The sequence below is a fragment of the Streptomyces sp. NPDC004111 genome, assembly GCF_042874215.1.
GTDB lineage: Bacteria > Actinomycetota > Actinomycetes > Streptomycetales > Streptomycetaceae > Streptomyces.
The window spans coordinates 837,116-890,744 of the sequence record NZ_JBIAMU010000001.1; the positions used below are offsets into that span (position 1 = coordinate 837,116).

Consider the following 53,629-nt stretch of genomic DNA (forward strand, 5'->3'; position numbering starts at 1 on the left):
ACCGGTTCGTGGGCGTCTGCCGCGACTTCGCACTGCTGCACTGCTCCCTGCTCCGGCACGCGGGCGTCCCCGCCCGGCTGCGCTTCGGCTTCGCCGACTACTTCGACACCGACGGCTTCCACACCGACCACACGCTCGTCGAGTACTGGGACGCGGCCCGCGAACGCTGGCTCCTCGCGGACGCCGAACTGGCCGACGCGCGGTTCGCCGCCGAGCACCAGCACGTCGACTTCGACCCGATGGACCTGCCGCGCGACCGGTTCCTCGTCTCCGGCGAGGCCTGGCGACGGGTCCGGGCGGGCGAGGCGGACCCGAGGACGTTCGGCGTACGGCTGCCGGGCGGTGAACTGGCGGGGGAGTGGTTCATGGCGAACGTCCTGCGGCTGGACCTCGCGGCCCTCAACAAGGTGGAGCCGCTGCCCTGGGACGTCTGGGGCGAGGGGGTGGGCGTGTCGGGCGACGACGCCATGACGGACTCCCTGCGCACGAGGTGCGACCGGGTGGCGTTGGTGACGGGGGACGCGGTCCCGTTCGACGCGGCCCGCGCGCTCTTCACCGGGGACGCCGCCCTGCGCACCCCGCCGACGGTCCTCTCCCTGACCACGTACAACGGCCCGGTGGAAGTCACCCTGCGCTGACACCCGCGCCCCGCACCGCCCCGCCGGGTGTCCCGCCGCCCCCGCGCCCCGCACGCCGAAGGCCCGCGTGGCGAGCCCCCGGCGCCGGGCGGCGGTCTCAGCGGGCGCCCAGTTCCCGCACCGCCCGGGTCAGCGCCGGGTCGCGCAGCGCGGCCAGGTCGGCCGGGGCGTACACCGGCACCCGGTGGGTGGGCGGGATGCCCGTGCCGTCGTACGTCCGGCCCCTGGCGTCGGCGTACTTCTCGTTCGGCACGGTCAGCGTCCAGCCGTTGGGCAGGACGCGGTCCATCGTGTCGGAGAAGACGCCCTGGGTGCTCTCCCCGATGCGCACCGGGGCGGGCGAGCGGCCCATCAGCGACTGCGTGAAGGACTCGCCCGCGCTGATCGTCAGCGGACCGGTGAGCACGGCGAGCGGACCGGTGTAGCGGGGGCCGGGCGCCGGGTGCACCCGGATCGGCTGCCCCGGGGTCCAACTGTCCGGGCGCTGCGGGTCGTTGCGGGCCGACTTGGTGTACGCCGTGTACGTACGGTCGGTGAGGCGGGCGGCGATCCGGGTTCCCAGGGCGTCCGCGCCGCCGCCGTTGAAGCGGAGGTCGACGACCAGGCCCCGGAGCGAACGGGTCCGCTGCTCGGTGAGGACGGCGTCCAGGGCACGGTCCAGCGCGGCGGCGTCCGCGTCGGCGTCGAGCCTGTCGCCGTCGGCGAAGGCGATGAAGCCGGTGATGCGCAGGTAGCCGAGGTGCTGCCCGGGGCCGGTGCCCTGCTTCAGGTCGGCGTACTGGATCTTCCCGTTGGCGAAGCTGTGCACCTTCTCCGGCAGCTGCGCCCGGGTGGCCGCCTCCACGTCCGCCAGGTACTTCTCGGTGGGGAACGGCGTCCCGGGGCGGAGGTTGAGCGTGCGGCGCTTGCCGGTGCCGTCGGCGAGCTGGGTGTGCATGTCGTGCAGCGGCTCGATCATCGCGGACAGGATCCGGAACAGCTCGTCGTCGGTGGTCCCCGGGTGCACCTGCGGCCGGTACCGCTCCCGTGCCGCGTCCCAGTCGATGCCCTTGGCCCGGAGGAACGGGTAGTTCTCGCGGAGCGTCGACCAGAAGGTGTCGAAGGTGTGCACCGGGTCGCCGGAGGGCTTGCGTGTACAGTCCGCGGGCAGCTCGGCGACCCGCCGCAGCCGCTGTTCGCCCACCGACCCGGCCGGTGTGAGCCGCGCGCCGCGGCCGTCGGGGGTGGCGCGCATCGACAGCTGCCGGACGCTGTCGGCGTCCCGGAACGGCACGCCGGTCACCGCCCCGCCCCCGGCCCGGCCCGCACTCAGCTGCCAGCGGCCGGGCAGGCATCCGGCGGCCGAGTACTCGTAACTGCGCAGCACGCCCCGGTGCACCGCCACGTACCGCTGGTAGCCGACGCCCTGCCACACCCCCTCCAGCGCCGCCGCACCGGCCGCCGGGGCCTGCGGGGCGGGCGCGGCGGGGGAGGCGGCGGACGCGGACGGCACGAGTGCCAGCGCCGTCGAGGCCGCCAGCGCCACCGCGGCCGCGACGGACCAGTTCTTCTTCCTGTTCCCGGACATGAACCTGCTTCCTCGTGGTGCCTGGACGTGCCGATCCCGTGTTCGGTGTTCGGCGTCGCTGTGCACGCTGCGTCGCGACCACCTCAGCGTCCCGCGCGCCGCCCCACCGGGCCATCCGGGCTCCCCCACACCCGAACCTGGTGCCAGCACCAGCAACTCCCTTGAACCCCAGGTCTTTTCAGGACGTGTTCGAGCTTTCGTTCGAGGTCCGTCGGTGTGGCGCCGTACCCTCGGAAGGCCGGAGGCGGAGTCGACGGGGGAAGGCCGGTGGGCTTGATGGGGAGGCAGGGTGGGCGGGGCGCGGAGGCTCTGTGGGCGGTGCTTCTGGTGGCCGGGATCGTGCTGCCCTACGCGCAGGCGGTGCCCTGGCTGGCCGACCACGGGCCGGACTTCGGACTGCTCCTCGACGAGCTCTTCGTGAACCGGATCAGCAGCTTCTTCGGCTGGGACGTGATCGTCTCCGTGGTGGTGCTGGTGGTGCTGGTGACCGTGGTGGACACGGAGTTGCGCCGGGGGCAGCGCGTCCTGGTGGTGTGCGGGTCGCTGCTCGGCGCCTCGGTCGGACTGCCGCTCTACCTGCTGCTGCGGCAGCGGAACCTGCGGACCGGGCGGCAGGGGGCCGGCCGCGGTGCGGTGGCCGAGACCGGAGCCCGGCCCCGGGAGATGCCCTAGGGTCCCTGCTTGCCGAACTGGGCTGCGGCCCCGGCCGGACGACCGCGCACCTGCGGGACCTGGGCCTGGACGTGTTCGGTGTCGACCTGTCCCCGGTGATGGTCGGCATCGCCCGCGAGACCTACCCGGACCTGCGCTTCGACATCGGCTCCATGGACGCCCTGGACCTGGCCGACCACACGCTGAGCGGCATCGCGTCCTGGTACTCGCTCATCCACGTCCCGCCGCGCGACGTGCCGCCGTACTTCGCCGAGTTCCGCCGGGTGCTCGCGCCCGGCGGCCACCTCGTGCTCGGCTTCTTCGAGTCGGAGGGCGCCCCCGTCACGCCCTTCGACCACAAGGTGACCACCGCCTACCGGTGGCCGGTCGACGACCTCGCGAAGCTCGCGGGCGAGGCGGGCTTCGTCGAGATCGGCCGGATGCTGCGCGAACCGGGAGAGGGCGAGCGGTTCCGCCGCGGGCATCTGCTGATGCGCAAGGGCGAGTAGCCGACGCCCACGGTTCGCACCCGCCCCCGCTCCTGCTACTCCTCCTGCCCGCGCCCTTGTCCGCTCTGCCCGCTCTCTCCGTTCCGCCGTGCGTACCGGGCGCGGGCGGCCTCGTGGGCCTCCCGCAGCAGCCGTACGACCAGGCCGCCCGTGCGCGGCCCCGGGTTGACGACCGCGATCCACCCGGCCGTCCCGTACACCGGGTGCGGCATCAGCAGGTCCGTCGCCGCGTGGTCGCGGGGCCGGGCGAGGGAGCGCGGCTCCTCCCCGGTCAGCTCGCGGAACGTCGTACGGCCCACCTGGATGTTCACCCGCAGCCGCCCCGGAGCGTCGAGGCCGGAGGCGAGGTCGCCGGGGTAGTTCTTGGTGACGACGGTGGCGTACGGCTGGACGTTCCGCGGCATCCGCCCGTCGGGGGCGTAGTAGAGGAACACGTCGCCCCAGGTCAGTTCCGGAAGCTCGCTGCCAGGCCCCGGCCGGACGACGAGCACGCCCGCGAGGTCCCGCACGGCCGCGACGACCTCCTCCACACCCATGTCCCTCTCCCCGTCCGCGCCCGGATTCCTGCCCTTGCCTTCGTTCATACTCGTACTCATGGTTCAAGCATCGGCTTGAAGTGCTTGTGTGGGGTTGTGGGAGAGGAGGGCGGACGGCGGTGAGCGATTCGCGACGTACTCCGCTCAGGACCGTGGACGTGGCCGGGCAGACCGGGTACTCGGTGCAGCAGGTGCGCGACCTGGAACGGCTGGGAGTCCTCCCGCCCGCCCCCCGGGCGGGCAACGGCTACCGCTCCTACACCCCGCTGCACGTCCGGGCGTTGCACGCCTACCGGGGTCTCGCGGAAGCCGCCGGCCCCGGTACCGCCCGCCGCCTGCTCGCGGAACTGCGGACCCGGCCGCTCGACGAGGCCGTGGCCGCGGTCAACGCGGTGCACGCAGGGCTCGCGCGCGAGCGGGAGGAGACGCTGCGCGCGCAGCGGGCACTGCACACCATCCGGGCCGAAGCCCACACCGAGAACCCCGGGCAGGAGAGCCCGCGGCAGCCCCGGCGCCCCGACGACACGATGACGATCACGGAACTCGCCGAAGCCCTGGGCGTACGGACCTCCACGCTGCGGTTCTGGGAACAGGAAGGGCTGATCGCCCCGGACCGGGTGACCTCGCTCAGGGCCCGCCGCTACGATCCCGCGGCGATCGACGCGGCCCGCGTCGTCACCGCGCTGCGCGCCGCGGGCTACGCGATTCCCGCCGTACGCGAGGTCATGGACTCGCTGCGCGACGCGGCGGGCCAGGACCGGGCCGAACACCTGCTGCGCACCCGCCTGGACCTGATCGCGACCCGTTCCCTGGCACTGCTGAGGGCGGGGGCGGACCTGGCCGCCCTGGTACCGGCCGCCGCACCCTCACCCCAGGATCCGCCGCACGGTCCCTGAACCCGCCGCACGACCGCGCTGCCGGAAGGCGAAGACCTGACCGGGCTCCAGCACGAGGGGACGTTCGAGGACGACGGTCACCACGGCGGTGTGCAACGGGTGGAGCACGTCCGTCCCACGGGGCAACACGACGGTGCCGCGCGCGACGGCGGTCCGCAGATGGAAGCCGAGACCGTCCCCGGTGCGCAGTTCGGTGGCGCCGTGCTCCTCCGAGAGCAGTGCCAGGTCAGCGGCGAAGGAGAGGTGCGCACCGACCGCCCCGGGTGCCGCGACCACCTGCCCCGGCTCCACGAGCCCGGCCACGGCCCCCGGGAACAGCAGCCCGACGGACATGCCGGTGCTCGCCTCGGCCACGCGTTCCCGCAGGAGGACGATGTCGCCGACCCGCGCCGACGTCCGCCGCCCGTACCCGACGAACTCCACGTCGTCACCGGGACGCACGCGCCCGCGCTCGACGCACCCGGCGACCAGGACGTCCCTTCCCCGCCACCGGGGGAGGACGTCCGAGACCGGCAGCAGGAACGACGCGTCGGCGAAATCCACGAATCCGTCCCGTCCCGTCTCCGGGCCCCGTGTTCCCGGCAAGAGCGGTCATCCTACGTCCGTGGTGCGTCCAGGGCCCGTTCGAAGCAGAGGGAGGTCGCCAGGCCCTCGTAGATCCCGAAGTTGGGGATCGGCCGGTAGCCGGAGCGGGTGTAGAAGCGGACGGCGTCGGGCTGGGCGAGGCCGGTCTCCAGGCGCAGGCGCTGCCAGCCCCGGTCCGCGGCCCACTCCTCCAGGGCCCGCAGGAGCCGGGGGGCGGCTCCCGTGCCCCGGTGGTCCGGGGTGACGTACATCCGTTTGACCTCGCCGGTCCTGTCGCCCAGGTCGCGCAGGCCCGCGCAGCCCACCGGGGTGCCGCCCGTCGTCCCGTCGTCCTCGCGGGCGACCACGAACACCGCGATGTCCGCCGCCGACGGTGCCGTGCCGGGCTCGCTGTCCGGTGTGCCGTACCGTGCGGCGATCTCGGCCCGCTGCCGGTCCCGCAGCGCACGGGCGTCGGGGTCGTCCCAGGGCACTTCCTCGATCCTGAGGTGAGTGGGCTTCATGGGGGCGGATTGTGCCCGGTGGTTGTTTCACCGGAGTGAACGGACCCGGGGCGGGCCGCCCCGGAACCGGGGTGCCGTCGTTGCCTTGACGTCGGGGGCAAGGTTTAGCGTCGTTTCCATGCGCATCGGCGAACTGGCGGAACAGGCTGGAGTCAGCACCCGGACCCTGCGTTACTACGAGTCCCGGGGGCTGCTGCCCGCCCGGCGCGCGGTCAACGGCTACCGCGTGTACGGCGACGACGACCTGCGGCTCGTGGCACAGATCCGCACGCTCCAGGACGTCGGCTTCGGCCTGGAGGAGACCAGGCCCTTCGTGGAGTGCCTCCAGGCGGGGCACCCCGCCGGGGACTCCTGTCCCGCCTCGCTCGACGTCTACCGGCGCAAGCTCGCCGAACTCGACCTACTGATAGGCGAGTTGACGGCGGTACGGGACCAGGTGGGCGCTCAGCTGCTGCGCGCGGAGGCCGAACTGCCGGACGGGCCCGTGCCGCTCTGCGAGCTCGGCCGGAACTCCGGAGCGCAGGGCGCCGAGGGCGCCGAGGAGCAGGAAATCCAGCCACAGGACGGGTGAAGGGGACGACATGTTCAAGGCAGCAGGGGTCGACGAGGTCACGGACGCGAACTTCGCGGACGAGGTGCTCGGGGCCGACCGCACGGTGCTCGTGGAGTTCGGCGCCGACTGGTGCGGCCCGTGCCGGCAGCTCGCGCCGGTGCTCAGCGCGGTCGCCGAGGAGGAGGGCCACCGGCTCAAGGTCGTCCAGGTCGACGTGGACGCCAGCCCCGGCACGGCCGCCGCGTACGGCGTGCTCGCCGCGCCGACGCTCATCCTCTTCCGCGACGGCGAGCCGGTGAAGTCGATGGTGGGCACCCGGCCCAAGCGGCGGCTGCTCCAGGAGATCGACGACATCCGGTAGCCGTGCGGCGGACGATTCTTCACACCGGTGTCCGTCGGAGGGAACCCGGTGACCCCAGGGCCCGTCATGATCAGTGATCAGAGCAACCTCGCACGGCCGCGGTGGCGGTGACCAGCGGAAACCCGGGCCCGGACCCGGAGTCCGCCCCGCCACCCGTCCGTGCGCGAACACTTCCCTGGGGGGAATCCTCGTGCCGACGTACCGTCGCCGTTCCACGGCCGCCGTCCTCACCGCAGCCGCCGCCTCGCTCGCCGCCGTCGGCGGACTCGTGGCCACCGCGACTCCCGCCGCCGCGGTGCACGGCGGCAAGAACACCACCGTCACGGACCACCCGTCCACCATGTCCCTGCGGGCCGTCGGCGGCGAGCACATCTGCGGCGGCACCCTCATCGCCCCCACCAAGGTGCTGACCGCCGCCCACTGCGTCGACAAGGAGGAGGGGCCGGCCCGTTCCTACGAGGTCGTCGGGGGCCGTACCGATCTGCGCACCACCAAGGGCACCGTCCGCAAGGTCGTCTCGGTCAAGATCCACCCGAAGTTCGACGCGGCCAGGTTCACCTACGACGCGGCTGTCCTTACCCTGGCCAAGCCGATGCCGTACAAGCCCCTGCCGGTCGCCGGGGCCAAGGACTCCGCGCTCTTCAAGTCCGGCAAGTCCGCGACCGCCCTGGGCTGGGGGCTCACCGCGACCGACACCCCCGGCGTCCGGCTGAAGGCGGCGCGCGTCGTGCTGTCGCCGCTGAAGGGCTGCGAGCCGTACACGCAGCCCGACGACTCCCCGGCGCAGAAGCTCTGCACGACCCCCGCCGCCGGCACCCAGGACAGCATCTGCCGGGGCGACTCGGGCGGCCCGCTCATCGTCGGCGGCAAGCTGGTCGGGATCACCTCCACCGGCAACAAGTACTGCAACAGCGACTTCCCGACGGCCCTGTTCACCCGTACCAGCGCCATCGTGGCCGGGCTCGGCGTGCCCACCGCGTGACCTGAACCGGGACGGGGGCGGCGGGCCCTTAGGCTGTGGGGCACGAGCGGTACCGCGCGCGGTGGGCGCAGCGGTACCGCGGACAGCGGAGAGGAGGCGGTGATGCCGGAGAAGAACATCGAGTTCGGGAAGTTCGGTGCCCGCGGCATCAAGGGCGCGGATGCCGTCGCCCGCCAGCTCGACGCGCTCGCGGGCGGCATCGCCACCCCCGTCACCGCCAAGCGCGGTCTGATGGCGCGGCTGCACTACCTCACCCGTACCCCGCACGCCCGGCAGGCGGCCCGCGACGCGGGGCTCACGGTCACCGACCGCACCCTCAAGGCCTGGCTGGACGGCAAGCGCCGCCCCACCGCGGCCAACCTGGACCGCATCGACGCCGCCTACCGCCTCGTCCGCCGCCAGAACGTCGCCAAGCACCTCCTCAAGCGGCTGCACCGGGAAGGCCGCGGCACCCGGGTGGAGATCCACCCCCTCAACCAGTCCGGCGTCGACCAGCGGCTGACCCGCGTCATCGAGCACCGCTCGCTGAACGTCCGCCGCTGGGAGCGCATCGTCGACGCCTGGGCGGCCGACGACCGGCAGGAACTGGACGCGGCCTGGGACGACACGATCGTCGACCTCGGCTCGCAGTGGGGTCAGTACGAGTACGTCACCAACGTCGGCTTCGCGGCGTAGCGCACACAAGCCGCGGGGGCCGCACGGGCCGCGGGAGCCGCACCGATCGCTGGGGGGGGGGAGCACGGCCGCGCCGGCCGTGCGGCCTGCGTCCCGCGCCGCCCGCGTCAGGCCCGGCCGTGGGCCAGCAGGGCCGTGTGCGGCAGCACCAGCACACCGTCCGGACCGGTGAACTCCGCACACAGCACGTCGAACTCCCGCTTGATCCGGGCGGTCACCTCCGGCGGACCGCCCGCCACGATCCGGCCGATCGTCGCCACCCCCGAGGCCGGTCCGCTCCACCACTCCAGCGGCGTCGCCCGGTGGTCCCAGCGAAGGGTGGCGCAGGCGGGACGGGAGAGTCCCGCGTCGGCGAGCAGTGCGGTGAAGCCCTCCTCGGTACGGGGGAAGTCGTCCTCCGGTGCCAGGGCGGGCAGATGGGCGGGGCGTACGACCCCGGCCGCCCGGACGGCGCGCCCGAGCAGCGCCTGGCCGGAGGAGGCGGGGGCGGCCCAGATCGTCACCGCGACGTGTCCGCCGGGGCGGGTCACCCGGCGCAGTTCGGCCAGCGCCGCGGCGGGGCGGCCCACGTGGTTGAGGACGAAGTTGGCGACGACCGCGTCGAACTCCCCGTCGGGGAAGGGCAGTCGCGGGAGCGATGCCAGGTGTACGCGGGCCTCTGGCGCGGTCCGCGCGGCGAGGGCGGCCATGCCGGGCTCGGGGTCCACGGCGGTGACCTCGGCGCCGCGTTCGCACGCGGCGCGGGCGACGGTGCCGGGGCCGGTGCCGACGTCGAGGAGCCGGGTGCCCGCCCGCACCCCGGCGGCGTCCAGCAGCGGCGGCGCCGTGTGGGCGCACAGCTTGGCGAAGCTGCCCGCGTAGGCCTCGGCGCGCCCGGCCCAGGCCAGGCGTTCCGACGCGTCGAAGGGGGTGGTGCCGGCCTGCTCCGGGAGAACGGTGTGCGAGGGCGCGGTCCCCAGGAGGGCGGTGTCGGCCGTGTGCGCCGCGCTCACGGGGTCTCCGCCCGCTCCGTCGGCCGTGTGCGCCGCGCTCACGCGTTCCCCGCCCGCTCCGTCGGCCGCGTGCGCCGTACGCACGCGTTCTTCCCACCGCCCCGTCGGCCGCCCGCCTCTTCCGGCCGTTGCTCCACCGTGTGCCACCAGCGTCCCCCTTGTGCCTGTCCGTACAGGTGGGGACGGGTTTCCGGGCTCCGGCGTTGCCTGTCCGGGGCGCGGCAATTCCCTTGCGCCGGGCGGGCCGGTGGGCCTACTGTGACGGCCGCCGGTCAGGTGGCCGGTGATCCTTGTCCGTACGGCGAAAAGCCACGACAGAGAAGGGAGGCCGCGATGTTCACCCCGAACCCGGCGCTCCGGATCGCCCCCGCCGCCCCCGCAGCCTCTGCGCGGGCACGACGGACCGGCAACTGAACCGCACTCCCGCGGTACCCGCCCGATCTGGTGGCGCCTCCAGCTTCATCGCCCTGGAGGCACAGTGAGTTCCCGTACGACTTCCCGTACGTCTTCTTCCCGCACGTCCTTCCGTCCTGCCGTCGAATCCGACCTCGAACGCTTCCTTCCGCTGCTCGTCGCCGATCCGGCCAGCACCCTGACGGCCGATCTCTACCGGACCAAGCTCGCCGACGGCCAGTACCGTTCCGAGTGGACCTGGATCGCCGAGGGGCCCGCCGACGCGTCCGGCCGGCCCGTGCTCGCGGTCGCCGTGTGGTGGGGGCTGCCGACACAGGCCACACCCGGTGCCCTGGACGCCGTGTACGTCGCCGACGTACTCGTCCCGCAGGACCAACGGGTCTCTCTGGCGGCCGAGTTGCTGACCGCCGCGCACGAGGTGTACACGGCTGCCGGGGCCGCCGAGCGGCCCGCGTTCCACATCTTCCTGCCCGGGGACTTCCACGACAGGCCCGAGGTGACCGAGGCGCTGTCCTGGCGGCGGGAGGTGGCCGAGGCCGCGGGGCTGGCGGGCAGCGTGGAGCGGCTGCGCTACGAGTGGAAGCCGCAGGACGGGCTGCCGGAGCCGGCCTCGTCCCGGCTGACCTTCACTCCCGAGCCCGACGACGAGGTCTTCGTCGATCTGTTCCGGCGGGTGCTGGAGGGCACCCTCGACGCGGGCAGCCGCAAGGAGGCCGAGCGGATCGGCGCCGAGGCGCAGGCCCGCGGCGAGGTGGCGCTCTACCAGGAGCAGCTGATCGGCGAGCGGTCCTGGTGGCGGGTGGCCCGTGACGGGTCGGGCGAGCCGGTCGGCTTCGGCATCCCCTCGCTCAACCCCGCCGGTCCCGTGGTCGGTTACCTCGGCGTCCTGCCCGAGCACCGGGGCCAGGGGTACGTGGACGAGATCCTCGTCTGGATCACCAGGTTCCTGGCGACCGAGGCGGAGCCGGAGGCCCCGCAGATCCGCGCCGACACCGATGTGACGAACCGTCCGACCGCCGCCGCCTTCGAGCGCGCCGGGTACCGCAACGAGACCCGCCGTCTGGTGCTCTGCGAACACTCCTGACCGGGAGCCCCCGGGGGCAGCCTCAGGCGGTACCGGGCTGCCCCCGGGGGGGGCGTTCGCGCGCCGGAACCGTCCCTTGATCGCGAGTCGTCGCGAAAGGGTGGTTCCGGCCACGTTGGCCGGGATAAAGTCACCGCGCGCCGGGCGGAGTTGGGCCGCCTTCGGCGTATTCCGCACACAAGTCCTCAAGAGGGGTGGGCCTGCCATGAGCAGCACCGGCAGCGGTAAGCACGAGGGGTTCTCGGCCGAGGAACGGGCCGCGATGAAGGAGCACGCCCAGGAGCTGAAGGCGGCGTCCCGCCGCAGTTCGCGCGCGGACAAGGCGGAGGCGGCGGCACAGGACGTCCTGGCGAAGATCGCCGAGATGCCGGACGACGACCGGGTCATCGCCGAGCGCGTGCACGCCGTCGTCCTGGCCGCCGCCCCGGACCTCGCCCCGAAGCTCTGGTACGGGATGCCCGCCTACGCGCTGGACGGCAAGAACGTCTGCTTCTTCCAGGCCGCCGCGAAGTTCAAGGCGCGGTACGCGACCCTCGGTTTCGAGGCGCGGGCGCGGCTCGACGACGGCTCGATGTGGCCGACCGCGTTCGCCGTGACCGAGGTGACGCCCGAGGTCGAGGCCCGGATCACGGAGCTGGTGAAGCGCGCGGTGGGCTGACCGGGGGTGACGGGGGCCGAGGCACGGGCGGTCACGCCGTGCCGCCCGCGCACGCCTCGGCCCCGAACGCGCCGGGCCGCGAGGGCCCGTGTCCGTTCCCGCTGCCTGCCCGGACTGCCGCTCCCGGTCACCCCCGGTGCTGCCCCAGGTGGGCGAGGAGGCCGTCGAGGGCCCGGTGGAGGGCGTCGGAGTTGGCCGGGTCGAACCAGGTGGTGCGGATACGTTCGTTGTTGCCGTTCGGGGTCTCGTGGTCGGCGGCGAGCTGCTGGAGGGAGCGGCCCTCGTCGTCCAGGGCGCGGCCGACGCCCTGGAAGAGCCCGCGCACGTAGCGGTCGGCGACGGCGGGCGCGACACCCTGGCCGACGGCCCACGAGGTCAGCTCGGCGAGGTACGCGTAGTGCGTGGTCAGGGTGCCCGTCAGCGCGGAGAAGACGTCGAAGGCCGCCTCGTCCGCGACGGGCTGCGCCCCGCCGAGCCGCTCGAAGAGTGCGTCCGTCACCGGGTGGGAGGGGTACGTCACCGTGACGGAGCGGCGTTCGCGCACGGACGGCAGCGGGACGGCCCGTACCAGCACGGCGTCGGTCGCAAGCGTGCGGCGCAGGTCGTCGTTGGCGACGCCGGACATCACGTTGACCACGATCCGGCCGGCGCCCACCTGGAGACCGGCCAGCGCCTCGTGCCGGTCCTGGCCCCGGACGGCGACGACCACCACCTCCGAGCGGTCCACCACCTCCTGGTTGTCGGCGCAGACCCGGACGCCCGGATGGCGGGCGGCGAGTTCGGCCGACGTACGGGCGCCCCGGGGCGAGAGGAACACCTCGGGGGAGCCGTCGCGTTCGCCGCCCCCGTCGTCCGCCGCGTACAGACCCGTCACGAGGGCCCGGCCGATCTCTCCGACGCCGATGATGCCGATGCGCTTCACTGTGCTGTCCTCCCGAGGCCGGGCCAGGTGCTGCCGCAGGCGTGCGAACTTGGCCAACCGCCATTGTGCTGCGGCGCTTTTGACGGGCCGTCGCCAGGTGCCGTCACAAGGTGCGCGGCGGCCCCGACCGGTGCGCCCGGCCGCCGTGGACCCCGGAGTCGTCCCCCTTCACATGCATGTCATCCTGGGATGTCACAGCACGCCGGACGACAAGAGGATCGGCGGGAACGTCCGGGTGCGGGGTACGCAGTGCGCGAAAGAACGATGAGGCTCTGCTTCCTGGTCGAGGAGCGCTACCGGTACGACGGCATGCCCCGCGAAGTCATCGGCCGGCTGGCCTCCTGGGGGCACCGGGTCGACGTACTGCGCCCCGGCGGCTCCCTCCAGCACCTGACCGGCACGCTGCCCGGGATGCTGCGCTCCGGCGACCACGACGCCTGGGTCCTCAAGACGGTCTCCGGCGGTCCCGGCCTCACCCTCCTGGAAGCCGCCGCCGAGGCCGGTGCGACGACCGTCAACGACGCCGGGGCGATACGCCGCGTGCGCGACAAGGCGCTGGCCGCCGCGCTGGCCGCCCGGCACGGGCTGCCCGTCCCGCCCACCTACGCGGCGGCGGCCCCCGGACTCCTCGCGGACCTGCCCGACTCCGCGTACCCGCTGGTCGTCAAGCCCGCCGACGGCAGCGCGGGCCGCGCCGTCCGCCTCGTCGCCTCACCGGCCGAACTGGCCGCGCTGCTGCCGGTACTGGCCGGTGAGGGCATGCTCATCGCCCAGCCGTACGTGCCCAACTCCGGCACCGACCTCAAGGTGTACGGCGTCGGCGGCCGGCTCTACGCGACCGAGCGGCGCTCCCCGCTGCACCCGGAGCACCCCGTGCCCGAGCGGCGGGTGCCGCTGCCCGCCGAGATCGCCGCGCTGGTGTCCCGGATCGGCGCGGTGTACGGGCTCGACCTGTACGGGGTGGACGTGCTGCTCGGCCCGGACGGTCCCGTCGTGGTGGACGTGAACGACTTCCCGAGCTTCCGTCAGGTGCCGGACGCGGCGGCGCGGGTGGCGCGGGCGGTGCTGGGGCTGGCCCGGGGCGGACCGGGGGCCGCGTACCCGGTACGGAACCCTGCGGCGGCGCCGGTGCCCCCGGCGGCCTCGGTGTCCCCTGCGGCTCCGGTGGTTCCTGTGGTCCCCGGTGCGGCGAACCCCGTACCCGCCCAGGTGGCCGTCGGGGCGGGCGAGGGCGCATGAGGATCGCGCTGATCACCCCCGATCCGGCACATCCGCTGCTCGCCGCGACCACCGCCCTGCTGGCACCCCGGCACACGGTGACGGCGATCGACCCACGGAGGGCGACGAAGGCCGGGAGGGGCCCCGCGTCCCCGCTCGCCGACGTCTACCTCCTCAAGTCCCGCACCCCGCAGGCCCTCGCGCTCGCCCACGACCTGGAGCGGCGCGGCGCACGCGTGGTCAACGGGGCGGCGGCGACCGCCCTGCTCCAGGACCGTACGGCCATGGCGGAGCGGGCGCTGGCGGCCGGACTCCCCTTCGCCGCCACCCGTACCCACGCCTCGCTCACCGAACTGGCCGCCGGGCCCCCGCTGCCCGGACCCGTCGTGGTCAAGAGCCGCCGCAGCGCCAAGGACGACCTGGTGGCGCGCGTCGACAGCGCCGCACGGCTGCGGGAGCTGGCGGCGGCCCGGCCGGACGCGCGCGAACCGGTGGTCGTCCAGGACTTCGCGCCCAACGACGGCTGGGACCACAAGGTCTGGGCGATCGAGGACCGGCTCTTCGCCGCGCGCCGCCGCTCGGAACTGGCGGAGCCGGTGGCGGCCGTCGGGCCCGCTGGGCCGCCGCAACCGGGCCGTGGTCCGACCGTCCCGCTCGGCGCCGACCAACTGCCCTCCGGATGGGCCGAGTTGACCCGCCGTGTGCGCGAGGTCTTCGGCCTTGACGTCTACGGCGTCGACTTCGTCGAGGTTGTGGGCCGGGACGGCCGCGGCACCCCGCTGATCGTCGACATCAACGCGTTCCCCGGCATCCGCGAACAGCCCGGCGCCCCGGAGGCGCTGGCCGCACTGGCCCTCGGGAACGGCAGGGCGTAGCCGGCCGCCCTGTTTACTACGCGCCGCGTAGTACGTAGCGTGGAGCACCGGCGCGACCGGCCGTGTGCCCGTGCCGGGCTTCACCGGCAAGGGGCGCGAACTGCTGGAGCAGGAGGCGCGGTCGATGAACCGGGTCTCCGGGCGGGTTTTCGAGCGGACGGCGCCCGATCCGCAGGAGTACCTCGACCGGCTGGCCGCGACGGAAGCGGCCCGCTCCTACAAGAGCGTCATCCTCGACGCCCTGGAGCTGCGCCCCGGGCACACCGCGCTCGACCTCGGCTGCGGTTCGGGCGCCGACCTCGGCACCCTGGCCGCGGCGGTCGGCCCCGGCGGCCGGGTGATCGGCATCGAACCCGACGGTCAACTCGCCGGGCGGGCCCGCGAGGTGACCACGGGCCTGCCCGCGACCGGCGGCGCCGTCGACGTACAGCGCGCGGACGTCCACGCGCTGCCGTTGGCGGACCGCAGCGTCGACCGCGCCCGGACCGACCGCGGTCTCCAGCACGTGGCCGACCCGGCGGCGGTGCTGGCGGAGGCGCACCGCGTACTGCGGCCGGGCGGCCGGCTCGTCATGGGCGAACCCGACTGGGACTCGCTGGCCATCGACCACCCGGACCTCGCGCTCTCCCGCGCGTACACCCGCCACCTCACCGACCGGGTGGTGCGCAACGGCGTCATCGGCCGCCAACTGCCCAGGCTGGCCGCGGAGGTCGGCTTCGGCGTGCCGGCCGTCGTCCCGGTCACCTCGGTGTTCCGCGACGTCGGGGCCGCCGACCGGATCCTGGCCCTGCAACGCAACACCGAGCGCGCGGTGACCGCCGGAGACCTGTCCGCAGCGGCGGCGCAGGAATGGCTGGACCACCTCGGCGCGGGCCCCTTCCTCGCCTCGGTGACGCTGTACGTGGTGGTGGCGGAAGTGGCGTCGTAGGGCCGGCCGGTGGCCCGGTGGCGGAGCCGGGGCGTGGGGTGCTGCGGCCGGCTCAGTGCTGGATCAGCCCGCCGACCGGCACGGGCGGCACATGGCCGGTCGCCGGAGCGGTCCGCGCCAGCGCCAGACCGGTGTCCAGCAGGGAGGAGCGGACCAGGCCGGGCACCTCGGACAGCGGCGTCCAGGCAGGTTCGGCGGTGTCGCCGTTCGGTTCGGGGCGCAGCCGGCCGCCGGTGACGCGGACCCGGTAGAAGACACCGACGTTCTGGAGCGCGGGCGAGCCCGGCACCCGGCGTTCCGCCGCCGGAACCGTCCGCGAGTCCACACCCAGCAGACGTTCCACCACGGTGTCGAGGCCGGTCTCCTCGCCGACCTCGCGGACCACCGCGTCGAACGGGTCCTCCGTGTGCTCGACCCGCCCCCCGGGCAGCGTCCAGGTCCGCCCGCCGTCCGGCCGCACGGCCCGCGCGAGCAGCACCCGCCCGTCCTCGATGCACACGGCGTACGCCGCCAGTCGCAGATCCATTCCGGGAGGCTACCGACGCCACCGGCCCCCGCGGAACGCCGCCCCGCGCCGATCCCCGAACCGCTGATCGCCCGGCCCCGGTGTTCCGCCGCTCCGCCCCAGGTGGGGGTGGCCTTCGGGCGCAATGGGGGGCTAGCACCACCTCACGGAGCGTGGTTGGCCCCATGGTCCACAACAGCCGCGATTCCTACCGTTGGAGGTGTTCGCGGAAGCCGCGGATGCACGAGCAGAAGCAGTGAGAAAGGGACGTCATGGCCTTGCGTCGAGACCGTACGCACACCGAGACGCGCACACAGCGCCCCAGGAGCGAGGCCCCGGCGCACCCGGCCGCACCTCCCGTCGGCCACCCCTACCCGGCCGCCGCCCACCCGCACACCCACCCGGCACCCGGCACCGCGCAGGTCCCCGCCGTCGAACTCCGCGCGGTCACCCGCAGTTACGGGCGCGGCGGCGCCACCGTGCACGCCCTGCGCGGCATGGACCTCGCCCTGCCGCGCGGCGGCTTCACCGCCGTGATGGGCCCCTCCGGGTCCGGCAAGAGCACCTTCCTCCAGTGCGCGGCCGGACTCGACCGGCCCACCTCCGGCGAGGTGCTCCTCGGCGGCGAGCCGATCACCCGGCTCCACGAGGACCGGCTCACCGAACTGCGCCGCACCCGCATCGGGTTCGTCTTCCAGTCCTTCAACCTGCTGCCCTCCCTCACCGTCGCGCAGAACGTCCTGCTGCCGCAGCGCCTGTCCGGGGTGCGCCAGGACCGCCGCCGCGCCCAGGAACTCCTCGCGGAGGTCGGCCTGCCCGAGCACGGCGAGCGCCGCCCCGGCCAGCTCTCCGGCGGCCAGCAGCAGCGGGTGGCCATCGCCCGCGCGCTGATCACCGCCCCGGAGGTGGTGTTCGCCGACGAGCCGACCGGCGCCCTCGACACCGGGGCCGCCCAGGAGGTGCTCGGGCTGCTGCGCCGGGCCGTCGACACGATGGGCGCGACCGTCGTCATGGTCACCCACGACCCGGTGGCCGCCTCGCACGCCGACCGCGTCCTGTTCCTCGCCGACGGCGCGCTCGCGGGCGAACTGCACCGCCCCGACCCGCAGTCGGTCGCCGACCGGATGACCCGGCTGACCGCCCCGTCCCGCCCGGTGCACCAGTACGCCGGGAGCGCCGCGTGAGCAACGGCCTCGCCAGGGCGGCAGTACGCTTCCGCCCCGCCTCCTTCGTGGGCAGCTTCGTCGCGCTGCTGCTCGGCGCCGCCGTCATCGCGGGGTGCGGCGCCCTCCTCCAGACCGGCCTCATGGCCGAGGTCACCCCGCAGCGGTACGCGCACGCCCCGGTGGTCGTCGCGGCCGAGCCGTACACCTCGATCACCGTGGTGCGTGCCGAGGACGCGGAGACCATCGACGCGCCGCTGCCGGAGCGCGCCCGCGTGGACACGGCGCTGGCCGCCCGCGTCGCCGCCGTCCCGGGGGTCGCTTCGGCGGTCCCCGACCAGTCCTTCCCCGTACGGCAGGGGCCCGGCCCCGGCGCCTCCGGCCCGGCGCGCACCGGGCAGCAGCCGCTGACGGCCGGCAGCGCCGCCGTCGCGGGTCCCCTCGTCGCGGGCCGCGCACCCGCCGCGGGCGAGGTGCTCCTCACCCGGCAGGCCGCCACGGAGGCCCGGGTGAGGATCGGCGACCCCGTCGCCCTCACCGCCCCCGAAGGCACCCGCGACTACCGCGTCTCCGGGCTCGCCGCGCCCTCCCCGCTCGGTACCGCAGTGTGGTTCGAGCCCGCGGAGGCCGACCGGCTCTCCGGCCACCCCGGCCGGGCGGACGCCCTCCTGGTGACCCCGGAGAAGGGGGTCGGCGCACAGGAGCTGGCCGCCCGGGTCGAGCAGGCGGTGGCCACCGCGGCCAAGGGCAGGGGCGCGGACGCCCCCGAGCTCCAGGTACTCACCGGCAACGACCGTGGCATGGCCGAACTGCCCGCCCTGGCCGCCGGAAAGACGTACCTGATCGGGCTCGGCGGCTCCTTCGGCGGGGTCGCCGCGATGACCGCGGTGTTCGTCGTGATGGGCACGATCGCCCTGGCCGTCACCCAGCGGGCCCGCGAGTTCGCCCTGCTGCGGGCGATCGGCGCCACCCCCAAGCAGATCCGCCGCACCATCGCCACCGAGGCGATGATGCTCGCCCCCGCGGCCGGACTCCTCGGCGCGATTCCCGGGTACGCGCTGGCCCGCTGGTGGTTCGGCGAACTGGTCGAACGCGGTGCGGTACCGCCGCAGGTCACGCTCAGCACGGGCGTGCTGCCGGTGGTGGCCGCCGTGCTCCTGAGCACGCTGTCCGCCCTGGGCGCCGGCCGGCTGGCCGCCCGCCGCCCCGCGAAGCTCCGCCCCGGCCAGGCGCTCGGCGAGGCCTCGCTGACCCCGCCGGGACCCGGCAGGGTCCGCATCGGCTTCGGCATCGGGTTCTGCGCGGCGGCCGTCTCCCTGGCCGCCGTCGCCTCACAGCTCGCCGGCGACGCCGCCGCGACCACCGCACTGGGCGTCGTCATGTGCTTCCTGGTCGGTGTGGTGCTGCTCGGCCCGCTGATCGCCCGCGCCGCCACCACCGTGCTCGGCCTCCCGCTGCGCGCGGCCGGCGCCCCGGGCTCGCTCGCGGCCGACAACTCCTCGGCCAACGCGCACCGGCTGGCGTCCGCGATCACCCCGCTGGTGATGGTGATCGCCTTCTGCGGCACGCTCGTCTTCCTGCAGAGCACCATCCGGGAGGCCTCCGCCAGGAACGTCGCCGACGCCGTGACCGCCGACCACGTACTGGCCCCCGCCGACCCCGCGGGCCCCGGTCTCCCGGCCGGGACGGCCGACCGGGCCGCTGCCCTCCCGGGGGTGGCGAGCGCCACCGGAATCCTCCGCACCGGCACGGTCTACGAGTCCATGGACAACCTGGTCACGGCCACCACCCTCGGCGTCTCGGGCAACCCGGCGAACCTGCCCGAGGTCCTCGACCTGGGAGTGCGCACCGGCTCCCTCGCCGCGCTGGGCACCGGCCGCGACACGGTCGCCCTGGACGCCGGGCTCGCCGACAACCTCGACGTCAAGACCGGCGACCGGGTCCCGCTCCGGCTCGGCGACGGCACCCACGTCACCCCCCGGCTGGTGGCGACGTACACCCGGGGCCTGGGCGTCGGCCAGGTGCTGATGCCGCGCGCCGCCCTGGCCGCGCACGTCACCACCCCGTACGACACCCAGGTCCTGATCGCCGCGAAGCCCGGCGCCGACGGTGCCGCGCTCGCCGGAGCGCTGGGGAAGCTGACCCCCGCCGCGACGGTCACCGACGCCGCCGGGTACGGCGTCCAGGCCGACCTCGCGCAGGAACTCGGCTCCTGGGCCAACACCGTGATGGCCGCGGTCCTCGGCGGATTCGCCGCGATCTCCGCCGCCAACACCCTGGTCATGACGGTTCTCGACCGCCGCCGTGAGGTCGGCCTGCTCCGCCTCTCCGGCACCACCCGCCGCCAGGTCAAGGGCATGATGCGCTGGGAGGCCCTCGTGGTGGCCGCCACCGGGCTGCTGCTCGGCGCCGGCATCGCCTGGACGACGCTGCTGCCGATCGCCCGCGGAGTGACCGGCGCCGGCCCGCACATCCCCCTGGTGGTGGCCGCGCCGCTGGCCGCCGGGGCGGTCCTCCTGACCGTCCTGTCCATGGGCCTGCCGACCCGGGCCCTGCTGCGGGTCCGCCCGCTGGAGGCGGGCGCGGGCAAGCAGTAGGGGCACGGGCGGGGCGTGTGCGCCGGGCGGGGGAGTCCCCCGCCCGGCGCACTCCTGTGCGGGCGCGGATGATGAGGTGTCCCCATGGCTCCCATGACCGATTCCGTGCCGCCGCCCGCCCCCGCCCTGCTGCCACGCCTGCGGGAGGAGCGGAACGTCTGGCTGTGCACGGTGCGTCCGGACGGCACGCCCCATACGACCCCGGTCTGGTTCGTCTTCGTACGGGACCGCTGGTGGATCGGCACGGACGGCGGCTCGGTCAAGGTCCGCAACGTCGAGAGGTCCCCGGAGGTCTCGCTCGCCCTGGAGGACGGGGGCCGGCCGGTCGTGGCCGAGGGCCGGGCGACCGCGCACCGCACGGGGTTCCCGGCGGACGTGGCCGCCGCCTTCGCCGCGAAGTACGACTGGGACGTCACCGCCCCGGAGCGGCCCGGGGGACACCGGGTCCTGCTGGAGGTGCCGGTACGGCGCTGGCTGCTGGCGGGCACGGCCCGGTGACACCGGCCCACCGCCAACTGTGACCCGGGTCACCTTCGCCCGTGTCACGGATGCGGGTGCCGTCCGGTCAAGGGGATGGACGGACGCGGTGCGGACCTCGCGCCGCGGCAGGCCGCAGGACCCAGGAGAGGAAGACGGCCATGGAGACCCTGACCGTACGACGTGTCATCGCCGCGCCGATCGCCGACGTGTTCGACTGGTGCGCCGTCAGTACCCACTACACCCGCTCGCCCTTCATCCTCAGGGCCCGGCTGGCCCGCCCGGGGGCCGGGGCGCCGTACGGCGTCGGCGCCGTACGGCTGCACACCTGGACCATCGGCTGGTTCCGCGAGCGGATCACCGCCTACCACCCGCCGTACGACTTCGACTACACCGTCGAGCGCAGCTTCCCGCCCGCCCGGCACGAGCTGGGGCGGATGACCTTCGCCGAGGTCGAGGGCGGCACCGAGGTCCTCTGGACGACCGCCTTCGAGGTGCCGCTGCCGCTCGTCGGGAAGGCCTTCGCCCGCTCGGTCGCACGGCCCCTGATCGCCCGCGCCTTCGGCAGCATCCTCGCCGCGGCGGACGAGGCGCTCACCGCCGGACGGGCGGCGGGCCCGACGGCCGCCCGGCGGACCGGGCGCTAGCGCGCCGGCCCGGCCGACAACCCGGCGGACCTGCGGACCGGTCGACAACCCGGCGGACCTGCGGACCGGCCGACAGCCCGGCGGACAGCGTGGCGGGGCGGCCGACAGCCCGGCCGACAGCGTGGGGCGGCTGGCCGGGCGGCGGTCAGCGTGCGGCGAAGCCCCTGAGGTCGTCCGCGAGGGAGGCGATGGCCGCCGGGTTGCGCGGGCTCTCGACCAGTTCCGCGTAGTCGAGGACGACGATCCGGTCGTTCTTCACGGCCGACACATTGGCCAGCGGCGGGTACGACGTCAGGAACTTCCGCTTCTGCTCGGCACTCGTGTCCCCGTAGTTGTTGATCACGATCACCTCGGGGTCGCGCGCCACGACGGTCTCCCAGCCCACCGTCGCCCAGCTGTCCTTGAGGTCCTTCATCACGTGGTCGCCGCCCGCCCTGGTGATGATGTCGTGCGGGGCGGCGTAGAGGCCCGAGGTGAACGGCTTGTCCTCGCCGCCGTCGTAGAGGAAGACGCGCGGCCGGTCCTTGCCCTTCAACGCCCTGGCCTCCGCGTCCGCGACCTGCTTGCGGAACTTCGCCACCAGGGCCTCGGCCCGCTCCTCCACGTCGAAGACCTTCCCCAGGTTCCGCAGGTCGGTGTAGAGCGCGTCGAGCGGCGGCATGACGCCGCGCGCCGTGCCGCGTCCGTTGCGGCACGACTCGCTCAGCAGGTACGAGTCGACGCCCACCTTGGCGAGCGCGGCCGGGGTGAAGCCCTCGCCCTCGTTGAAGCCGTAGTTCCAGCCCGCGAAGACCAGGTCGGCGCGGGCGTCCAGGACCAGCTCCTTGTTGATCGTCTTCTTCGAGAGCCACTTGGCCTTCTGGTAGCCGTCCTTCCAGGGAACGGAGCTGAGGTCCCCCTTGTCCTCCGGCATCACGAAGCCCGCCATCCGGTCGGCCAGCCCCAGCGCGAACATGATCTCGGTGATGCCCACGTCATTGGTCACCACGCGCTGCGGGGCCTTGTCGAACTGCTTTCGCTGCCCGCAGTTGTCGACGGTCACGGGGTAGTGGCTGCCGGCCGCGGCCTTGTCGGCGGCCCTGGGGGCGACGTCCGCACCGCAGCCGGTGAGGAGGAGGGAGGTGGTGAGAGCGACCGCGAGAGCGGCGGGGCGTACGGGGTTCAGGGGACGGTGGTGACGCATGACGTGCGACGGCTCCTTCAGGAGTGGGCGTGGGGGACGGAGTGACAGCGGGCAGGACGGACGGAGGGACGTAAGGAGGGACGTGCGGGACGCGGGCGCCAAGGGAGCGCTGTCGTCACGGGAGCGCCGTCGTCACGGGAGTGGAGTCGTCACGGAGGCGGAGGGCGCCGGCGCCGCGGAACCGGAGGCCGGGCATTTGGTCGGCCGGTCCACCACCGCCCTCGTCGTCAGCCGGTCGAAGAGCAGCTGCACCGCGCCCGTCTCCGGATGCCGCACCCGGTGCGCCCGTACGCCGAAGACGTCCGCCAGCAGCTCCTGCGTCAGCACCTCGTGCGGCGGCCCGTCGGCGACGATCCGGCCGCCCGCGACGACGTACAGCAGATCGCAGTGCAGGGCAGCGAGGTTGAGGTCGTGCAGGGCGGTGAGCACGGTTGTCCCGCTGTCCCCGACCAGCGCCAGGACCTCCAGCTGCTGGGCGATGTCGAGGTGGTTGGTCGGCTCGTCCAGGACGAGCACCTTCGGCTGCTGGGCGAGCGCGCGGGCGATCAGCACCCGCTGCTTCTCGCCGCCGGAGAGGGTCAGGAAGCCGCGGTCCGCGAGCCGGTCCGCCCCCACCCGTTCCAGCGCCTCCGCACACACCCGCCGGTCCTCCGCGGTGGCCCTGGCCACCGACCGCTGGTGCGGCAGCCGTCCCATCGCCACCACCTCGGCCACCGTGAAGTCGAACTCGGTGACCGCCTCCTGCGGCAGCGCGGCCAGCCGCCTGGCGCCCTCCCGCGCGCTCAGCCCCGACAGGTCGTCGCCGTCGAGCCGGACTGTGCCGGCCGAGGGGCGCAGCGCCCGGTACACGCACCGCAACAGGGTGGACTTGCCACTGCCGTTGGGTCCGACCAGCCCGACGACCTGTCCGTCGGCCGCCCGCAGCGTGATGTCCGCCACCAGCCTCGCCCCGCCGATCTCGACCGACAGGTCCTCGACGTCGACCCTCATCAGGCACCCCCGAAGGTGTAGGAACGGCGCCGCATCAGCAGCACGAAGCACGGCACGCCGACGGCCGCCGTGAGCACGCCCAAAGGCAGTTCGACGGGGGCGAGCACCACCCGCGAGAGCACGTCCACCCAGATCAGCAGCACGGCGCCGGCGAGCGGCGCGACGGCCAGCAGCTTGCGGTGGTCCGCGCCGACCAGCATCCGTACCGCGTGCGGGACCATCAGCCCGACGAACCCGATCGCCCCGCTGACCGCGACCACCGCGCCCGTCACGGCCGCCGACACCAGGAACAGCTCCTTGCGCAGCCGCTCCGGGTCCACGCCCAGCGCCGCCGCCGTCTCGTCGCCCATGGCCAGCGCGTTGAGCCTGCGCGCCGACCAGCCGAGGTGGACGAGCCCGCCGAGCACGGCGCCCGCCGCGACCGGTACGGAGGCCCAGTTGGCCCCGCCGAGACTGCCGAGCAGCCACATCATCGCGGAACGGGCCGCCTCGCCCCGCTCGGCGGCGAACACCATGAAGGTGGTGACGGCCGAGAACCCGTAGTACATCGCCGTCCCGGTCAGCACCAGCCGGAGCGGTGTCAGCCCGCGCGGCGTCCGCGCGACCGCGTACACCAGCACCATCGCCAGCAGCGCCGACACGAACGCGGCGCCCGACAGCGCCCACACCCCGAGCGCCCCGAACGCCCCGAAGATCAGTACCGCGTTGGCGCCGACGGCGGCGCCCGAGGAGATGCCCAGCACGAACGGATCGGCCAGCGCGTTGCGCACCATCGCCTGCACCGCGACCCCGATGGCGGACAGCCCCGCCCCGACCACGGCCGCCAGCACGGCGCGCGGGAAGCGCAGCTCCCAGACGATCGTGTACGCGGGCACCTCCTCCGGCGCGATGCGGCCACCGCTCAGCCCTGCCCACAGATAGCGCAGCACCTCGTCCCAGGAGAGCCCGGAGGCCCCGATCCCGGCCCCGCAGACGAGGGAGACCAGCAGCGCGCCGCCCAGCCCTCCGAGCAGCAGCGGCAGCGGCACCCGCCGGGAGTGCGCGGGCGGTCCGGCCGACCCGGGGTCGGGTCCGGAACCGGAATCGGCTCCGGTCGTGCGTATCGGGGACGACGTGGCCACAGGCGGGGATCGCTTTCGCCTCGGGCCGTGCACGTACGCAACCCAAGGGGCGGCCCGGACGCCGGGCGCCGGAACAGCACCTCATCGCAGTCCACGGCGAATTGACAGGAGCCTTCACCGCCACGGGTGATCGGGCTTACGGAGCCACCTGGGCTCCGCCTTACCGTTGCGGGTCAGCGCCGGACTTCGACCGGACTTCCCCCGTGGGGCGCTTGCAGCTTAACCGGTACGGCGCGGGGGCCCTCCGGCGGCTGCGGGCGCCGGAACGGCTTCGCCCGGTGGGACGGCGGGGCCGCGCACGGCGTTGTCGGTGGTGGCTGCGATGCTGGGGGCATGACCGACAGCACCGTTCCCACCACGACCGCCGCCGACTTCGCCTGGATCAGGGAGCAGTACGCGTCCCTGCTGGAGGCGTACTGCGTCACGCTGGTCGAGGCGATCACCCCCGAAGAGCTGCTCCGGGCGCTCGGCGCGGAGCCCGGGGAGCGGACGACGGGCGTGGAGGATCTGTGCGAACCCTCCTACGACGTATGGGACATGGAGGACGGCGAGCGGCTGCTCGTGGCGGCGGCCCCGGTCGGCGACTGGTCGCTGATGGTCGAGTACAACGGCTTCCTGGGCATCACCGACGAGGTCGCGCTCCCGCTGTCGCGCGGACGCACGGTGGTCTCGCACTTCCGCAACATCAACGCGGTGGACCACTTCAAGTGGTACCGGGACGGCACCACCCGCCTCCACTTCGAGCCGCTCTTCCCCCACCAGCGCGACGGCAGCCACCCCGACGAACTCCTCACCGCCATGCGGGAGTCCGGCTTCGACCTCAGCGACGCCGAGGACCGCCCCCGTCGCGGGCACACCGAAGCGGCCTTCGCCCTCGCACAGCGCATCACCGGCGTGGCCCCGACCCCGCTGCTGTTCGCCGGGGCGGAGTTCGTCGGCGGACTCGCGCAGCCGCCCCGCTCGTCCCGCTGAGCGGCCCGGCCTGGCATGCTGCGGGGTATGACCACGAAGGAAGCTGAAGCTGTCGCGGAGTTCGAGGCGCACCGGTCACGGCTCTTCTCGCTCGCGTACCGGATGCTGGGGTCCGCGAGCGAGGCCGAGGACATCGTGCAGGACACCTATCTGCGCTGGAGCGCGGCCGACGCCTCCGCCGTCCGTACGCCGGCCGCCTGGCTGACCAAGGTCATGACCAACCTCTGCATCAACCACCTCACCTCCGCCCGCGCCCGGCGCGAACGGTACGTCGGGCCCTGGCTCCCCGAGCCCGTGCTCACCGGCGCGGCGGCCGGCCACGGCGGTGCCGACCGGCTCGGCCCGCTGGAGACCGCCGAGCAGCGCGAGTCGGTGACGTTCGCCCTGCTCACCCTGATGGAGCGGCTCACTCCGGCCGAGCGCGCGGTGTTCGTCCTGCGCGAGGCGTTCGGGCACAGCCACCGGGAGATCGCCGAGGCGGTCGGTGTCGAGGAGGCCCACTCCCGGCAGCTGCTGCGCCGGGCACAGACCCAACTCGGCCACCCCCGAAGGCACTTCGAGGTCGACGAGCAGCAGCGGAAGAAGCTGGTCGAGCGGTTCTTCGCGGCCACGGTCGAGGGGGACATGGCCGGGCTTGAGGCGCTCCTCGCCGACGACGTGATCGCCTGGGCCGACGGCGGCGGCAAGGTGACCGCGGCCCGCAGGCCGATCCTCGGCCGGGACAAGGTGGTCCGCTATCTGCTCGGCATGGCGGAGCAGCTCGACGCCTCGCGGTTCCGGTTCGAGTTCGACGAGGTGAACGGGGAGACGGCGGTGCTCGTGCACACGGGCGCCGATGCCGGTGATCCCCGCGAGCCCGCTGCTGCCGGCACTCCCGGTGGTGCGGCGCCGGTGCTGTTCGCCGTCGTGGTGCCGGAGTTCAGGGACGGGCTGATCCGTGGGGTGCGGACCGTGGTCAGCCCCGACAAGCTGACCTTCGCGGCGGCCCAGCAGGCGTGACCCCGCGTGTCGCCGTGTGACGCCGTGCGGGCGTGACCCCGCGTGTCCCCGTGTGACGCCGCGCGGGCCCCGGCCCCCGCCCCGGTTCACCGCACGGCCGCGGCGCTCAGTCGACGCAGAACTCGTTGCCCTCGATGTCCAGCATCGGGATGCACGAGTCGGTGCCGTCGTACAGCGTCTGCACGTGCGTCGCGCCGAGCGGGACCAGCCGGGCGCACTCGGCCTCCAGCGCGGCGAGGCGCTCCTCGCCCACCAGTCCGGTGCCGACCCGTACGTCGAGGTGCACCCGGTTCTTGGCGGCCTTCCCCTCGGGGACGCGCTGGAAGTACAGCCGCGGGCCCTCGCCGGAGGGGTCCACACAGGCGAACCACGCGTCCCGGTCCGCGGGCTGCTGCGCGGCCCGGTACGCGTCCCAGTCGGCGAACCCGTCCGGCGCCGGCGGTACGACGTACCCCAGCACCTCGCACCAGAAGCGGGCGAGCCGCTCGGGTTCCGCGCAGTCGAAGGTGACCTGGAACTTCTTGATCGTCGTCATCGGCACACCCTATGAGGGCGCGCCGATCATCGGAACCCGAATGATCGGAACCCCGGATCACCGGAAACCCGGGTCACCGGAAACCCGAGCCCACGGCGGGCGGTCCCTTCGCCGGTTCGAACGCCCAGGACTCGATGTCCCGGTAGTGGATCGGCCCCGGGCCGCGCCCGATGTTGCTGCCGACCAGGTGCAGCCGTGCGGTGGGCCAGCGGCGGCCGGTGAACTCCGCGAGCGAGGCGGCCGTGGCCACCACGGGGGCGGTGTCGGCCCGGCGGGCGCGGGCCAGCGTCAGGTGCGGGCGCAGCGGCCGGCCCTCGAACGGGACGCCGCACTCCACCACCAGTTCCCGTACCTCCGCGGCCAGCAGGTGCAGCCCCGTCAGATCGCCCTCGACGCCGCTCCACAGGACCCGTTCGTCGAAGTGCCCGCCGCCCCGCAGGCCCAGTTCGAGGGGGCGGCGGGTGGCCGCGAGGTCCGCGAGCGGCCGGCGCAGCGCAGGGACCGCGGCGACGGGCAGCTCGCCGAGGAAGGCCAGGGTGATGTGCCAGTCCTCGATGCGGTTCCACCGCAGCCGCGGGTACGCCTCGTAGGCAGGGCCCAGCGCACGGGCCAGTTCGTCCTTGGCGTCGTCCGGCGGGGCGAGGGCGACGAAGACGCGGACGGTCGCCGACGGGTCGGGTGTGCTCACGGTCAGCTCGTCGGGGTGGCCTGGTGGAAGTACATGCGCCAGCCGGTCCCGGTGAGCCGCCACAGCGAACTGCGCCACGCCCTGCGGCCGTCCGCGTCGGAGAGGTACGTCAGGTGTACGACGCCGGGCGCCAGCACCGAGCCGGCCATCTCCCGCACCTCGATCGGGGGCTCCGCGCCCGCCGGCTCCGCACTCGTCGCCTCAAGGACGGTCGTCGCGTCCCAGCGCCGCCCCGACGCCCCGAACTCGAAGAACTCCGGGTCCAGCAGCTCGGACACCAGGACCTCGGACGCCCGCACCCGCGGGTCCAGCAGCCGCAGTTCCGCCGCGATGGCCTCCTGCACCGCCGGTTCGCTCGTCTCCGCCATGCTTTTGATCGTCATGCCCGCACTCTACGGGCGGGTCCCGGGCCGCCCGCGCAGAGCGGTGTGCCGGGTCAGGGCCTCGTGGATGGGTGCGGGCAGGGGCGGTCCGCTCGCGCTGCGCACCAGGTGGTGCGCGACGTCGGGCAGCGGGGTGTGCGCGTTGCGGGAGATCAGCGCGAGCAGCAGCCACGCCTCCTCCGCCGAACAGGAGGCCAGCGCCATGAGCATGCCCCGGGCCATGTCGATCTCGGGCCGGGGACGCAATGTCCTGTGCAGTTCCTCCAGGGGGCCCGTGGCTGCCTCGCCCTGCGCGAGTTCCCGCGCGAACGACTCGTCGGCGGCGAGCAGCCGGACGGGCGCGGCGGCCCGCAGGACGTCGCGGGCGAGCCGGTGGCGGGTCACCAGCCGGAAGCCGAGGCCGCGTTCCGCCGCGGCCGTTCTCGTCCGGTCGAGGACGTCGACCCCGGTGGAGGTCAGCAGATGGCAGCGCAGGTCGAGTACCAGGCACGGGTCGGCGCACGTGCGGACCAGACCGAGCAGGGCGTCCTGGACCGCCGGTGCGGTCGCGAGGTCGACGACCTGGTAGATCCGCACCACCAACCGCCCGTCGTCGCGGTGGACCGGCAGACGGACCGGTGGTGCGGGTGCGGCCGGTGGGGGTGTCACCGGTGCTTGCCCAGCCGGTACTCGGGTGTGGGGTACGGGCGTGGCAGGTAGCTGCATGGGGGAACTCCGTCACGAGTACGCGGGTGGGGACGCGGCCTCTTCCAGACGCTCTTCCGCTACGGTAGCGGGCCGCCCCGCGCACCGTGGCGGGTTCGCCGCAGCGGGCCGGCCGGCCGGGTGCGCGGCACCGGTCGCGCGCCGGAACATCTGTACGGCCGCGGGACCCGTACCTGGGGAAAGCCCGTACGACCGGGGCGGCTGTGTGACGGGAACGCTCTTGTGGGGGACGTGTGGCGAGGCGTTGCCGGGGAAGCCGTGATGCGGAGCGGCGACACCGTGACGACGACCGGTCGACGGACTCCGCCTCCGGTACTCGCCCGGATATCATCTCCGCAACCGGGCGGAGAGCGAGGAAGGGCGATCGCGGTGTCACCCACCAATGGCGAGAACGCCTCCCCGGGTCACCCGAATCCCGGGCGCCCCGAGCACTTCGGCCGCCCCGGCCACCGGCGTGCTTCCCACGAGAAGTTCGTCGCCCGGCGTCTCGTGGAGGCGCTGTCGGAAGCCGTCACGGACACCGATCCGCAGCGTTCGCTGGCCCGCCTGTGCCGGGCCTGCGTCGAACTGCTCGACGTGTCCGGTGCCTCCATCTCGCTGTCCGGCGGGGAGCAGGCCCGTACCACCTGGTGGTCGAGCGACGAGGTCGCCGGACGGCTCGCGGAGAGCCAGTACTCGCTGGGCGACGGCCCCTGCCAGCGGGCCGTGGCCCTGGCGGCGCCGGTGCTGGCCTCCGACCTCAGCCAGGGGCAGGACGCCCGCCGCTGGCCCGCCTTCGCGCAGGAGGCGGTGGCCCTGGGCGTGCGGGCGGTCTACTCGCTGCCGCTGGGCAGCGAGGCCGTCGTGATCGGCACGCTCGACCTCTACCGCGAGGAGAGCGGTTTGCTGGAGGGCGGTGAACTGCGCCACGGGCTGATGGCCTCGGACGCGATCACCTACGCCCTGCTGCACTTCCACTCGCTGCTGGGCGGCGGCGGGCCGGGGGAGGTGGCGTCCTGGCTGGAGGGGGCGGAGGAGGGCCACGACGAGGTGCACCAGGCCACCGGCATGCTGATGTACCTCCTTCGGCTCGACCCCCAGCAGGCACTGGCCCGGCTGCGGGCCCACGCGTATGTGCACGGACAGTCGGTGAGCGCGGCCGCGCGCGACGTCATCGAGCGGAAGGTTTCCTTCGATGAGTGAGACTCGACGGTGGGGGCCCGATGGGTGGGGGACCCGATGAAGGGGAACCCGGTGTGGCGGAGCGATACGGTCCATGGGCACACGGATGCCTCGACCCCGACCAGGAACACGGTGACCACGTCATGACGAGCCGGGAGAAACGCATCTCGGAGGCGTTCGTCAGCCTGACCGACGTCTTTGCCAGGGACGTCGACCCGACGGTCCTGCTCGACCGGCTCGTCGCGCACTGCACGGCCCTGGCCGGTGCCGACGCGGCCGGCGTGATGATGACCGACTCGCGCGGCAACCTGCGCACCCTGGCCGTCTCCGACCAGCGCGCGGGGCTGCTCGAAGTCGTACAGGCGCAGAGCGGCGAGGGCCCCTGCAGCGACGCCTGGCACAGTTCGGCCAGCGTGTCCGCGCCCGACCTGTCCCTGGCCAGGGACCGCTGGCCCCGTTTCGCGCACCTCGCGCTGGACGCGGGTTTCCGCGGGGCGTACGCGGTGCCCGTCCGGGTCCACGGGCAGGTCGTCGGGGCGCTCGGCCTGCTGAACGGCCGTACCGCGGGCGAGCGGGCCGAACTGGCGCTGGCCCAGGCGTTCGCCGACGTGACGGCGGTCGCGCTGGTGCAGTGGCGTGCCGACCACACCCGCCCCCAGGACGTCCTCACCCTGGTGCAGGCCGCCGTCTCCGCCAAGGCGACCGTCGAGACCGCCAAGGGCATGCTCGCCGCGCACAGCGGTCGCTCCGTCGCCGAATCCGGCACGGCGCTGCACCACTACTGCACCGTGCACCTGCTGAGCCCCGTCGAGGTCGCCCACGCGCTGGTGCGCCGCACCCTGGAACCCGAAGCGGTGATGCCGGCGCAGCGGGTCGGCTGAGCGGCGGCCGGGACGCTCGTGCCGCGCACCGTCGGGCGGCCGACCGACGGCCGGGGCGGTGGCCCGTGCCGTCAGGCGGCGAGGCGGTGGGCGAGGTCGAGCAGGTCGGCGAGGCGCAGCACCCGTCCGCCGTGGCCCGGCAGCGGTACGTGCAGCGGTGCGGTCCAGCGGGCCGGAATCGCGTCCAGGCCGTACCGGGCGCCCGCCAGGCCTCCGGTGACGGCGGCGACGGTGTCCGTGTCCCCGCCCAGGTCGATCGCCGCGCGCACGGCCTCCTCGAAGCCGGTGGTGGTGCGCAGCGCCCAGACGGCGGACCCCAGACAGGGCCAGACGGCACCGTTGAACTCGGTGGCCCGGTCGGGGTGCCAGTCGGGGGCCAGCACCGTCGCGTACCGGGCGCGGTGGTCGGGGTGCACATGGGTGAGGATCTCGGGGAGCGCGGCCAGGGGATCGTCGGGGTCGTAGCCGGTCGCGAGGGCCTCTTCCGTTTCCCCGCCGTCCTCCAGCATCAGGCGGATCAGCTCGTGGAAGACGGCGGTGCCCTCCCAGGCGGCGCGGTCGCCGTGGGTGAGGGCGGCGATGCGTCGTGCGGCGTCCATGGTGGCGGTGCGGCCCGCGCGGGCGAAGCGGACGGCGGACGTCGAGGCCCGCATCAGCGAACCGTTGCCCGCGGCATACGAGTTGATCTGGAAGTGGAGCGCGGCTGCCAGGTCCCAGGGCGACCCGTTGGTCAGTACGTCCTCGGTCTGCAGCCCGATGTCCTTGGGCTCGGCCGCGGCCCACCGCTGGAACCGGCCGAAGATGTCCGGCAGGTCCAACTCGCCGCGCTCCAGGAGGGATTCACCGACCAGGACGGCCATCTGGGTGTCGTCGGTGGCCTCCCCGGGGTCCCAGCCGCCGCCCCCGGCCATCTCGCCGCCGCCACCGGGCACGGGGTACGCCTCGGAGAAGGCCCCGCCCAGCCGGAACTCGAAGGGCCCGCCCAGGGCGTCGCCCACCGCCGATCCGACGACGGCGCCGGCCGCCCGCTGTACGCGCTCCATCCGTTGCCTACGCTCCGTTCGCCCGACGACGGTGACTTCTTCGCACCCCCAGTTTCCCGCACCACGCCGCCCACCCCCTCGGCCGCCCCTACCCGGCCCCGCCCCCTTGGGCGGCGGGGCCGCACCTTTCCCACCCCACCCCCGCCCCCTTGGGCGGCGGGGCCGCCCCCCGGGGGCGGAACGGGCGGGCAAGGGGGCGGCCCCCCGGCGGAGCCGCACCCCCCGGCCCCGCCCGGCCCCCCGGCCCCGCCCAGCCCTACGCACCCCCGACCGCGTACCCCCGCCCCAACACCACGCGCGCCCCCTACACCTCCCTGAAAGCCCCCACATGCTCCCGCGCCCACCGCGCGAACGTCCGGGCCGGGCGGCCCGTCACCCGTTCCACCGTGTCGTTCACGGTCCGGCCCTCCGGCGGAGTGTTCTTGAAGATGTCGATCATCCAGGCGACCGTGTCCTCGTCCAGACCCTCCGCCCGGTACCCGTCCGCTGCCTCCTCCTCGGAGAGTTCCACCAGCCGGATCTCCCGTCCGGTGGCGGCGGCGAGGGCCGCCACCTTGTCCCGTACGGTCAGCGCCTGCGGGCCGGTGATCGTGTACTCCCGGCCCGCGTGCCCGGCCTCGCTGAGCGCCACCGCGGCGACCGCGCCGATGTCGGCCTCGTGCACCATGGCGCTGACGCCGTCGACGAAGGCCGCCTGTACCTCCGCCTTCGTACGGATGGCATCCGCCCAGTTCAGGGCGTTCGCCATGAACTCCACCGGGCGCACCACCGTCCAGTCCACACCGCTCCCGCGCACCGCGTCCTCCAGCGGCGTCGGCCCGCCGCCGTGCAGCACGCTGACGCGCCGCACTCCGGCCTTCCGCGCCCGTTCGACGATCTCGGGGCCGGTGGTCAGCGCCTCGTAACCGCCGCCGGTGAAGGTGATCAGGTGCAGCCCGCTCACGCCGTCGAGTGCCGCTTCGAGGGTGGCGGGGTCGGCCAGGTCGCCCCGTACCACCTCAACTCCTTCCGGGAAGGACGCGGTTGAGGGGTCGCGGGTCAGTGCGCGCACAAAGTGGCCGCGGGCCTGGAGTTCCCGGACCACCTCGCGGCCCACGCTGCCGGTCGCACCGGTCACGAGGAACGTCCGAACTGCCGTTGCCGGAAGGGTGCTTTCCGTCGTCTTCTTCGTCATGGCCTCACCGTAGGAAGCCTTGCGGTCAGTTTCGGTCCGCGTTGCCCTCGCCCCGAGGTACGTCCTGAGGTACGTCCTGAGGTACGTCCTGCCGGGCGGGGACCTTGTGGACGGTGGTGTCGTCGGGGCTCAGCCGCCGCCCGTCCTCGGCCAGTACCTCCAGTGCGCGCAGCGGGCGTTGCGACCGGCGGTCGAGGAGTTCCGAGTGCGGTTCGCCGGGGGCGAAGAAGTTCTGCTCGCCCCACTGCCGCAGCGCCACGACGACGGGGAAGAGCGCCTCGCCCTTCGGGGTCAGTACGTACTCGCGGTAGGCGCTGCCGTCCGAGGCGGGTACGGATGCGAGCACACCGCCGTCGACCAGGGTGCGCAGCCGGGCGGTGAGGATGTTCTTCGCCACCCCCAGGCCGCGCTGGAACTCCCCGAAGCGCCGGCTGCCGTCGAAGGCGTCCCGCACGATCAGCAGCGACCACCAGTCGCCGATCGCGTCCACCGAGCGGGCGACGGGGCATTCGCTGTCGTCGAAGCGCGTCCTGCTCACCATGGCGGCGTCCCTCACTCACTCTCACACGTACTGGTTGCAACATGCTACCAAGTCGGGCTAGCGTCCCTTCCGGTTGCAAGATGAAACTGGATTCTCGAAGGGGTGGTGCCGATGTCCGGCGACGACGAGACCGTGGTGCGGGGGAGCGGAGAAGCCGCAGGGCGTTCCTCCGGGGATTCACCCCGGAACTCCCCGGTGATTCCCCCGGGGAGTTCCCGGGGAGCGGAAAGCTCCGCACCCGCCCTCTCCCGCGGGGTCGTCGCGCTGTTCGCCTTCGCCTGCGGGGCGGCGGTGGCCAACGTCTACTTCTCGCAGCCGCTCCTGGTCACCATGGGCCAGGACCTCGCGATGAGCCCCGCACTCGTCGGCAGCGTCGTCACCCTCACCCAGATCGGGTACGGGCTGGGCCTCTTCCTCCTCGTACCGCTGGGCGACGTGACCGACCGCAGGCGGCTCGTCGTGGCCCAACTGCTGCTCCTGGTCGGCGCGTTGGCGGTGGTGGCCGTCGCCCGGACGGCGGCGATGCTCCTCGTGGGCATGGCCGTGACGGGCCTCTTCGCGGTCGTCACCCAGACGCTGGTCGCGTTCGCGGCGTCGCTGGCACCTCCCGCCGGGCGCGGCCGGGTCGTCGGACTGGTCACCAGCGGTGTGGTGGTCGGCATCCTGCTCGCCCGCACCGCGTCCGGCGTCCTGGCCGACCTCGCGGGCTGGCGCGCGGTGTACGTCGCCTCGGCGGTGCTCACCGCGCTGCTCGCCCTGGTCCTGCACCGCGTACTGCCGCGCCCCGCGGGCCCCGCACCGGCCGCCCTGCGCTACGGGCAGCTCCTGCGATCCACGGTCACCCTGTTCGCCAGGGAGCGCCTGCTGCGGCTCCGGGCCCTGCTCGGCCTGCTGATCTTCGCCGCCTTCAGCACCCTGTGGAGCGGCGTCGCACTGCCGCTCAGCGAGGCACCGTACTTCCTGTCCCACAGCGCGATCGGTGCGCTGGGGCTGATCGGTGTCGTCGGCGCGCTGGCGGCGGGCGCGGCGGGCCGGCTGAACGACCGCGGCCACTCCCGGCGGACCACCGGCATCGCGCTGGCGGTGCTCGCCCTCTCGTGGCTGCCGCTGGCCTTCACCCGTGACTCGCTCTGGGCCCTGTTCGCCGGGGTGATCCTGCTGGACCTGGCCGTACAGGCGGTGCACGTCACCAACCAGACCCTGATCCACGCGCTGCACCCGGACGCGGGCAGCAGGCTGATCGGCGGATACATGGTGTTCTACTCGGTGGGCAGCGCCCTCGGCGCCCTCGCGGCGACCACCCTCTACACGGTGGGCGGCTGGGGGGCGGTGTGTGCGCTGGGCGCGGCGTTCAGCGGCCTCGGGTTCGTGCTGTGGGTGTGCCTCGACCGGTCAGCGGGGCAGACCCCGGCGCGTGCGGGCCAACGCGAGCCCGCCGAGGACGGTGGCGACCAGCCCCAGCAGCAGGGCCACATAGGCCCCGCCCAGCCCGTTGCCGGAACCCACGGCACCCCGGGAGGCGGCCGCCACGAGTGAGCCGACGGTCAGCGCGACGATCCCCGCTCCGGGCGCGGGTCGGGCCCGGAGCTTCCGGGCCCGACCCGCGGAACCGGGAACCGGCTCGGCCGCCACGCCCGGTCCCGGACCCGTCCGCGCCGTCCCCTTCCCGGGCCTGCCCCCGTCCCGGACCCCCTCCACGACCCGGCCTCCCTCTCCGGCCTTGGACCCTGCTTCCAGCCGCGGACTCGGCCTCCCGTCCGGACCCGGCCATCGGCCCGATGCCCATGGCCCGTCGGTACTTTGGCGAGGCGTCGGTGCCGGTGCTCAGCCCAGGATGGCCGCTGGGACGGGGGTTCGTCGGCACTCTGGCGTCGGTGCTCGGTGCGGTACTCCTGTTCGGCCCGGGACCCACCGGCGCTTTGGCCTCGGTGGTCGGCCGCGTACTCCCGCTCGGCCCAAGCCCCGTCCCCTTCTCGGCCCCGGGCTCGGTCCCGGGCCCGGAGCGACCGTGCGGTGAGGGGCGGGGCCGGGGCCGGTGGTGCCGGTCAGCCGGTGGCGGACGCCGGGGGCCGGGCCCGGAACTCGTCGAGCCGCAGGAACGTCAGTGCGCGGCGGATCAGGTCGAGGAGTTCCGCCGGTTCGTCCTGCCACGCCCAGTGCTCCATGGTGACGGTCAGCGCGTCCAGCACCGCGGTGGTCAGCAGGCTCACTTCGAGGCTGTCGGCAGGGGTGCCCGTGCGGGACGCCAGTGCCGGTGCGAGCCGTTCCCGCATCTCCTGCCCCGTGGCGAGCCAGCGCGTCCGCAGCGCGGGCGCGGTCCCCATGACGCGGACGAGCCGGCGGGTACGGGCCACGTCCTCCAGGCGGCGCTCGGCCGTCGCCGACGCGAAGGACGCCTCGACGGCCGCGCTGAGCGGCTCCTCGGCCGGATGGGCCGCGAGGGCGTCCACGAGCAGGTCGAGTCCGGAGGTGTAGAGGGGAGTGAGGGCGTCCTCCTTCGCCGGGCAGTAGCGGTAGAAGGTGCGCAGCGAGAGGCCCGCGGCGGAGGCGATGTCCTCGACCGTCGTCGTGTCGTAACCGCGGTCGGCGAACAGCGTCGCCGCGGCCTCCGCGATCTCCAGTCGAGTCCGAAGGCGCCGCTGTTCCGTCAGGGACGGACGGCCCCGTGCTGCCGCCATGGTGCTGTGCTCCTCGCCGTGTTCCGCCTCGGCCTCATTCTCACAGACGGAATCCCAGGGCCGGGCAGAATTATTGGCACGGCATGCCAAAAAAGCTTATGTTGATCAACGTCCGGCCGGAAGCGGCTCGGTGACGTACGGCCGACGGCCGGTACGCGCCGATCGGCGACCGGTGAACGCACGCCATCGGCGAAGGAGTCGCACCATGTCCCGCACCTACCTCATCACCGGAGCCGCCTCCGGCATCGGCAGGGCCACCGCCACCCGGCTCGCCGCACAGGGGCACACCGTCATCGGCGCCGATCTCGTGGACGCCGATGTCGTCGCGGACCTCGCCACCCCCGAAGGCCGGGCCCATCTGGTCGCACGCACGGGCGAGTTGAGCGGTGGGCGGCTGGACGCCGTGATCGCGAGCGCCGGCCTCGCCGGTTTCGAGCCACGTGCCGTCAGCGTCAACTACTTCGGCGCGGTCGCCACCTTGGAAGGGCTCCGTCCACTGCTGGCCGCGGGCACGGACCCGCGCGCGGTCGTCGTCGGCTCGGCCGCTTCCGTCCACCCGCACGACACGGCCATCACCGACGCGGCGCTCGCCGGTGACGAGGACACCGCGCTGGCCGCCGCCCGTGCGGCGGCCGACCGCGGGGAGGGCTACGCGATCTACGGCTCGACCAAGGCCGCCGTCGCCCGGTGGATACGCCGCACCGCCGCCACCGCCGACTGGGCGGGCGCCGGCATCCCCCTCAACGCCATCGCCCCCGGAACCGTCGTCACCCCCATGACCGCCCCCATGCTGGCAGGCCCGGAGCTGCGCAAGGTCGTGGACGAGACCGTCCCCATGCCCCTGCACGGCCACGCCCGGCCGGAACAGATCGCTCCGCTGCTGGACTGGCTCACCTCGCCGGAGAACGAACTGGTCACCGGCCAGGTCGTCTTCATCGACGGCGGCGCCGACGCCGTACTGCGCGGCGACCGCACCTGGTGAGCCGACCGGGGACGGACCCCTTGGGGATGGTCCCCTTGCGGCCCGTCAGGCGTGGTCCGTCATGTGGGCCAGTGCCTGGGCGGCGCTGTCCGGGGCGAAGGCGCTCTCGATGCCCTCGGCGGCGGCAGCGGCGGCCTCCGCCGAGCGGGGGAACAGGACCTTCTCGTACGCGGTGACCGCCTGGTCCGTCGTGGGGTGAGCGGTGAGGGCCTGGGCGAGGTCCGCGCCGTCGAGCATCGCGAGGTTGGCGCCCATGCCGGAGATCGGGGACATCAGGTGCGCGGCGTCGCCGAGAAGCGTGACGCCGGGGGTGCGGGGCCAGGTGTGCGGGACCGGCAGGGCGTACAGGGGGCGGTTGGTGTAGCCGGTGTCGGTGCGGGTGATGAGGTCCAGCAGGCCGGGGCTCCAGCCGCTGAAGCGGGCCAGCAGGGCTTCGCGTACGGCCGTGGTGTCGGCCGGTTCGAGGCCGGCCCGGCGCTGCCAGTCCTCGTCCGTGCGCATGCCGATGTAGACGCGGATGTGCCCTCCGCTGTTGCGCTGCGCCACGAGGCCCAGGTTGTCGTCGAGGGCCATCATCGTGCCGTCGCCGGTGAGCCTGGCGATCCCGGGGTGGCGGGCGTCCGCGTCGTTCAGGCCGGTTTCGACGAAGGTGACGCCGGTGTAGCGGGGCGTCGCGCCGGACACCAGGCGGCGCACCGCGGACCAGGCGCCGTCGGCCCCGACGACGAGGTCCGCGTCGGTGCTGCCGCCGTTGGCGAAGTGCAGCCGGTGGACGCCGTCCGCGAGCGGCTCGGCCCGGGTGAGCCGGTGGTCCCAGCGGACGGTGCCGGGTTCGAGCGAGTCCAGGAGGAGGCCGCGGAGCTGGCCCCGGTCGATCTCGGGGGCGCCGTCCGGGGTGGCGGCCTCGGGCGGTGTCGCGTCGAACAGGATGCGTCCGTCGCGGCCCGCCAGCCGCATCTGCCGGCCCTCGGGGCGGGCCAGAGCGAGGAAGGCGTCCCACAGACCGGCGGCGCGCAGCGCGGACTGGCCGGAACCGGGGTGCATGTCGAGGGTGCCGCCCTGGCCGCGCGCGGCGCGGGAGGCGTCCAGGTCGTACACGGTGACGGGGATGCCGTGCCGCTGGAGGACGCGCGCGCAGACCAGACCGCCGGGTCCGGCGCCGACGACCGCGATGCGGGGGCAGGGGGGTGCGGGATTCATGGAAAGGCTCCGTTCGTACGGGTTCGGGTGTGCGGGGCGCGCGCCGGGCGTGCCGACGTGCGCGGTGGGGGTGGGGGAGGGATGCGCAGCGGTGGGTCGGACGGGCCAGCACGCTGCGGTGGTGTGGTGGTGTGGTGGTGCGGTGGTCGGGCTGGGCGGTGCGGTGCGGTGTCGGGCGTGTGGGTCGGTGCGGTGCGGTGGTGTGTCGGGCGGGCGAGTCGGCACGCTGCGGTGGTGAGTCGGGCGGGTCGGTGCGGCGCGGCGCGGTGGTGCGCTGCGGTGGTGCGGCCGTCGGGTGGGTCGGTGCGGTGCGCCGGTGCGGCAGGCGGGCCTGGCACCGTGCGGCGGTGCGGTGGGCGGGTCGGGAGAGGGGGCGTCGCGCACATCGGCACGTGCTGCGGGGCGCCGTGCGGGTCTGCGCGGCGCTTCGCCAGGGCGCGGCACGGCACGGCAGGGTGCGCCGGGCTGTTCCGGTCGGCCGCCCTTCCAGAAGAGCACACCAACTCACTAAGTGCAACGAGTCCACTTTTTGAGTTGGTCAACCAAAGGGTATGATCGCGGCATGACCACGCCGGACTCCACCGAGCCCCCCGCACCCCCCGGTCGCCGCGAGCGAAAGAAGGCCGCCACGCGCCGCGCCATCGCCGACGCCGCGCTGACCCTGTTCCTGGAGCGCGGCTACGACGACGTCGGCATCCGTGAGATCGCCGACCGCGCCGACGTGTCCACCACCACGCTCTTCAAGCACTTTCCGGTCAAGGAGGCCCTGGTCTTCGACGAGGACGCCGATCAGGAGGCGCGGCTCCTGGCCGCCGTGCGGGAGCGCCCCGAGGGCTGGTCCGTCCCGGCCGCCCTGTGCGACCACGCCCTGCGCCACCGCGTCCCGGCGGCGGGGGGCGACCCCCGCTTCACCGCCTTCGCGGAACTGGTGGCCCGCACCCCCGCCCTGCGCGACCACCTCCAGAACATGTGGCTCCGCCACGCCTCCGCCCTCGCCTCCGTCATCGCGGAGGAGTGCGGCCTGCCCGCCGACGACCCCGCCTGCGCCGCGCTGGCCCACTTCGCCCTGGAGGCGCCCCGCGCCGCCCGTGGTCAGGCCGACCCGCGCGTCGCCGTCGTCCGCGCCTTCGACCTGCTGGAGCAGGGCTGGGGCGCGCAGGCCCGGCGGCCTGAGGAGAGCTGAGACGGCTTGAGGCGGTCCGGGACGGCCGGGGAGGGCCTTGGGGGGTGGCCCGGGACGGCCTGAAGGCCCCGTACCCCCGCCCCCGGCCCCGTCCTATCCTTCCGATCATGATTCGCGCTGTGGTCTTCGACGTCGGTGAGTGCCTGGTCGACGAGACGCGGGAGTACGGGACCTGGGCCGACTGGCTCGGCGTGCCCCGCCACACCTTCGCGGCCGTGTTCGGTGCCGTGGTCGCGCAGGGGCGGGACTACCGCGAGGTGTTCCAGGAGTTCCGGCCCGGCTTCGACCTGTACGAACAGCGGCAGGCCCGCGTCGAGGCCGGGCAGCCCGAGGACTTCGGCGAGGCGGACCTCTACCCGGACGTCCGTCCCGCCCTCGCCGCCCTGCGGGAGGCCGGGCTGTGGCTGGGCATCGCGGGCAACCAGACCGTGCGCGCGGGCGGCATCCTCCGCGAACTCTTCGCCGGGGACGTCGATCTGATCGGCACCTCGGACGACTGGGGCGCCGCCAAGCCCGACCCGGAGTTCTTCGTACGGCTCGCGCGGGCCGTGCCCCACCCGCCCGGCGGGATCCTCTACGTCGGGGACCGCGTCGACAACGACGTCCGCCCGGCCGCCGCCGCCGGACTGCACACCGCGCTGGTGCGGCGCGGCCCCTGGGCGAGGATCCAGTGGTGCACCGAGGAGGCGCGGACGCTGCCCTCCTTCCGTATCGAGACACTCGCCGAACTTCCCTCCCTGGTGAGTGAGTTCAATGCCGGCGGTGCGACGGGGCCCGGGTGCGGCGTCAGCGCTGAAGCGCGCTGACCGTCGCCCGCCAGCCGAACATCGCGTCGTCGAGCGCGGCGACGCACGGCAGCTCGTTCCACGGCTGCAGGCTCTGGCGCACGTCCCGCACCCGGTCCATGCCGGTCGCGTACCAGGTCACCGAGAGCTGTCCGAGGGCCTTCCCGGCCCACTCGCAGGCCTCCTCGACCCGCTGCTCGCCGACGGCCGCCGCCGCGAGGTCGCCCAGGATGACCGCCCGCTGCTTGCCCGCGTCGGCGGGCAGCTCGGCCAGCACCCGCAGCAGGGTCTCCCGCGCCCGGTCGAACTGCCCGGCCTTCAGCTGGGTGTTCCCCTTGAACGAGGCCAGGCGTACGGGGCCGAACCAGTCCATCCACTCCGGCGAAGCGAACTCCCCGCCCTCCGCCAGGACTTCCTCGGCGTGCCGGATCAGTGTCAGGGCCGTGCGCGGATGCCCGCACCTGGTCTCGCACTCCGCCTCGACGGCGTCCAGCCAGGCCAGGAACTCGGCGGACGGCCGCCCCCGGCGCGCGTAGGCGCGGGCCGCCCGCATCCGCTCCTGGGCCGTCGGCCGGTCGCCCGCCCAGCCGGGCACGAACGCCGTGTGCGCCAGGATCGCCGAGCCGAGCAGGGTGTCGTCCGCCTCGGCCGCCGCCTGGAGCGCCCGTACGTAGGTGTCGGCGGCGGCAACCGGGTCCCGGAGGTCGAAGAACTCGATCCGCCCCGCCATCAGCGCCGACTCGGCGAGCGCGCGGGCCAGGGCGATGCGGGCGGGCCCGGTCGTCTCCGACATCAGGGCGGTGCCGAGGCGGGTGTGCTCGATGACGGTGGGGTGCATCTGGGTCGGCTGCACGGTCCAGTAGAGCCGCCGGTGGCTGCCGGTGACCAGGGCGTAGTCGGCGGCGACGCTCTCCGGCTGGAAGCCGCCGCTGCCGCTGGGCAGGGGCAGTTGGGCGGGGCCGATCGCCCCGATGCCCAGCAGCATCCCCCGGGGCACGTCCTCGGGCGCGGGCACGGAACCCCAGGAGGGGCTGAAGCCCAGCTCCGCCATAGTCATGTTGCCGAGGACGTGCCGCAGGGCCCGCTGGTAGTGGGCCTGCGGCCACGGCGGCTTCTCGGACTCCCAGCGGCGCACCTGCCGGATGCTCACGTCCAGATCACCGAGCCCGAGCCGGGGCCCCGCGCTGTTCAGGGCGTCGGCCAGGGCCTGTTGGGTGGCGTACCCGGCGGCGACGCGAGCGGCCTTCAGCGCGGTGTTGCCATTGGGGCGGGGCATACGAGTACCTCCAGTCGGCTCCTCGGGCTCCACCGTAGACGCCAACCCGGGTGACAGAAAGGCCCTTTGGCGTCCCCAGGGAGACCCCTTTACGGCCTTCTGGAGGACGTTGAACAGGTTCACGATGGAGGTCTCGTACGCACGCGTACCTACCCCGTCCGTGTCCGTACACCTCCTGAACTCAGCCTGTACGCACCCCCGTACAGCCCCACCGACGCAGTGAAGGCGGCCCCCGTGCAGATGTGGAGACCCCGGCCCGACATCGAGGCGGACGCCGGAACGGATCCCTCCGGCTGGCTCGCGTACGCCCACCGGTCGCCGGGGACCGTCTCGCTGGAGTGGACGGAGCGGAACGTGGCCGTCCTTCCGCTCGGCACCCGGTTCGACGCGGTGCGCATCCCCGTCGAGATCATCTACGCCGCACTCGGCACCCGGAACCGGGCCGTCGTCGGCCCGCTGCTGGAACTCGCCCTGCGCGGACCGGTGATCCAGGACTCGGAACGCTGGTTCTACCCGCTGGTCCCGGTCGGCGGAGCCGCCGACTGGGCGGCCCCGGCGGGTACCTACCTCGCCCGGGGCTGGCTGGGCGTGCCGCGCGTCGACCAGCTCGCGCCGCCCGGCATGTACTGGTGCGTACCGGCCCGCGAGCCGGGCAGACTCTGCGAACTGTCCCGGGTGGCGGCCCTGGTGGAGTCCGGATTCACCCGGTCGCAGGGGGCGAGTTCATAGCTCCGGTCGGGGCGCGCGGGCCGGGGTCGGGTGGTGCGGGCCCGGTCGGGTGGCGCGGGCCCTGGTCGGGTCGCGCGGGCCGGGGTTGGGTGGTGCGGGCCCGGTCAGGTCGTGCGGGCCCTGAGGTGGGCCCGTTCGCCCTGGTTGCCGAAGAGGATCAGGAGTTCCACCGGCTGGTCCCCGTCCGCGCCGAGCCAGTGCGGGACGTGCGTGTCGAACTCGGCGGCCTCGCCCGCCTTCAGCAGCAGGGACTGCTCACCCAGGAGCAGCCGCAGCCGGCCCGCGAGCACGTACACCCACTCGAAACCCGCGTGCGTCTTCAGGTCGGGCCGGGCGTCCGGGTTCGGCGGGATCAGCAGCTTGTGGGCCTGGATGCCGCCGGGACGGCTGAGCGGTACATGGGTCATGCCGTGCCGGGTGACCGGGCGCAGATGGATGCGCGGGTCACCGGTGCGGGGCGCGCCGACCAGCTCGTCGAGCGGAACCGCGTAGACCTCCGCGAGGGGCAGCAGCAGCTCAAGCGTCGGCTTGCGGGACCCGCCCTCCAGACGGGACAGGGTGCTCTCGTTGATGCCGGTCTGCCCGGCCAGCTCGGCGAGGGTCAGCCCGCGCCTGTGCCGCAGCTCGCGCAGGCGCGGCCCGACCGCGTCCAGGACGTCCTTCTTCGCGGGGCTCATGCCTGCCAGGTTGCCGAAACGGCACGAGGCTTTGCAACTCCGGCGGCGCAGACCGCAGTGTCGTCGTACGCCCCGCCGGGGGCTCCGTCCGACCCGAAAGGCCCTGCCATGACCACCGTCAGCGAATCCGCCGCCTTCTGGGAGAACCAGTACTCCCGGAACGTCTCCCCGCAGTGGGGCACCAAGCCCAACACCGTCCTGGCCCGGCTCGTCACCGATCTCGACCCGGCCCCCGGGACCGCCCTCGACCTGGGCTGCGGCCACGGCGGCGACGCCCTCTGGCTGGCCGGGCTCGGCTGGGAGGTCACCGCCGTCGACGTCTCCGGGACGGCCCTCGGCAGGGTCGCGGCGAGCGCGGCGGCCGCCGGTGTGGGAGACCGGGTGCACCCCTGCCGCCACGACCTGGCGGAGTCCTTCCCCGACGGAACCTTCGACCTGGTGACCGCCAGCTACTTCCACACACCCGTCGAGATCCCCCGCGACCGGGTGCTGCGCGCTGCCGCCCGCGCGGTGGCACCGGGCGGCCTGCTGATCCTGGTGGAACACGCCTCGACGGCCCCCTGGTCCTGGAAGCCGGACGACGGCACGGAACTCACCTTCCCCACCCCGCGCGAAGTGCTGGACTCCCTCCAACTCGACACGGACACCCCCGGCGGCGGCTGGCACGTCGAGCAGTGCCACGCCCCCGCACGCACGGCGACGGGCCCCGAGGGCCAGCGGGCCCAGGTCACCGAGAACGTCCTCGTCCTGCGCCGAACCGCCTGACCGGGCACCGCCCGCCCGGTGCCGCCCGTGCGTGAAAACCGGGACGGCGTACGGATCTTTGTGGCTTCTGCCAGTACGGCCGTCGGCCGGGGTGCGGGAAGACTGCCCGCCAGAACGACCGGAACGTACAGCGGTGCGCCCGTGCCCCCCCGGGGACGCGTGCACCGGTGCACCCGACACGCGCCGTCGGCGCGCGAGCGCGCGGGCGCCGCAGACGCACAGGAGAGGACCGCACGATGAGCGTGCAGCAGTACGACGGGATCGGCGAGGCGTACGAGGGCTTCAAGGGGCTGCCGCTGGAGCAGTACGTGGCCGTGCCCGGATTCCTCGCCCTGGTGGGCGACGTGCGCGGCAAGTCGGTCCTCGACCTCGCGTGCGGGACCGGCTTCTACAGCCGGGAGTTCAGGAGGCGCGGCGCCTCGGACGTGCTCGGGGTGGACATCTCCGGTGAGATGGTCGCCGTGGCGCGGGGGCTGGAGGAGCGGGACCCGCTGGGTGTGCGGTACGAGGTCGGCGACGTGGCCGGACTTCCGGCGCTCGCGGACCGCTTCGACGTGGCCCTCGGCGTCCACATGCTCAACTACGCCGAGGACGCCGCCACCATGGAGCGGATGTGCCGCTCGGTGCACCGCAATCTCAGGCCCGGCGGCGAGTTCTTCGTACTGAACCAGTCGCCCGACTTCCGCTTCGACGGGCCCACCCCGGAGCGGTACGGCTTCCTCAGCGAGCTGACCGGCGAGGAGGTCGAGGTCGGACCGCGCGTGCGGACCACGGCGCTGCTCGATCCGCCGGTCTCCTTCCTCGCCGGCCGCCCGCGCCGCGACGCCCACGAGAAGGCGCTGCGGGCGGCCGGTTTCAGTGAGCTGACATGGGTCCGGCTGGAGGTTTCCGAGGCAGGGGTGCGCGAGTTCGGCACCGACTTCTGGGCGGACTACCGGGCCAACCCCCCGTTCGAGATGCTGCGCTGCCGCGCCTGAGGACGGCCGGGGCGGGCGGGACGCGCCCCCGGGACCCGGCCCGCCCGGCGGGGCGCGGTGGGGCGCGGTGGGGCAGGGCGGGGTGCGCGTGCCGTCGTGCCCGCGCACCCCGGTGCCCGACCCCGCCCGCTACTCCGTCCGCAGGGCCACCGCCGTCCGGGTCCGCGCCGCCCAGCCCGCCGGCAGCAGCGCTCCCGCGGTCGCGATGAGCAGGCCGCCCAGGCCCAGCAGCGCCAGTTCCGGGGCGCCGTACACGCTCAGGACGCTGCCGGGCAGCCGCAGGCCCGCGCCCTCGCCCATCGCGGGCACGATCCAGCCGTGCAGCGCCACGCCGAGCGGGACCCCCAGCGCGCCGCCGATCAGCCCGGTCACCACCACCGAGGTGAGGACCAGTGCGATCGTCTGGCGCGGGGTCATGCCGAGCGCCTTGTGCGTGCCGAGTTCGCGGATCCGTTCCCGGGTGTCCAGGACCACGCTGTTGAGCACGCCGAGCGCCGCCACCGCGACCAGCATCAGTGTGAGGAACCCGGACAGGACGTTCAGCGTGACGACCATCTCGCTGCCGCCGTCGGGCCCGCCGGGGCGGGCCGCGAGACCCAGCGGGCGCAGGTCCTTGTCGAGGGCCTCGATGTAACTCTCCCTGCTGGTTCCGGACTTGAGCGCGATGTTGTGCGCGGCGGGGACCAGGTCGGGTACGGCGGTGGTGAGCGTGGCGGTGTCGGTGAAGACCTGCATGCCGTCGTGACGGGGGTCCAGGACCTCACCGACGATGCGCAGGGTGACGTCGCCCGTCCGACCGTTGACGGTGAGGCCGTCGCCTACCCGCTTCCCGGTCGTGGTGAGCAGGCCGGTGGGGACGACGGCTTCCCCCGGGCCGCCCAGCCAGCGCCCCGAGACCATGGCGTAGCCGCCCCAGGAGGCATCCCCGGTGAAGCCGACCACCGCGACGGAGCCGGAGATTCCGGCGAGCGAGGCCCGTCCGGTGGACTCGCTGTAGTACGTACGGGTGCCGGGCTGGGCGGTGATCGCCCGGAGCGCACCGGCTTCGGCGGCCCTGCCCCCGGCGGGCGGTGCCGGGGCGTCCGCTTCCCGGGCCGGCTCCCGGGGGCCGGACGCCCGCTCCCCGAACTCGCGCACGTCGACCACCACATCGGCATCGGCGTGCTCCCGAGCCGCCATGATCCTCTGGAGCGAGGAGCCGAGCCCCACCGTGAACGTCACGGCCGTCGCACCGAACACGATCGCCACGCACATCGCCAGCGCCCGCCCCGGCCTGGCGAACGGCCTGGCGAGGCCGAGCCCGACCGGCCGCGACACCGGGAGCCGCGCGGCGGCCCGCGCCGCCCACCTGCCGCGCCCCGGCCGCGGCGTGCGGCCCACCGACAGTGCCTCGACGGTACGCAGCCGGCCGGCCCGTGCCGCACTCGCCCACGCGGTCACCGCCGTCAGCCCCAGCACGCCCGCGACCACCGCCGCGTCGATCCACGGTTCGACGCCCAGCCCCGCCGTCCGGTAGGCCTCCGCGGCCTCCGCGAGCACCGGCAGGGCGAGCAGATGGCCGACCAGCACACCGAGCGCGGTCCCGGCGGCGGCGGGGAGCAGCGCCTGGCCGACGTAGGCCCGTACCACCTGGGCGGGCGTGAAGCCGATCGCCTTGAGGATGCCGATGCGGCGGGTGCCCGCGCCGACCGTGGCCGCGACCACGTTGCCGACGATCAGCACAGACATGACCAAGCCGAGCGTGCCGAAGGCCACCAGGAACGGGACGTACAGCGCGGTGTCGCGTTCCGCGGACCGGCGCACCGTGAGCCAGGACTGGGTACCGGAGACGGCCTTCGCGGGCAGTCCGGCGGTCACCGCCCTGTGCCCCGCCGCCACCTGCCCGGCGGTGTCGGCACCGGTGAAGCGGTAGAGCATCTGCCTGCCGCCGTCCCGGCCGGGCGGGGTGAGCGCGGCGAGCTGACCGGGAGTCACCCAGCCGTCCGCGCTCCCGGTCACCGAACGGGCCGTGCCGACCACCGTCAGCGCGGGCCTCCCCGGCAGATCGGGGAAGTCGAGCCGCAGCCCGGGGCCGGGGAAGCCGCCGGACCCGCCCGCGAGCACGATCTCGCCGGGGCGGGCGGCCCAGCGACCGCTGGTGAGGACGAGGTCGTCGACGCCGTCGGCGGGCCTGTCACGGCCGACCACGGTCAGCGGCAGCTCGGGGAGGGACAGCGGAGGCCCGGACTCCGGCCCCGGCCCACCCCCCGGCCGTGCCGCCATCCCGGGGGAGCGCGGCGTGATCGTCGTCGTACGGAACGGGCCCGCCGAGTCCGCGACCCCGGCGCTCCCCGCGGTGGCCGCGAGGCGGTCGTCGGAGGCGGCGCCGTCCGCGTACCGCACGGTCAGATGGGCGCCGTGCTGCCGTGCGAAGGCGGTGTCGAACGGCCTGCTGGACGCCGCGAGCAGCGACCCGGCGAGGATCGAGGCGGCCGTCGTCATCAGGGTGGCCAGCACGATCACGACGGTCGGCACCCGGCGGCGGCCCACACCCGAACGCACCACCCTGCCCAGCGCGCTCAACGGGCGCTCCGGGAGAGCGGGCCCGCGCCGGTCGCGGCGGTGTCCGAGGCGATCCGGCCGTCGACCAGCTCGACCGTACGGTCCGTGCAGGACCTGGCCAGCGCGAGATCGTGGGTCACCAGGACGACGGTCTGCCCCTCGGCGTGCAGCTCGCGCAGCAGCCGGCTGACCTCCTCGCCGGACACCGAGTCGAGGGCGCCGGTCGGCTCGTCGGCGAGCAGCAGCGGCGGGCGGTTCATCAACGCGCGGGCCACCGCGACACGCTGCCGCTGGCCGCCCGACAGGGTCCCCGGGTAGGCGCCCGAGTAGCGGTCGATACCCAGGTCCTCCAGCAGTTCGGCGGCCCGCCGGTGGGCAGCGGCCCTGGGGGTACCGGCGAGTTGAGCGGGGAGCGCCACGTTGTCCGCCACGGTCAGGTCGTCGAGCAGATGGAAGAACTGGAAGACCATCCCCACCTTCGCCCGCCGGAACCGCGCGGCCCCCGCCTCGCCGAGCCCGTCGACCCGCACCCCGTCCACGGTCACCGTGCCCTCGTCGGGCCGGTCCAGGCCCGCGATCAGATTCAGCAGCGTGGACTTGCCGCTGCCGGACGGACCGAGAATCGCGACGGCCTCCCCGGGACGCACCGTCAGGGAGGCGTGGTGGAGTGCGGGCGGCCCGTCGTCGTAACGACGGCTCACCTCGCGCAGCTCGATCACCGGCGTGCTGGACATGCGAACTCCCGTTGCTCGAATTGCTCGAAGGACTCAGAGGTGTGATTCGGGGGTGTGATGCAGAGGTGTGATTCGGGGGGCGGGACCCAGAAGGGGTGTGCGGTCCTTCGAAGCTAGGAGCGCGGGGGGCTTCCGCGCGTCGGCAGCCCGGTTCATTTCCGGTACGGCGCGCGGGCGAGGCCACCGCGGGTCATCCCCGGGAAGTAGTCGCCAGGCGTACGGAGTTGAGCGCCGGGACGGATGCGGCGGGGCGGACCCCGGTCCACAATGGCGCGATGAGCGGAGTACGGAAGACACCGGCGGACCGGGCGGCCCGGACGGGAGTCCTGCCGGAACTGCGGCGGAAACCGGCGGTGGGGACGACGCCGGCCGCACCGTCCGCGCCTGCGGCAGGGGTCCCGGAGGGCGCAGGGACCGCAGAGGGCGCAGGGGCAGCAGCGGGCGCACTGGCCACGGGGGTCACGGGGACCACTGGGGCCACGACGGCGGTTCCGGCCCCACCGACCACATGGACACCACCCCCCTCGTCGTCCCGGCTCTCGTCGTCCCGGCCCACCGCCCCCGCCCCTCTGGCCGCACGTCTCGCGTCCCGTGCCCGCGAAGCCCTCGCTCCGGTCTTCCGGCCGGTGGCCGGGCCTTTCCTCAGGCCCTCCCGGCGGAGCATGCTCTTCGACGTGCTGCTCGCGCTCTGCCTCGGGGCCAACAACCTCCACTGGGCGGTGAACCGGGGTGCGAGCATCGTCCATGAGTCGGGCCAGTCCATCGGCCCGTTCGGCAGGCCCACCGAGACCGGCAGCCTCGTGGCCGCGATCCTGATCAGCCTCCTCGCGTTCGGGCCCCTGACGGTGCGCCGCAGGTACCCGCTCGCCGTGCTGGGGACCGTCACCCTCGCCACCGCCCTCGCCCCCGACGACGCCATGCGGCTCACCTTCTACGCCGTCGTCGTCGCCGCGTACACCGCGGCCGTCTACAGCCCGTACCGCTTCCTCGCCCTGGCCACCCTGTCGGTGACCGTGCTCACCGTCGGCACCGACGAACGCACCCGCGTCTGGGGCATGGTGACGGTCCCGCCGACCGTCCCCACCCAGTACGTCCCGCTGTTCATCCTCGTCCCGCTGATCTTCGCCGCCCACGGCTTGCGCGCCTGGAAGCTCAGGACCGCCGAGAGCCAGGCGCGGATGACCGCCCTCGAACACGAGCAGGCCGAGCGGCTGCGGAGGGCCGCGGCCCAGGAGCGTTCGCGGATCGCCCGTGAGCTGCACGACGTGGTCACCCACAACGTCAGCATGATGACCATCCAGGCCGGCGCCGCCCGCAAGGTCATGGACATCGCCCCGGACCAGGCCCGCGAGGCCCTGCTCGCCGTCGAGGCGGCCGGCCGCGCGGCGATGGCGGAGCTGCGCCACACCATGGGGCTGCTCACCATGGACGCCGACGACACCGCCGCCGGGTCCGCCCCCGGTGGCGCACTCACTCCCCAACCCGGCCTGGAACAGCTGGATTCGCTGGTCAGCGGGGTACGGGGCACCGGCCTGCCGGTCACCCTGACCACCACCGGCACCCCGCGCGAGGTGCCCTCCGGCATCGGGCTCGCCGCCTACCGCGTCGTACAGGAAGCGCTGACGAACACCGTCAAACATGCCGACGGCGCACGGGCGGAGGTCGCCGTCGCGTACGCGGACGACCACATCGCCGTACGGATCACCGACACCGGAGGCACCCCCTCCGCCTCCGCGGCGAGCGGCAACGGACGCGGCCTGATCGGCCTGCGCGAACGCCTGGCCATCTACGGCGGCACCCTGCACACCGGCCGCCGCCTCACCGGCGGATACCAGGTGCGTGCTCTGATACCCCTGATGCCCGGCATGCCACCGACGCCCCTGGAGACCCCGTGACCGCCCCCGTACGTGTGCTGATCGCCGACGACCAGGCGCTCGTACGCACCGGATTCCGCATGATCCTGATGGCCGACGGCATCGACGTCGTGGCCGAGGCGGCCAACGGCCTGGAAGCCGTCGAGGCGTTCCGCCGCACCCGCCCGGACGTGGTCCTGATGGACATCCGGATGCCGGAACTGGACGGTCTGGAAGCCACCCGCCGCATCCTGGCGATCCCCCCGGGCCCCCCGAGCACCGACCCCCGCATCATCATGCTCACCACCTTCGACCTCGACGACCTCGTCTACGCGGCCCTGACCGCCGGAGCCAGCGGCTTCCTGCTGAAGGACGTCACCGCCGAACACCTCGTCGCCGCCGTCCGCATGGTCCGTACCGGCGACGCGCTCCTCGCCCCCGCCATCACCCGGCGCCTCGTCGAACGACACGCCAGGACGGCCCCCGCCCCGGGCCTGCACCGCGACCTGGCGGCGCTGACCCCGCGCGAGCTCGAAGTCCTCCGCCTGCTCGCCCAGGGCCTGAGCAACGCGGAACTCGCCGCCCGCCTGAACCTCTCCGAAGCCACCGTGAAGACCCATGTGGGCCGCATCCTCGCCAAACTCCAACTCCGCGACCGCGCCCAGGCAGTCGTCGCCGCGTACGAAACGGGCCTGGTCAGCGTCGGCACATCGTGACCCACGGCCCCCGTCGGAGCGTCCGGCGGGGGCCGGGCCCGTCAGCCGAGTTCGCCGATCAGTGCGCGGTACGTCTCGTAGGCGGGTTTGGGGCGGTAGTCGCTGGTGGTGAGGCCGAAGCGGGCGGTCGCCTCGGGGCGCGCCGAGTCGGCGTCGCGCAGGGCGAAGAGTTCGTAGTGGGTGACGTGGTGCCGGGCGGCGGCCGAGGCGATCGTACGGATCATGGTCTCCAGGCGGGCCGCCTGTTCCTCCGGGGAGCGGTCGGGGGTGCTGGGGGTGCCGTTCTCGCAGATGCGGACCGGGGTGCCGGGGCGCAGCCCGAGCGGCGGCAGGCTGACCGTGCGGAGGTGGGTGAGCGCGTGCTCGACCATGGGTACGAGGTGTTCGTGCGGGGTGGGGGAGAAGGCGTCCGGGTAGAGGCCCAGGCCCACGTAGTCGACGTGACGGGCGAACTCCCCGGCCGGTACGGCGGCCAGCCGGTCCCAGAACTCCGCGTCCCCGCCCAGCCATTCGGCGGGCTCCGCGACCGAGAAGCCGACCCGGACGTGGCCGAGCCCCGCGGCGTCCAGGGTGCGGCGGGCGTGCGCGGTGCCGCGGACGAGTGCGGTGAGCGCGCCGGGGGAGCTGCCGTCGATCCAGGGGATGGGGAAGTTCGGTTCGAGGGTGACCTGGAGGTGGCGGACGATCCGCCCGTAGCGGGCGACGACGCGCGTGATGAACTCCAGCCAGCCGTCGATGTCCTCGGTTTCCGGCTGGTAGCTCAGGACCAGGTCCAGCTCACGGCCGTGCCGGGTGTACCAGGCGTCGGGCATCGTCAGCGCGGCCATCGTCCGCGCGGGACGGAGGACCGCCACCTTCTCCGGGTCGGGCCTGGGACCGAGGTGGTGGAGGTACTCGCGTATGAGGAAGGGGCGTTGGGTACCGGACCGGGCGCCCGCGTCGCCGGTGCCGCCCGGGTGCGGGTGGCCGGTCTGGAGGCCGGTGACCAGGGACGCGATGGCCCGGGGGTCGTCGGGGGCGCCCAGGGTGGTGCCGACCTGGCCGCCGGCGTAGATGCCGAAGACGAGACTGCTGCTCACGACTGCTCCTTCTGGGTCGTCGGGGTGCCGGGCCCCGTCGTGGTGGCGGGCGTTCCGGGTGTGCCCGGTGCGGACTCCGCCGCCTCGGCCCCGGGCCACGGCAGCGTGCCGTCCGTGATGCGGGTGATCAGCTGCCGGATCCAGCCGGACTCGGAGCGCATCTGGTGGCCGACGAACGCGGTCTCGATCATGAAGAGTTCGGGTACGTCGCCGGCCGCGTCCCGGGCCGCCGTCTCCAGGGCCGCGATCCGCTCGTCCAGCGCTGCGACCCGCTCCCGCAGCGCGGCCACCGCCTCCTCGCGGCCGAGCGCGCCGAGGTAGGCCAGCGCGTCCACGAACGCCGAGGTCTCCACCCTGGCCTCGCGCACCTGCCGTCCCACCCGTTCCCGGAACGCCTGCCAGCCCTGGGGGGTGAGCGCGTACACCGTGCGGGCGGGGCGGTTCCCGGCCTGTTCGGTTCCGGTCGGTGCGATCCAGCCCGCGTCGATCAGCGAGGTGGTGAGCGTGTAGAGCGATCCGCTGCGGGCGCGTACGTGCGGATAGCGCCTGGCGAGTTCGCTTCCGAGTGCGTACGTGTGCATGGGGCGTTCGACGAGCAGCCCGAGCAGACGCAGGGCCAACGGGTTGTCCACGGCTTTCAGCGGCATGCGGAGAACAGTAACACCCGTATACGGGTATGTGTGGGAGCGTGGAGATCGCGGGCGGAGACGCGTTGTCAGTGGTGGGTGCGAAGGTGGGGAGATGACGCATCCAGACCCCAAGCAAGAACTGCGGAACTACCTCACGACGGCCAGGGAAGCCCTGGTGTGGAAGCTGGAAGGGCTGTCCGAGTACGACGTACGGCGACCGCTGACGCCGACCGGCACCAACCTGCTCGGGCTGCTCAAGCACCTGGCGGGCTGCGAGGCGGTGTACTTCGGCGAGACCTTCGGGCGGCCCTTCGGCGAACCGATGCCCTGGACCGAGGAGTTCGACGACGACCCGACCGTCGACATGTGGGCGAAGGCCGACGAGTCCCGGGAGTACGTCATCGACCTCTACCGCAAGGCGTGCGCGCACGCCGACGCCACCGCCGAGGCCCTGGACCTGGACTCCCTCGGTCATGTCCCGCACTGGCCGGTGGAGCGCAAGGAGGTCTCGCTGCACCGCATCATGATCCATCTGCTCGCCGAGACCAACCGTCACGCCGGTCACGCCGACATCGTCCGCGAACTCATCGACGGAGCAGCCGGGCTGAGGGAGAGCGCCGCCAACATGCCCTTGCCCGCAGAGGTTTCGTGGGCGGAGTACCGGCAGCGGCTGGAGGAGGAGGCGCGGAAGGCGGCGCAGCTGGTGGAGGGGGAGGAGGGGAAGGGGTAGCGGGGGCGGCGCTGCCGTGGGCGCGCGCGTGAGTACGGGGGTCTCACGCGGCGGCACACGGCGGCGGCCCGGGGCCGCGGCGGCTACTCGGCCGGGGCGAAGGCACCTTCGGTGAGCAGCGGGACGACCGCGCACGCGTCCAGCTCCGCGGCCACCGCGACGTCCTCGGCGAACCCGCCCTCCACCAGCTCCCGCCCGGAGGAACAGGCCGCGAGGGCGGCGCCGACATCGGCCGTCGCCGCGTGGGCCGCTGCGGCGGCCGTGGCCTCGGGGGACAGGGCCGGGGCGTCGGAGTGCGAAGGCGCACCGGGGCCCGCCGCCGCGCTTCGGCCGTCGCGCAGCGCCGCGATGACGGCCCCCGCGCCGAGCAGGTCCTCCAGAGCGGGGCGCAGGCTGCCGTCGGGCCAGCGTTCCCCGGAGGCGATGACGCCCACCGGGCGGGCGGGCCGCCCGTACCCCTGGGCGGCGAGCCAGCGGCCGACGGCGGTCGCGTTCCGCAGCGAGGCCGCGACCACCGCGGAGTCACCGGCGGAGGCGGCGATGGCCGAACCGTTGGGCGAGGGAAGCACCAGCCGGGGTGTGAACGGGGCCCGGCGCAGCGCGGCCGGCGAGAGCGTCCACGGCGACGACGCGGTGACCGCGCGGCGGCCCACCGCCAGGTCCGCCCCCAGCCCGGCGGCGTACCCGACGGCGCTCTCGTCGCGCCACCGGTAGGGGAAGACCCGGGTCCCCGCCTCCACTGCGACGGACACCGCCGTGGTGAACGACAGCACGTCAACCACC

Annotated in this window: 57 protein-coding genes, 1 pseudogene and 1 riboswitch (2 of these 59 cut by a window edge); of the genes and pseudogenes, 31 read left to right on the forward strand and 27 right to left on the reverse strand. The window is 74.2% G+C overall.

What is annotated here, in order from left to right; all coding sequences use genetic code 11:
- Nucleotides 1-638, forward strand: partial view of a transglutaminase domain-containing protein gene (locus ACFYVL_RS03705; RefSeq protein WP_389241129.1) — the 3' portion only. Its footprint begins 298 nt before the window's first position; the window shows 638 of its 936 coding nt (coding positions 299-936); the start codon falls outside the window, past its left edge; it ends in the stop codon at nucleotides 636-638.
- 97 nt (nucleotides 639-735) lie between these two features.
- Here the strand turns inward: ACFYVL_RS03705 and ACFYVL_RS03710 are convergent, their stop codons facing one another.
- Nucleotides 736-2,205, reverse strand: a complete 1,470-nt coding sequence (locus tag ACFYVL_RS03710) for a S41 family peptidase (protein WP_389241130.1) — start codon at nucleotides 2,203-2,205, stop codon at nucleotides 736-738.
- 276 nt (nucleotides 2,206-2,481) lie between these two features.
- Here ACFYVL_RS03710 and ACFYVL_RS03715 point away from each other — a divergent pair, with 276 nt between their 5' ends.
- On the forward strand, nucleotides 2,482-2,877 hold the full coding sequence (locus ACFYVL_RS03715) for a DUF2834 domain-containing protein (protein WP_389241131.1): 396 nt from the start codon (nucleotides 2,482-2,484) through the stop codon (nucleotides 2,875-2,877).
- Nucleotides 2,878-2,882: 5 nt separating this feature from the next.
- Nucleotides 2,883-3,365 (forward strand): class I SAM-dependent methyltransferase, encoded by a 483-nt coding sequence (locus tag ACFYVL_RS03720; protein ID WP_389241312.1) that lies wholly within the window; start codon nucleotides 2,883-2,885, stop codon nucleotides 3,363-3,365.
- A 35-nt stretch (nucleotides 3,366-3,400) separates the two neighbouring features.
- Here ACFYVL_RS03720 and ACFYVL_RS03725 read toward each other — a convergent pair whose 3' ends face one another.
- Entirely contained in the window at nucleotides 3,401-3,895 is a 495-nt protein-coding gene (locus ACFYVL_RS03725; protein WP_389241313.1) for a DUF6194 family protein, read from the reverse strand.
- 125 nt (nucleotides 3,896-4,020) lie between these two features.
- Between ACFYVL_RS03725 and ACFYVL_RS03730 the strand changes: the two genes are divergently transcribed.
- Complete coding sequence (locus tag ACFYVL_RS03730) at nucleotides 4,021-4,797, forward strand: MerR family transcriptional regulator (protein WP_389241132.1); 777 nt, start codon at nucleotides 4,021-4,023, stop codon at nucleotides 4,795-4,797.
- Here ACFYVL_RS03730 and ACFYVL_RS03735 read toward each other — a convergent pair.
- A complete protein-coding gene (locus ACFYVL_RS03735) occupies nucleotides 4,768-5,340 on the reverse strand; it encodes a hypothetical protein (RefSeq protein WP_389241133.1) in 573 nt (190 codons plus the stop codon). The genes ACFYVL_RS03730 and ACFYVL_RS03735 overlap by 30 nt on opposite strands.
- Nucleotides 5,341-5,393: 53 nt before the next feature.
- Nucleotides 5,394-5,885 (reverse strand): GNAT family N-acetyltransferase, encoded by a 492-nt coding sequence (locus ACFYVL_RS03740; RefSeq protein WP_389241134.1) that lies wholly within the window; start codon nucleotides 5,883-5,885, stop codon nucleotides 5,394-5,396.
- Between the two features lie 118 nt (nucleotides 5,886-6,003).
- Between ACFYVL_RS03740 and ACFYVL_RS03745 the strand changes: the two genes are divergently transcribed.
- The 4 genes from ACFYVL_RS03745 to ACFYVL_RS03760 all read left to right on the forward strand — a co-directional run bounded on the left by ACFYVL_RS03745 (nucleotide 6,004) and on the right by ACFYVL_RS03760 (nucleotide 8,456).
- Nucleotides 6,004-6,456: a MerR family transcriptional regulator gene (locus ACFYVL_RS03745; RefSeq protein WP_389241135.1), complete on the forward strand. Its 453-nt coding sequence runs from the start codon at nucleotides 6,004-6,006 to the stop codon at nucleotides 6,454-6,456.
- A 10-nt stretch (nucleotides 6,457-6,466) separates the two neighbouring features.
- A complete protein-coding gene (gene trxA, locus ACFYVL_RS03750; RefSeq protein ID WP_389241136.1) occupies nucleotides 6,467-6,799 on the forward strand; it encodes a thioredoxin in 333 nt (110 codons plus the stop codon).
- 190 nt (nucleotides 6,800-6,989) lie between these two features.
- On the forward strand, nucleotides 6,990-7,781 hold the full coding sequence (locus ACFYVL_RS03755; protein WP_389241137.1) for a S1 family peptidase: 792 nt from the start codon (nucleotides 6,990-6,992) through the stop codon (nucleotides 7,779-7,781).
- A gap of 102 nt (nucleotides 7,782-7,883) precedes the next feature.
- Nucleotides 7,884-8,456, forward strand: coding sequence for a transcriptional regulator (locus ACFYVL_RS03760; protein WP_389241138.1), 573 nt, complete (start codon nucleotides 7,884-7,886; stop codon nucleotides 8,454-8,456).
- 107 nt (nucleotides 8,457-8,563) lie between these two features.
- Here ACFYVL_RS03760 and ACFYVL_RS03765 read toward each other — a convergent pair whose 3' ends face one another.
- Nucleotides 8,564-9,415, reverse strand: a complete 852-nt coding sequence (locus ACFYVL_RS03765; RefSeq protein WP_389241314.1) for a class I SAM-dependent methyltransferase — start codon at nucleotides 9,413-9,415, stop codon at nucleotides 8,564-8,566.
- 511 nt (nucleotides 9,416-9,926) lie between these two features.
- On the opposite strand from ACFYVL_RS03765, the gene ACFYVL_RS03770 reads away from it, so the two are divergent.
- Both ACFYVL_RS03770 and ACFYVL_RS03775 read left to right on the forward strand, forming a co-directional pair.
- Nucleotides 9,927-10,946, forward strand: a complete 1,020-nt coding sequence (locus ACFYVL_RS03770) for a GNAT family N-acetyltransferase (protein ID WP_389241139.1) — start codon at nucleotides 9,927-9,929, stop codon at nucleotides 10,944-10,946.
- A 205-nt stretch (nucleotides 10,947-11,151) separates the two neighbouring features.
- Complete coding sequence (locus ACFYVL_RS03775; protein WP_389241140.1) at nucleotides 11,152-11,604, forward strand: iron chaperone; 453 nt, start codon at nucleotides 11,152-11,154, stop codon at nucleotides 11,602-11,604.
- Between the two features lie 127 nt (nucleotides 11,605-11,731).
- Here the strand turns inward: ACFYVL_RS03775 and ACFYVL_RS03780 are convergent, their stop codons facing one another.
- The gene (locus ACFYVL_RS03780) at nucleotides 11,732-12,526 is read right to left on the reverse strand and encodes an NAD(P)-binding domain-containing protein (protein WP_389241141.1); all 795 of its coding nucleotides are present in this window, start codon (nucleotides 12,524-12,526) and stop codon (nucleotides 11,732-11,734) included.
- A gap of 264 nt (nucleotides 12,527-12,790) precedes the next feature.
- On the opposite strand from ACFYVL_RS03780, the gene ACFYVL_RS03785 reads away from it, so the two are divergent.
- From ACFYVL_RS03785 to ACFYVL_RS03795, 3 genes are all read left to right on the forward strand, one after another.
- Complete coding sequence (locus tag ACFYVL_RS03785) at nucleotides 12,791-13,765, forward strand: RimK family alpha-L-glutamate ligase (protein ID WP_389241142.1); 975 nt, start codon at nucleotides 12,791-12,793, stop codon at nucleotides 13,763-13,765.
- The gene (locus ACFYVL_RS03790; RefSeq protein ID WP_389241143.1) at nucleotides 13,762-14,619 is read left to right on the forward strand and encodes a RimK family alpha-L-glutamate ligase; all 858 of its coding nucleotides are present in this window, start codon (nucleotides 13,762-13,764) and stop codon (nucleotides 14,617-14,619) included. Before ACFYVL_RS03785 ends, ACFYVL_RS03790 begins: the two co-directional genes overlap by 4 nt.
- 70 nt (nucleotides 14,620-14,689) lie before the next feature.
- Complete coding sequence (locus tag ACFYVL_RS03795) at nucleotides 14,690-15,547, forward strand: methyltransferase domain-containing protein (RefSeq protein WP_389241144.1); 858 nt, start codon at nucleotides 14,690-14,692, stop codon at nucleotides 15,545-15,547.
- Between the two features lie 52 nt (nucleotides 15,548-15,599).
- Here ACFYVL_RS03795 and ACFYVL_RS03800 read toward each other — a convergent pair whose 3' ends face one another.
- A complete protein-coding gene (locus ACFYVL_RS03800) occupies nucleotides 15,600-16,073 on the reverse strand; it encodes an NUDIX hydrolase (RefSeq protein WP_389241145.1) in 474 nt (157 codons plus the stop codon).
- Nucleotides 16,074-16,324: 251 nt separating this feature from the next.
- Here ACFYVL_RS03800 and ACFYVL_RS03805 point away from each other — a divergent pair, with 251 nt between their 5' ends.
- From ACFYVL_RS03805 to ACFYVL_RS03820, 4 genes are all read left to right on the forward strand, one after another.
- The gene (locus ACFYVL_RS03805; protein WP_389241146.1) at nucleotides 16,325-17,236 is read left to right on the forward strand and encodes an ABC transporter ATP-binding protein; all 912 of its coding nucleotides are present in this window, start codon (nucleotides 16,325-16,327) and stop codon (nucleotides 17,234-17,236) included.
- Nucleotides 17,233-19,812 (forward strand): FtsX-like permease family protein, encoded by a 2,580-nt coding sequence (locus tag ACFYVL_RS03810; RefSeq protein ID WP_389241147.1) that lies wholly within the window; start codon nucleotides 17,233-17,235, stop codon nucleotides 19,810-19,812. The genes ACFYVL_RS03805 and ACFYVL_RS03810 overlap by 4 nt, the downstream gene beginning before the upstream one ends.
- Nucleotides 19,813-19,896: 84 nt before the next feature.
- Nucleotides 19,897-20,310, forward strand: a complete 414-nt coding sequence (locus ACFYVL_RS03815) for a pyridoxamine 5'-phosphate oxidase family protein (protein WP_389241148.1) — start codon at nucleotides 19,897-19,899, stop codon at nucleotides 20,308-20,310.
- A gap of 140 nt (nucleotides 20,311-20,450) precedes the next feature.
- Nucleotides 20,451-20,936 carry an SRPBCC family protein gene (locus tag ACFYVL_RS03820; RefSeq protein WP_389241149.1) on the forward strand — a complete coding sequence of 162 codons (486 nt, stop codon included), beginning with the start codon at nucleotides 20,451-20,453 and terminating at the stop codon, nucleotides 20,934-20,936.
- Nucleotides 20,937-21,081: 145 nt separating this feature from the next.
- On the opposite strand, the gene ACFYVL_RS03825 is transcribed toward ACFYVL_RS03820, so the two are convergent.
- The 3 genes from ACFYVL_RS03825 to ACFYVL_RS03835 all read right to left on the reverse strand — a co-directional run bounded on the left by ACFYVL_RS03825 (nucleotide 21,082) and on the right by ACFYVL_RS03835 (nucleotide 24,137).
- Nucleotides 21,082-22,119 carry an ABC transporter substrate-binding protein gene (locus ACFYVL_RS03825; RefSeq protein WP_389241150.1) on the reverse strand — a complete coding sequence of 346 codons (1,038 nt, stop codon included), beginning with the start codon at nucleotides 22,117-22,119 and terminating at the stop codon, nucleotides 21,082-21,084.
- Nucleotides 22,120-22,251: 132 nt separating this feature from the next.
- Complete coding sequence (locus ACFYVL_RS03830) at nucleotides 22,252-23,109, reverse strand: ABC transporter ATP-binding protein (protein WP_389241151.1); 858 nt, start codon at nucleotides 23,107-23,109, stop codon at nucleotides 22,252-22,254.
- Nucleotides 23,109-24,137 carry a FecCD family ABC transporter permease gene (locus tag ACFYVL_RS03835; protein ID WP_389241315.1) on the reverse strand — a complete coding sequence of 343 codons (1,029 nt, stop codon included), beginning with the start codon at nucleotides 24,135-24,137 and terminating at the stop codon, nucleotides 23,109-23,111. Before ACFYVL_RS03835 ends, ACFYVL_RS03830 begins: the two co-directional genes overlap by 1 nt.
- Before the next feature lie 196 nt (nucleotides 24,138-24,333).
- Nucleotides 24,334-24,479: riboswitch (cobalamin riboswitch) on the reverse strand.
- Nucleotides 24,480-24,563: 84 nt separating this feature from the next.
- Here ACFYVL_RS03835 and ACFYVL_RS03840 point away from each other — a divergent pair.
- Together ACFYVL_RS03840 and sigJ are read left to right on the forward strand one after the other, a co-directional pair.
- Complete coding sequence (locus ACFYVL_RS03840; RefSeq protein WP_389241152.1) at nucleotides 24,564-25,202, forward strand: DUF6461 domain-containing protein; 639 nt, start codon at nucleotides 24,564-24,566, stop codon at nucleotides 25,200-25,202.
- Nucleotides 25,203-25,229: 27 nt separating this feature from the next.
- Nucleotides 25,230-26,201, forward strand: coding sequence for an RNA polymerase sigma factor SigJ (sigJ, locus tag ACFYVL_RS03845; RefSeq protein WP_389241153.1), 972 nt, complete (start codon nucleotides 25,230-25,232; stop codon nucleotides 26,199-26,201).
- 106 nt (nucleotides 26,202-26,307) lie between these two features.
- Here the strand turns inward: sigJ and ACFYVL_RS03850 are convergent, their stop codons facing one another.
- From ACFYVL_RS03850 to ACFYVL_RS03865, 4 genes are all read right to left on the reverse strand, one after another.
- Nucleotides 26,308-26,736 carry a VOC family protein gene (locus ACFYVL_RS03850; RefSeq protein WP_389241154.1) on the reverse strand — a complete coding sequence of 143 codons (429 nt, stop codon included), beginning with the start codon at nucleotides 26,734-26,736 and terminating at the stop codon, nucleotides 26,308-26,310.
- Between the two features lie 73 nt (nucleotides 26,737-26,809).
- Nucleotides 26,810-27,424, reverse strand: coding sequence for an RNA 2',3'-cyclic phosphodiesterase (thpR, locus tag ACFYVL_RS03855; protein ID WP_389241155.1), 615 nt, complete (start codon nucleotides 27,422-27,424; stop codon nucleotides 26,810-26,812).
- A gap of 2 nt (nucleotides 27,425-27,426) precedes the next feature.
- The gene (locus tag ACFYVL_RS03860; RefSeq protein WP_389241156.1) at nucleotides 27,427-27,807 is read right to left on the reverse strand and encodes a DUF4440 domain-containing protein; all 381 of its coding nucleotides are present in this window, start codon (nucleotides 27,805-27,807) and stop codon (nucleotides 27,427-27,429) included.
- A 9-nt stretch (nucleotides 27,808-27,816) separates the two neighbouring features.
- Nucleotides 27,817-28,455 (reverse strand): ANTAR domain-containing protein, encoded by a 639-nt coding sequence (locus ACFYVL_RS03865; RefSeq protein WP_389241157.1) that lies wholly within the window; start codon nucleotides 28,453-28,455, stop codon nucleotides 27,817-27,819.
- 426 nt (nucleotides 28,456-28,881) lie between these two features.
- On the opposite strand from ACFYVL_RS03865, the gene ACFYVL_RS03870 reads away from it, so the two are divergent.
- On the forward strand, nucleotides 28,882-29,694 hold the full coding sequence (locus ACFYVL_RS03870; RefSeq protein ID WP_389241158.1) for an ANTAR domain-containing protein: 813 nt from the start codon (nucleotides 28,882-28,884) through the stop codon (nucleotides 29,692-29,694).
- 122 nt (nucleotides 29,695-29,816) lie between these two features.
- Nucleotides 29,817-30,554, forward strand: coding sequence for a GAF domain-containing protein (locus ACFYVL_RS03875; protein ID WP_389241159.1), 738 nt, complete (start codon nucleotides 29,817-29,819; stop codon nucleotides 30,552-30,554).
- A gap of 71 nt (nucleotides 30,555-30,625) precedes the next feature.
- Here ACFYVL_RS03875 and ACFYVL_RS03880 read toward each other — a convergent pair whose 3' ends face one another.
- The 3 genes from ACFYVL_RS03880 to ACFYVL_RS03890 all read right to left on the reverse strand — a co-directional run bounded on the left by ACFYVL_RS03880 (nucleotide 30,626) and on the right by ACFYVL_RS03890 (nucleotide 33,312).
- Nucleotides 30,626-31,597, reverse strand: a complete 972-nt coding sequence (locus ACFYVL_RS03880; protein WP_389241160.1) for an ADP-ribosylglycohydrolase family protein — start codon at nucleotides 31,595-31,597, stop codon at nucleotides 30,626-30,628.
- A gap of 304 nt (nucleotides 31,598-31,901) precedes the next feature.
- Nucleotides 31,902-32,771: an NAD(P)H-binding protein gene (locus ACFYVL_RS03885; protein ID WP_389241161.1), complete on the reverse strand. Its 870-nt coding sequence runs from the start codon at nucleotides 32,769-32,771 to the stop codon at nucleotides 31,902-31,904.
- 25 nt (nucleotides 32,772-32,796) lie between these two features.
- A complete protein-coding gene (locus ACFYVL_RS03890) occupies nucleotides 32,797-33,312 on the reverse strand; it encodes a winged helix-turn-helix transcriptional regulator (RefSeq protein ID WP_389241162.1) in 516 nt (171 codons plus the stop codon).
- Between the two features lie 111 nt (nucleotides 33,313-33,423).
- Between ACFYVL_RS03890 and ACFYVL_RS03895 the strand changes: the two genes are divergently transcribed.
- The gene (locus ACFYVL_RS03895) at nucleotides 33,424-34,848 is read left to right on the forward strand and encodes an MFS transporter (RefSeq protein WP_389241163.1); all 1,425 of its coding nucleotides are present in this window, start codon (nucleotides 33,424-33,426) and stop codon (nucleotides 34,846-34,848) included.
- Here the strand turns inward: ACFYVL_RS03895 and ACFYVL_RS03900 are convergent.
- Nucleotides 34,780-35,010, reverse strand: a pseudogene (locus ACFYVL_RS03900) (hypothetical protein); the annotation flags it as partial. The gene ACFYVL_RS03895 and the pseudogene ACFYVL_RS03900 sit on opposite strands and share 69 nt — an antisense overlap.
- A gap of 347 nt (nucleotides 35,011-35,357) precedes the next feature.
- Nucleotides 35,358-35,990, reverse strand: coding sequence for a TetR/AcrR family transcriptional regulator (locus ACFYVL_RS03905; protein ID WP_389241164.1), 633 nt, complete (start codon nucleotides 35,988-35,990; stop codon nucleotides 35,358-35,360).
- 205 nt (nucleotides 35,991-36,195) lie between these two features.
- Here ACFYVL_RS03905 and ACFYVL_RS03910 point away from each other — a divergent pair, with 205 nt between their 5' ends.
- A complete protein-coding gene (locus tag ACFYVL_RS03910; RefSeq protein ID WP_389241165.1) occupies nucleotides 36,196-36,972 on the forward strand; it encodes an SDR family oxidoreductase in 777 nt (258 codons plus the stop codon).
- 45 nt (nucleotides 36,973-37,017) lie between these two features.
- Here the strand turns inward: ACFYVL_RS03910 and ACFYVL_RS03915 are convergent, their stop codons facing one another.
- Nucleotides 37,018-38,172: an FAD-dependent oxidoreductase gene (locus ACFYVL_RS03915; RefSeq protein ID WP_389241166.1), complete on the reverse strand. Its 1,155-nt coding sequence runs from the start codon at nucleotides 38,170-38,172 to the stop codon at nucleotides 37,018-37,020.
- A gap of 562 nt (nucleotides 38,173-38,734) precedes the next feature.
- Here ACFYVL_RS03915 and ACFYVL_RS03920 point away from each other — a divergent pair.
- Together ACFYVL_RS03920 and ACFYVL_RS03925 are read left to right on the forward strand one after the other, a co-directional pair.
- Nucleotides 38,735-39,355, forward strand: coding sequence for a TetR/AcrR family transcriptional regulator (locus ACFYVL_RS03920; RefSeq protein ID WP_389241167.1), 621 nt, complete (start codon nucleotides 38,735-38,737; stop codon nucleotides 39,353-39,355).
- A gap of 107 nt (nucleotides 39,356-39,462) precedes the next feature.
- Nucleotides 39,463-40,161, forward strand: a complete 699-nt coding sequence (locus ACFYVL_RS03925) for an HAD family hydrolase (protein WP_389241168.1) — start codon at nucleotides 39,463-39,465, stop codon at nucleotides 40,159-40,161.
- Here the strand turns inward: ACFYVL_RS03925 and ACFYVL_RS03930 are convergent.
- The gene (locus ACFYVL_RS03930; RefSeq protein WP_389241169.1) at nucleotides 40,142-41,416 is read right to left on the reverse strand and encodes a transcriptional regulator; all 1,275 of its coding nucleotides are present in this window, start codon (nucleotides 41,414-41,416) and stop codon (nucleotides 40,142-40,144) included. The genes ACFYVL_RS03925 and ACFYVL_RS03930 overlap by 20 nt on opposite strands.
- 234 nt (nucleotides 41,417-41,650) lie before the next feature.
- Here ACFYVL_RS03930 and ACFYVL_RS03935 point away from each other — a divergent pair, with 234 nt between their 5' ends.
- Nucleotides 41,651-42,145, forward strand: coding sequence for a hypothetical protein (locus ACFYVL_RS03935; RefSeq protein WP_389241170.1), 495 nt, complete (start codon nucleotides 41,651-41,653; stop codon nucleotides 42,143-42,145).
- Nucleotides 42,146-42,249: 104 nt separating this feature from the next.
- On the opposite strand, the gene ACFYVL_RS03940 is transcribed toward ACFYVL_RS03935, so the two are convergent.
- Entirely contained in the window at nucleotides 42,250-42,822 is a 573-nt protein-coding gene (locus tag ACFYVL_RS03940; protein WP_389241171.1) for a helix-turn-helix domain-containing protein, read from the reverse strand.
- A 108-nt stretch (nucleotides 42,823-42,930) separates the two neighbouring features.
- On the opposite strand from ACFYVL_RS03940, the gene ACFYVL_RS03945 reads away from it, so the two are divergent.
- Nucleotides 42,931-43,587 (forward strand): class I SAM-dependent methyltransferase, encoded by a 657-nt coding sequence (locus tag ACFYVL_RS03945; protein WP_389241172.1) that lies wholly within the window; start codon nucleotides 42,931-42,933, stop codon nucleotides 43,585-43,587.
- A gap of 236 nt (nucleotides 43,588-43,823) precedes the next feature.
- Entirely contained in the window at nucleotides 43,824-44,564 is a 741-nt protein-coding gene (locus ACFYVL_RS03950; RefSeq protein WP_389241173.1) for a class I SAM-dependent methyltransferase, read from the forward strand.
- Nucleotides 44,565-44,693: 129 nt separating this feature from the next.
- On the opposite strand, the gene ACFYVL_RS03955 is transcribed toward ACFYVL_RS03950, so the two are convergent.
- Complete coding sequence (locus ACFYVL_RS03955) at nucleotides 44,694-47,126, reverse strand: ABC transporter permease (RefSeq protein WP_389241174.1); 2,433 nt, start codon at nucleotides 47,124-47,126, stop codon at nucleotides 44,694-44,696.
- On the reverse strand, nucleotides 47,123-47,839 hold the full coding sequence (locus ACFYVL_RS03960; RefSeq protein WP_389241175.1) for an ABC transporter ATP-binding protein: 717 nt from the start codon (nucleotides 47,837-47,839) through the stop codon (nucleotides 47,123-47,125). The genes ACFYVL_RS03955 and ACFYVL_RS03960 overlap by 4 nt, the downstream gene beginning before the upstream one ends.
- A 662-nt stretch (nucleotides 47,840-48,501) precedes the next feature.
- Here ACFYVL_RS03960 and ACFYVL_RS03965 point away from each other — a divergent pair.
- Together ACFYVL_RS03965 and ACFYVL_RS03970 are read left to right on the forward strand one after the other, a co-directional pair.
- Nucleotides 48,502-49,734: a sensor histidine kinase gene (locus ACFYVL_RS03965; protein WP_389241176.1), complete on the forward strand. Its 1,233-nt coding sequence runs from the start codon at nucleotides 48,502-48,504 to the stop codon at nucleotides 49,732-49,734.
- Nucleotides 49,731-50,408: a response regulator gene (locus tag ACFYVL_RS03970; protein WP_389241177.1), complete on the forward strand. Its 678-nt coding sequence runs from the start codon at nucleotides 49,731-49,733 to the stop codon at nucleotides 50,406-50,408. Before ACFYVL_RS03965 ends, ACFYVL_RS03970 begins: the two co-directional genes overlap by 4 nt.
- Before the next feature lie 41 nt (nucleotides 50,409-50,449).
- Here the strand turns inward: ACFYVL_RS03970 and ACFYVL_RS03975 are convergent, their stop codons facing one another.
- Both ACFYVL_RS03975 and ACFYVL_RS03980 read right to left on the reverse strand, forming a co-directional pair.
- A complete protein-coding gene (locus tag ACFYVL_RS03975; RefSeq protein WP_389241178.1) occupies nucleotides 50,450-51,487 on the reverse strand; it encodes a hypothetical protein in 1,038 nt (345 codons plus the stop codon).
- A complete protein-coding gene (locus tag ACFYVL_RS03980; RefSeq protein WP_389241179.1) occupies nucleotides 51,484-52,134 on the reverse strand; it encodes a PadR family transcriptional regulator in 651 nt (216 codons plus the stop codon). Before ACFYVL_RS03980 ends, ACFYVL_RS03975 begins: the two co-directional genes overlap by 4 nt.
- Before the next feature lie 94 nt (nucleotides 52,135-52,228).
- On the opposite strand from ACFYVL_RS03980, the gene ACFYVL_RS03985 reads away from it, so the two are divergent.
- Complete coding sequence (locus ACFYVL_RS03985; RefSeq protein WP_389241180.1) at nucleotides 52,229-52,846, forward strand: DinB family protein; 618 nt, start codon at nucleotides 52,229-52,231, stop codon at nucleotides 52,844-52,846.
- Between the two features lie 83 nt (nucleotides 52,847-52,929).
- On the opposite strand, the gene ACFYVL_RS03990 is transcribed toward ACFYVL_RS03985, so the two are convergent.
- Nucleotides 52,930-53,629 carry the 3' portion of a 2-phosphosulfolactate phosphatase gene (locus ACFYVL_RS03990; protein WP_389241181.1) on the reverse strand. The gene runs 95 nt beyond the window's last position, so only the last 700 of its 795 coding nucleotides appear in the window; its start codon lies beyond the right edge, outside the window; its stop codon occupies nucleotides 52,930-52,932.

Excerpts from the sequence above, each read along its gene's own strand:
- ACFYVL_RS03840 (WP_389241152.1), top strand. The coding sequence starts at position 24,564 with ATGACCGACAGCACCGTTCCCACCACGACCGCCGCCGACTTCGCCTGG.
- ACFYVL_RS03830 (WP_389241151.1), bottom strand. The coding sequence starts at position 23,109 with ATGAGGGTCGACGTCGAGGACCTGTCGGTCGAGATCGGCGGGGCGAGG.
- ACFYVL_RS03940 (WP_389241171.1), bottom strand. The coding sequence starts at position 42,822 with ATGAGCCCCGCGAAGAAGGACGTCCTGGACGCGGTCGGGCCGCGCCTG.
- ACFYVL_RS03850 (WP_389241154.1), bottom strand. The coding sequence starts at position 26,736 with ATGACGACGATCAAGAAGTTCCAGGTCACCTTCGACTGCGCGGAACCC.
- ACFYVL_RS03875 (WP_389241159.1), top strand. The coding sequence starts at position 29,817 with ATGACGAGCCGGGAGAAACGCATCTCGGAGGCGTTCGTCAGCCTGACC.
- sigJ (WP_389241153.1), top strand. The coding sequence starts at position 25,230 with ATGACCACGAAGGAAGCTGAAGCTGTCGCGGAGTTCGAGGCGCACCGG.
- ACFYVL_RS03920 (WP_389241167.1), top strand. The coding sequence starts at position 38,735 with ATGACCACGCCGGACTCCACCGAGCCCCCCGCACCCCCCGGTCGCCGC.
- ACFYVL_RS03805 (WP_389241146.1), top strand. The coding sequence starts at position 16,325 with ATGGCCTTGCGTCGAGACCGTACGCACACCGAGACGCGCACACAGCGC.
- ACFYVL_RS03925 (WP_389241168.1), top strand. The coding sequence starts at position 39,463 with ATGATTCGCGCTGTGGTCTTCGACGTCGGTGAGTGCCTGGTCGACGAG.
- ACFYVL_RS03790 (WP_389241143.1), top strand. The coding sequence starts at position 13,762 with ATGAGGATCGCGCTGATCACCCCCGATCCGGCACATCCGCTGCTCGCC.
- ACFYVL_RS03825 (WP_389241150.1), bottom strand. The coding sequence starts at position 22,119 with ATGCGTCACCACCGTCCCCTGAACCCCGTACGCCCCGCCGCTCTCGCG.
- ACFYVL_RS03980 (WP_389241179.1), bottom strand. The coding sequence starts at position 52,134 with ATGCCGCTGAAAGCCGTGGACAACCCGTTGGCCCTGCGTCTGCTCGGG.
- ACFYVL_RS03945 (WP_389241172.1), top strand. The coding sequence starts at position 42,931 with ATGACCACCGTCAGCGAATCCGCCGCCTTCTGGGAGAACCAGTACTCC.
- ACFYVL_RS03880 (WP_389241160.1), bottom strand. The coding sequence starts at position 31,597 with ATGGAGCGCGTACAGCGGGCGGCCGGCGCCGTCGTCGGATCGGCGGTG.
- ACFYVL_RS03895 (WP_389241163.1), top strand. The coding sequence starts at position 33,424 with ATGTCCGGCGACGACGAGACCGTGGTGCGGGGGAGCGGAGAAGCCGCA.
- ACFYVL_RS03785 (WP_389241142.1), top strand. The coding sequence starts at position 12,791 with ATGAGGCTCTGCTTCCTGGTCGAGGAGCGCTACCGGTACGACGGCATG.
- ACFYVL_RS03915 (WP_389241166.1), bottom strand. The coding sequence starts at position 38,172 with ATGAATCCCGCACCCCCCTGCCCCCGCATCGCGGTCGTCGGCGCCGGA.
- trxA (WP_389241136.1), top strand. The coding sequence starts at position 6,467 with ATGTTCAAGGCAGCAGGGGTCGACGAGGTCACGGACGCGAACTTCGCG.
- ACFYVL_RS03710 (WP_389241130.1), bottom strand. The coding sequence starts at position 2,205 with ATGTCCGGGAACAGGAAGAAGAACTGGTCCGTCGCGGCCGCGGTGGCG.
- ACFYVL_RS03890 (WP_389241162.1), bottom strand. The coding sequence starts at position 33,312 with ATGGTGAGCAGGACGCGCTTCGACGACAGCGAATGCCCCGTCGCCCGC.
- ACFYVL_RS03740 (WP_389241134.1), bottom strand. The coding sequence starts at position 5,885 with ATGAAGCCCACTCACCTCAGGATCGAGGAAGTGCCCTGGGACGACCCC.
- ACFYVL_RS03910 (WP_389241165.1), top strand. The coding sequence starts at position 36,196 with ATGTCCCGCACCTACCTCATCACCGGAGCCGCCTCCGGCATCGGCAGG.
- ACFYVL_RS03965 (WP_389241176.1), top strand. The coding sequence starts at position 48,502 with ATGCTCTTCGACGTGCTGCTCGCGCTCTGCCTCGGGGCCAACAACCTC.
- ACFYVL_RS03885 (WP_389241161.1), bottom strand. The coding sequence starts at position 32,771 with ATGACGAAGAAGACGACGGAAAGCACCCTTCCGGCAACGGCAGTTCGG.
- ACFYVL_RS03985 (WP_389241180.1), top strand. The coding sequence starts at position 52,229 with ATGACGCATCCAGACCCCAAGCAAGAACTGCGGAACTACCTCACGACG.
- ACFYVL_RS03775 (WP_389241140.1), top strand. The coding sequence starts at position 11,152 with ATGAGCAGCACCGGCAGCGGTAAGCACGAGGGGTTCTCGGCCGAGGAA.
- ACFYVL_RS03960 (WP_389241175.1), bottom strand. The coding sequence starts at position 47,839 with ATGTCCAGCACGCCGGTGATCGAGCTGCGCGAGGTGAGCCGTCGTTAC.
- ACFYVL_RS03820 (WP_389241149.1), top strand. The coding sequence starts at position 20,451 with ATGGAGACCCTGACCGTACGACGTGTCATCGCCGCGCCGATCGCCGAC.
- ACFYVL_RS03745 (WP_389241135.1), top strand. The coding sequence starts at position 6,004 with ATGCGCATCGGCGAACTGGCGGAACAGGCTGGAGTCAGCACCCGGACC.
- ACFYVL_RS03760 (WP_389241138.1), top strand. The coding sequence starts at position 7,884 with ATGCCGGAGAAGAACATCGAGTTCGGGAAGTTCGGTGCCCGCGGCATC.
- ACFYVL_RS03930 (WP_389241169.1), bottom strand. The coding sequence starts at position 41,416 with ATGCCCCGCCCCAATGGCAACACCGCGCTGAAGGCCGCTCGCGTCGCC.
- ACFYVL_RS03950 (WP_389241173.1), top strand. The coding sequence starts at position 43,824 with ATGAGCGTGCAGCAGTACGACGGGATCGGCGAGGCGTACGAGGGCTTC.
- ACFYVL_RS03815 (WP_389241148.1), top strand. The coding sequence starts at position 19,897 with ATGGCTCCCATGACCGATTCCGTGCCGCCGCCCGCCCCCGCCCTGCTG.
- ACFYVL_RS03860 (WP_389241156.1), bottom strand. The coding sequence starts at position 27,807 with ATGACGATCAAAAGCATGGCGGAGACGAGCGAACCGGCGGTGCAGGAG.
- ACFYVL_RS03905 (WP_389241164.1), bottom strand. The coding sequence starts at position 35,990 with ATGGCGGCAGCACGGGGCCGTCCGTCCCTGACGGAACAGCGGCGCCTT.
- ACFYVL_RS03800 (WP_389241145.1), bottom strand. The coding sequence starts at position 16,073 with ATGGATCTGCGACTGGCGGCGTACGCCGTGTGCATCGAGGACGGGCGG.
- ACFYVL_RS03715 (WP_389241131.1), top strand. The coding sequence starts at position 2,482 with ATGGGGAGGCAGGGTGGGCGGGGCGCGGAGGCTCTGTGGGCGGTGCTT.